This is a genomic window from Solirubrobacter deserti, from assembly GCF_027587175.1.
In the GTDB taxonomy this organism is placed as follows: Bacteria; Actinomycetota; Thermoleophilia; order Solirubrobacterales; family Solirubrobacteraceae; genus Solirubrobacter; species Solirubrobacter deserti.
In genome coordinates, this window is sequence record NZ_JAPCID010000012.1 from 1 (window position 1) to 55,314 (window position 55,314).

Below are 55,314 nucleotides of genomic sequence, written 5' to 3' on the forward strand. Positions count from 1 at the left end.
CGGCGGGCGGCGAGGTCGCCGCGGCCGGCGGGCAGCTCGCGGCGCGCGACGGCGCGGCCGTCTCCGTGCGCGACTTGCGCGGCGGGTACGTGCGCGGCACGGACGTGCTCGGCGGCGCGGAGTTCTCCGTCGCGCCCGGCGAGATCGTCGCGGTGCTCGGCCCCAACGGCGGCGGCAAGACGACGTTGTTCCGCGCGCTGCTGGGCGAGCTGCCGTTCCGGTCGGGCGAAGTGCACCTCGACGGGCGGCCCGCGTACGTGCCGCAGACCGAGCGGGCGCGGCTCGACTTCCCCGTCAGCGCGCACGACGTCGCGCTGATGGGCGCGTACGGCCGGACGCCGTGGTTCAAGCGCGTCTCCAAGGCCGATCGTGCTGCCGCGGAGGCCGCGCTGGAGCGCGTCGGGCTCGGCGACCGCGTGCACGCGCGGTTCGGGACGCTCTCGGGCGGCCAGCGCCAGCGCGTCCTGATCGCCCGTGCGCTCGTGCAGGACGCGCGCGTGCTGCTGCTCGACGAGCCGCTGTCGGGCGTCGACCGGCCGAGCGCCGTCCAGATCGAGCGCGTCTTCGCCGAGCTCCAGGCCGAGGGCCGCACGCTGCTGGTCGCCACGCACGACGTCGCGCAGGCGCGCGCGTGGAGCCGCGTGCTGTGCCTGCACGCCGGCCAGGTCGCGTTCGGCTCGCCCGACACATGCCTGAGCACCGAGGTCCTGGCGCGCACCTACGGCGACGAGCTCGTGATCCTCGACGGCTCCGGCCAGGCCGTCACCGTCTCGCACCATCACCACCACTGATGGGGGCCCGCGAGATCGGCGCAGGCGGGGCGGGCGCGGTCCGAGTACGACCACGACGGGCGCGGGGTGCCACGGCGATGGCGCCCCCGTCAGCGTGGCGGCTCCAGGCCGCGGACGCGCGACCCCCCTCCGCGCGAAACATCCCCCTCCTCGGGCGAAGCCCGGTTTCGCGCGAGGGGGGTCGCGCGGCCGCGGCCCACCACGGGGCCGGCCTCACCGCGGCCCACCACGGGGCCGGCCTCACCGCGGCCCACCACCGGGCCGGCCTCATCACGGCCCACCACGGGGCCGGTCCGATCCGCCGGGACTCCAACTGCTGATGTTCTCGTCCGGCATCATGCAGCGCGCCTTCGTGGAGACGATCGTGCTCGGGCTCGCGTGCGGGCCGCTCGGCGTCTGGATCCTGCTGCTGCGGCGCTCGTACGCGGCGGAGTCGCTCAGCCACGCGATGCTGCCGGGCCTCGTGATCGCCGCGCTCGCGGGGTTGCCGCTGATCTTCGGGGCGGCGGCCGGGGTGCTCGTCGCCGCGATCCTGATCGCGGCCGTCCGCGGGGACGTCGGCGTGGCCGTCGTGGTGAGCGGGCTGTTCGGGCTCGGTGGCATCCTCGCGCTCTCGCCGGAGACGCCGCCGCGGCTCGGAGAGCTGCTGTTCGGGGACCTGCTGGGCGTCACCACCGGCGACCTGCTCGTGGCGGTCGCGCTCACCGTGGGCGTCTTGGTCGCGCTCGCGCTCGCCTATCGCAGCCTGGCGGTCGCCGGCTTCGAGCAGCGCGGCGGCCGCGCGGACCTGGCGCTGCTCGCGATCCTCGGCGTGACGACCGTCGCCGCCGTCCAGGGCCTCGGGAACCTGCTGCTGGTCGCGCTGATCCTCGCGCCCGCGGCGGCCGCGCTCAACCTCGCGCAGCGGCTGCCGAGCATCCTCACGCTGGCGGCGGTACTCGCGGTGGTGTCCGGGGTAGCCGGACTCGTCATCAGCTACCAACTCGAGCTGGCGGCCGGGGCGAGCATCGCTCTGTGCGCCACAGCACTCTCGGGTGTGGCGCTATTGAAGCCGAAGTTAGCCACACCATAATCGGACTGTGCAGACCGCCTCGCCCGCCGCGCCGCTGACGCCGCTGCAGACCGCGCGCCGGCGCGGGCGCGTGAAGGGCGTCCTGGCCCTGTTCGGACCGGCGTTCGTCGCGGCCGTCGCGTACATCGATCCGGGCAACTTCGCCACGAACATCTCCGGCGGCGCGCAGTTCGGCTACCTGCTCGTCTGGGTGATCGTCGGGGCGAACCTGATGGCGATGCTCGTGCAGTACCTCTCCGCCAAGACGGGCATCGCGACGGGGAGGAGCCTGCCGGAGCTGTGCCGCGAGCACTTCCGCAGGCCCGTGACCTTCGGGCTGTGGCTGCAGGCCGAGGCGATCGCGATCGCCACCGACCTCGCCGAGTTCGTCGGCGCGGCGATCGCGCTCAACCTGCTGTTCGGCGTGCCGCCGTTCGCCGCGGGGCTGATGACCGCGGTCGTCGCGTTCGCGATCCTCGAGCTGCAGTCGCGCGGCTACCGCCGGTTCGAGCTCGCGATCGCGGGCTTTCTGATGATCGTGTTCTTCGGCTTCATGTACGACCTGAGCCAGGTCGGCGTGGACCCCGGCGACTTCGCCCAAGGGCTCATCCCGAGCTTCGACGGCACGGACTCCGTGCTGCTCGCCGTCGGCATCCTCGGCGCGACCGTGATGCCGCACGTCGTGTACCTGCACTCGGCGCTCACGTCCAACCGGATCGCGCCGAAGACCACCGAGGAGCGCCGGGAGCTCCTGAAGTTCCAGCGCCTCGACGTGATCGTCGCGCTCGGCCTGGCCGGGATCATCAACCTGACGATGCTGGTCGTCGCCGCGCAGCTGTTCCACGACAGCGGCAACACCACGGTCGAGTCGATCGAGGACGCGCACGCCGGCTTCGACACGCTGCTCGGCGGTGGCGCGGCGCTCGCGTTCGCCGTCGCGCTGCTCGCCTCCGGCCTGAGCAGCTCCAGCGTCGGCACCTTCGCCGGCCAGGTCGTGATGCAGGGCTTCATCAACCGCCGCATCAACCTCTTCCTGCGCCGCGCGATCACGATGGCGCCGAGCCTGATCGTGCTCGCGATCGGCGTGGACCCGTCGACGACGCTCGTGATCTCTCAGGTCGTGCTGTCGTTCGGCATCCCGTTCGCGCTGATCCCCATGGTCCTGTTGACCCGCCGTCGCGACATCATGGGCGCGCTCGTCAACCGCCGGCAGACGACCGCCATCGCCGGACTTGTCGCAACATTGATCGTTGCGCTCAACGCTTTCCTCGTGTATCAAACCTTCTTCGGCTAGTCAGTCGTTCAAAAGGGGAGAGGGAAGTTGCGTTGGACGCTGCGATTTGCGTGTCTGTTGTTCGTAATGGTGTTCGCGGGTGCCGAGGCGGCGCACGCGCAAAAGGTGCTCGTGTTCTCGAAGACCGCGGGCTTCCGGCACGACTCCATCCCGCAGGGGATCGCCGCGATCCAGGCCATCGGCCAGGCCAACAACTTCGCGGTCGACGCGACCGAGGACGCGACGAAGTTCACCACCGCGAACCTCGACCAGTACGACGCGGTCGTCTGGCTGTCGACCACCGGTGACGTGCTCAACGACGCCCAGCAGGCGGCGTTCGAGAGCTACATCCGCGCGGGCGGCGGCTACGTCGGCGTCCACGCCGCGGCCGACACCGAGTACTCGTGGCCCTGGTACGGCGAGCTGGTCGGCGCGTACTTCAACAGCCACCCGAACAACCAGGACGCGAAGGTCGACGTGATCGACCGCGCGCACCCCTCGACGAGCCACCTGCCCGCCGCCTGGACGCGCTACGACGAGTGGTACAACTACCGCGAGTCGCCGTCCAGCAAGGTCCACGTCCTGGCCAAGCTCGACGAGACGTCCTACAACGCCGGCAACGGCGCGATGGGCGCCGACCACCCGATCGCGTGGTGCCGCAGCTTCGAAGGCGGCCGCTCCTGGTACACCGGCGGCGGGCACACGCAGGAGTCCTACTCGGAGGCCAACTTCCGCCAGCACCTCGCCGGCGGCATCCGCTGGGCCGCGGGCTACGTGAGCGGCGACTGCTCGGTGCCCGAGCCCGAGCCGTGCACCGCGACCTCGGACGAGTTCGAGGGCACAGCCCTCGGCTGCCAGTGGTCGATCGTGCGCTCGACCAACCAGCACACCGTCTCCGGCGGCGTCCTGAAGGTCCCGACCGCGCCGGGCGACCTCTACGGCGGGGGCGGCGACGCGCCGAACCTGATCCTCCAGAAGGCCCCGAGCGGCGCCTGGGAGGCGACCACCAAGGTCACCATCAACGCGCAGGCCGGCAGCCAGCAGGCGGGCCTGATCCTCTACCAGAACGACGACAACTACATCAAGGCCGTGCTGCTCGCCCGCAGCTCGAGCGAGAAGTTCATGGAGATCGTCCAGGAGATCAACGGCTCGCCGCGCTACGACGCCAGCCAGGACCGCCTGAACATCCCGTCGGACTGGCCGACCACGTTCTACGTCCGCTTCACGCATCAGAACGGCACCATCACGGCGGCCGCCTCGCGTGACGGCAGCACCTGGCAGCAGATCGGGCGCACGGCGACCTCGTCGTCGTTCACCTCCCCGCGCATCGGCCTGACCGCCGTCACCAACGACGGCAACCAGCGCACCGACGCGAGCTTCGACTTCTTCCGCATCACCGGCGGCGGGACGGGCGGCCCGGACACGACGCCGCCCAGCGTCACCTCCTCCGTCGACGGCATCCCGACCGCGGCCGGCGCGTACCTGAACCGCGCCAAGGTCACGGTCAGCGCGACCGACTTCGACTCGGGCGTGGAGAAGATCGAGTGGTCGCACGGCGACGGTGCCTGGCAGACCTACACCGGGCCGATCGAGGTCGCGCAGACTGGACAGGTCCGGTTCCGCGCGACCGACAAGGCGGGCAACACGTCCGACTTCAGCACGGTCGACGTGCAGGTCGCAGCCGCACCGACGTGCTCGCCGGTCACCCCCGAGCCCGGCTTCCAGGCGCTCTACGACGGGACGATCCAGAGCCTGAAGGACTGGACGATGGCCGGCCCGGGCGGCTTCCAGCCGCGTACGGGTGACTGCGTGATCGACGCCTGGGGCGGCATGGGCCTGCTGTGGTACTCCAAGCAGCAGCTCGTCGCCCCGTACACGATCCGTGCCGAGTGGCGCATCTACGGCGACGACGACAACTCGGGCGTGTTCATCGGCTTCCCGGACCCGATGGACGACCCGTGGAAGCCGGTCAGCCAGGGCTACGAGATCCAGATCGACCCGACCGACGGCGACCCGACGCGCCGCACCGCCTCGATCTACTCCTTCCAGGCCGCCAATGCGGGCCAGCTCGCGCTCGCGCTCAAGCCGCACGGCCAGTGGAACGTGATGGAGGTCGAGGTCACCGATCAGCTGATCGTCGTCCGGATCAACGGGGTGGAGGTCAACCGCTACACCTCTCCGCACCCGGAGCGTGACCCGAGCGCCGGCTTCTTCGGCATCCAGAACGACGGTGCGGGCGCGGACGTCAGCTACCGCAGCGTGCAGGTCAAGGGCGGGGGGCTCCCGACCCCGACGCCGACCCCGACGCCCGAGCCCGGGGACAGCACCTCGGTCGACACCGACGTCGTCGCCAGCGTGGTGCCGCGGGCGCTGGGGCTGTCGTTCGTCGGCGGCCCCGTGGATCTCGGCACGTTCGTGCCGGGCGTGGAGAAGGAGTACTCGGTGAACGCCACGCTGAAGGTGCTCTCCACGCTGCAGGGCACGGCGAAGCTCAGCGTGACCTCCGGGCGCATGTCCAACGCGGAGTTCGAGCTGCCCGAGCCGCTGCGCGTCGAGCCGGCCAAGACGTCCTGGACCGGCCCGGTGGCCAACGAGGACGTCGCCGTCGCGTTCAAGCAGCTGATCAAGCGCACGGACCGGATCCTGGAGGGCACCTACTCCGAGACGGTCACGTTCACGCTGTCGGCCGGCACCCCGTAGGCGGACCGTCGCGCTCCCCGGCGAACCTCGCCGGGGAGCGCATAGGTTCTCCCACCCATTGACGGCGCGCTCCGTTTCGTGGACCATGCCGCGCGGATGGACTCGAAGGCGCGGAGGGAGCGGAACCGGCGGAGGCTGCCGCCCAAGAGCCCGTGGGTGGTGTGGACGCAACGGGTCGCGGGCGTGCTGGCGACGGTGGCGCTGTTCGGCGTCGGCGTCGCGGTCTTCAACCTCGTGCGGCCCGACGACGGCGCGGCGGTGGTCGCGTCCGAGACGGCGGCCACGCCCACCGCGACGCCGAAGCAGTCCTCCAAGAAGAAGTCCAAGAAGGCCAAGCCGCTGACGGCGCGCGAGAAGCAGGCCCGTGCGGACGCCGTCGACGACGTGCGCATGCAGGGCGACACGACCGTGCGCGAGGCCGACTACGACCCGCGTGCGCGGCTGCGCGTGCTGATCGGCCGCCCGGTCGGCGACTCGACCGGCGGCTACCGCGCGTACTTCTTCACCAAGGACGGCTTCGTCGGCAAGGACTCGGACTTCCGCAGCACCGAGCTCGAGGTCGCCAAGCAGGGCAAGGCGACGGTCACGCTGCGTTACGGCGTCTACAAGGACGGCGACCGCGCGGGCGAGCCCACCGGCACCAAGCGCGTGCGCTTCCGCCTCGACGGCACGGCGCTCACCGCGCTGGACGTCGTCCCCTCCGCGGACGAACGCTTCCAGCGCTCCTCCGGTTAGTCTCTCCCTACGGAGAGACCGAGGAGGGCCGTGATGGAGCTGTCGTACGCATCCGGAACGTCGACCACGCCGCTGCTGGGCGACACGATCGGCGACAACCTCGACCGCACGATCGCGCGCTTCGGCGACCGCGAGGCGCTCGTCTCCGTCCACCAGGATCTGCGGTACACGTACGCGCAGTTCGGCGAGACCGTCGACCGCTGCGCACGGGCGCTCATCGCGGCAGGGATCGAGGCGGGCGACCGCGTCGGCATCTGGAGCCCGAACTGCGCCGAGTGGGCGCTCGTCCAGTACGCGACCGCCAAGGCCGGGATCATCCTGGTCAACATCAACCCGGCCTACCGGACGTCCGAGCTGGCGTACGTGCTCAACCAGTCCGGCGTGCGGATGCTGGTCGCGGCGACGTCGTTCAAGACCAGCGACTACGTGAAGATGGTCGACGACGTCCGCGCGGACTGCCAGAAGCTCGAGCAGGTCGTGTTCATCGGGCGCGACTGGGAGGAGTTCATCGCGCGCGCCGAGCGGGTGAGCGCGGACGAGCTGCGGCAGCGGCAGGCCGCGACCCAGTTCGACGACCCGATCAACATCCAATACACGAGCGGCACGACCGGCTTCCCGAAGGGCGCGACGCTCAGCCACCACAACATCCTCAACAACGGCTTCTTCGTCGGCGAGGGCTGCCGCTACACCGAACAGGACCGGGTCTGCATCCCGGTGCCCTACTACCACTGCTTCGGCATGGTGATGGGCAACCTCGCGTGCACCTCGCACGGCGCGTGCATGGTCATCCCGGCGCCGGCGTTCGACCCGATCGCGACGCTTCAGGCCGTCCAGGACGAGCGCTGCACGTCGCTGTACGGCGTCCCGACGATGTTCATCGCCGAGCTCGAGCACCCGGAGTTCGGCGAGTACGACCTCACCAGCCTGCGCACCGGGATCATGGCCGGCTCGCCCTGCCCGATCGAGACGATGAAGCGCTGTGTCGAGCAGATGCACATGGAGGAGGTGACCATCTGCTACGGCATGACCGAGACCTCGCCGGTGTCCACGCAGACCGGCGCCGACGACCCGCTGGAGAAGCGTGTCGCGACCGTGGGCCGCGTCCATCCGCACGTCGAGGTCAAGATCGTCTCGCCGGAGAGCGGGGCCGTGGTCGCGCGCGGTGAGCCGGGCGAGCTGTGCACGCGCGCCTACTCCGTGATGCTGGGCTACTGGGATGAGCCGGAGAAGACCGCCGACGCGATCGACCGGGCGCGCTGGATGCACACGGGCGACCTGGCGCAGATGGACGACGAGGGCTACATCAAGATCGTCGGGCGCATCAAGGACATGGTCATCCGCGGCGGCGAGAACGTCTACCCGCGCGAGATCGAGGAGTTCCTGATGGGGCATCCGGACATCGCGGACGTCCAGGTCATCGGGGTGCCGGACCCGCGCTACGGCGAGGAGCTGATGGCCTACGTGCGCCTCCGCGGCGGCGCTGCGCTCGACCGCGAAGCGGTGGCCGAGTTCTGCCAGGGCAAGATCGCCCACTACAAGGTGCCGCGTTATGTTCAGGTGGTGGATGAGTTCCCGATGACCGTGACCGGCAAGATCCAGAAGTACAAGCTGCGCGAGGCGGCGATCGAGTCGCTGGGGCTCGCGGAAGTGGAGACGGCGTAGCGCGTGTGCGGCCGATACACGCTCTCGACCGTCGACGGTCCTGAGATCGCGCAGCGCTTCAGCCTGATCGACCCGCCGTCCGAGGAGACGCTCGGGCGCTTCAACGTGTGCCCGACCGAGACGGTCGCGGCCGTTCTGCAGCCGGGCCAGGCCAGCGCGGTCGCGTGGGGCCTGCGGCCGTTCCGCAACCAGAACTACGCGCCGATCAACGTGCGCTCGGAGACCGCCGCCTCCCGCTTCAAGCGGCTGATGGACGGCGGCCGCTGCCTCGTGCTCGCCGACGGCTGGTACGAGTGGCTCAAGGCGGAGAAGAAGGGCCAGCCGCGCCTGCCGTTCCGCTACACGGTCGACGAAGGGTCGCTGTTCGCGTTCGCCGGCGTCTACGACGGCACGGGCGTCGCGATCCTCACCACCGAGGCGAACGAGATCTGTGCGCCCGTGCACGACCGGATGCCGGTGATCCTCGACGGGCCCGAGGCCGAGGCGATGTGGCTGTCGGACAGCGTCGAGATCCCCGAGGCCGAAGGGCTGCTGATCCCGTTCCCGAGTGAGCGCGTGTCCGTAGCACCCGCCAATCCGGCCGTCAATAGGGCGGGAGTAGAAGGCCCGGAGCTGCTGACGCCGCCGGACGAGCCGGTGGCGCCCCCGTCGGACACGCTGTTCTGAAAAGGTCCGCGGGTGGACGTCGGTTTCCTCGCTCTGGCGGTGGGCTCGCTGCTCGCCGCGGGTATCGCCGCCTCGCTGCTCGCGGGCCGGTTGCGCCTGCCCGGCCTGGTGCTGGTGCTCGTGCTGGGCATGGTCATCGGCACCGACGGCCTGACGCTGATCGACTTCCAGGACTACGAGGTCGCGCAGTCGGCCGCCGTGCTCGCGCTCGCGCTGATCCTGTACGAGGGCGGCCTGTCCTCGGGCTGGGCGGAGATCAAGCCCGTCGTCGGCCCCTCGATCATGCTGGCGACGCTCGGGACGCTGCTCACCGCCGGGCTCACCGCGGTCGCGGCGCTGTGGCTGTTCGACGAGCTCACCGGGCTGGAGGCGTTCGTGCTCGGCTCGACCGTCGCGGCGACCGACGCCGCGGCCGTGTTCGCGGTCCTGCGCGGATCCACGCTGCGACGCAGGCTCGCGCGGACGCTGGAGGGTGAGTCCGGCGTCAACGACCCGATCGCGATCCTGCTCGTGATCGGCGGCATCGAGGCCATCAACCACGCGGACTTCGGGCTCGTCGACGCGCTGTGGCTGGCCGCGAGCGAGCTGGCGATCGGCGCGGCGGTCGGGCTCGCGGTCGGCGCGCTCGGGGTGATCGTCCTGCGCCAGGTGACGCTGCCGTCCGCCGGCCTGTACCCCGTCGCGTCCATCGCGTTCGCGGCGATCGCCTACGGCGGCGCGCAGACCGCGCACGGCACGGGGTTCCTCGCGGTCTTCCTGGCCGGCCTCGTGATCGGCTCGGCGTCCTCGCCCGCCCGGCGCACGGTCATCACGTTCCACGAAGGGCTTGCGTGGGTCGCGCAGCTCGCGTTGTTCCTGCTGCTCGGCCTGCTCGTGAACCCGGCCGAGCTGATCGAGTTCATCCCGGAGGGCGCGGCGATCGCCATCGTGACCGCGGTGATCGCGCGGCCGCTCGCCGCGCTGCTCGTGGCCTACGGGTTCACGCTGCCGGAGCGGTTGATCCTCGGCTGGGCGGGCCTGCGCGGCGCGACCCCGATCGTGTTCGCCACCTTCCCCGTGACCGAGGGCCTCCCGCACGGCGAGACGATCTTCAAGGTCGCGTTCTTCGTCGTGCTGCTCTCGACCGTCCTGCAGGGGTTGACGATCGAGCCCGTCGCGCGCTGGCTGGGCGTGACCTCCGACGAGGCGGCGCTGCCCGTGCCGCTGGTCGAGCCGGTGATCCTCAACCGCCTGGGCGCGGAGACGATGCAGTTCCCGGTGCGTCACGGTGACGCCATCGAGGGCCGTCTGGTGCGCGATCTGGGCCTCCCGCGCGAGGCGCTGCTGAACGTGATCGTGCGCGGCGACCGCGCGATCCCGCCCCGCGGCTCGACCGCGATCCAAGAAGGCGACCAGCTGCACGTGCTGGTCCGCCAGGAGGTCGCGATGGACTTCCGCGACCTGATGCGCCGCTGGCGCACCGGCCCGGTCGGCCCGCCCGAGCGCCCGCGCCGGCAGCCGCGCTCGCGTCCGTCGGTCACGACGATCCGCCCGTGGGCGGAGGCCGACGGCGACCCGCAGCGCCCGAAGACGCTCGCCGGCCAGCCCGTCGTCGAGCAGCTGCGCACGCGCCGGGATGAGCCGGGCGCGCTGGTCGCGCTCGAGGACGGGCGCTACGGCGTTTCCGGGCCGCTGCTCGCGATCGGCCCGTCCGGCGAGCTGCAGGCGTTCGCGCGCCGCCGGCTGGCCAACGCCAAGTCGCCCGCGGAGCGCGCGTGGTGGCAGGAAGTGGTCGGCGCGCTCGCTCGCTGACACGTCCGCTGAATCTTCGTCAGGATCTGTCGAATAGACATGGCATGAAGCTGTCGCTCCGTGCGAAGCTGCTCGGCCTCGCCGGTCTGCTGCTCGCCCTCATGACCGTGGTCGGCGTCGTGTCGATCATCAACCTGTCCTCCGTCGGTGAGAAGGGCGGGTCGATGTACGCCGACCGGGTCGTGCCGATCCGCGACATCGCGCAGGCACGCGCGCTGCTCGGCGACATCGACAGCCAGGTGCTGCGCTCGTTCGGCACGACCGCCGACGACGACGAGCTGGCGCGCACCGCCGCCGCGGACGTCGCCGGCATCGACGCCCTCGTCAAGGCCTATGAGGCGACGTTCCTCGTCGAAGCGGAGAAGGAAGGGCTCGAGCGGTTCCACAGCCGCTGGGACGCCTATCAGAAGGTCCTCCCGCAACTCGAAGCGCTCGGCCGGGCCGAGCGCGACGCCGAGGCGTCCGCGCTCTACCTCGACCAGGCCGCGCCCCTGTACGCCGAGGTCGACAAGGAGCTCGCCGGGCTGGTGACCGTCAACGACGCCGTGGCCAAGGAGCTCAACGCGCAGATCAACGCCACGGGCCGGACGGGCCGGATCGTCACGCTCACGCTGCTCGTGGCCGCGTTTGCGCTGGGCCTCGGCGTGGCGCTGCTGGTCGCGCGCGGCATCGTGCGCGGCGTCACGCAGATGCTCAACGCCGCCGAGGGCATCGCCCGCGGCGACGTCGATCAGCACATCGACGTCCGCTCCCGGGACGAGATCGGCGCCATGGCCACCGCGTTCGGGCGCATGCTCGAGTACCTGCGTTCGATGGCGGGCGCCGCCGACCGGATCGCCGACGGCGACCTCAGCGCCGACGTCACCCCCGCGTCCGAGCGCGACGCGCTGGGCACGGCCTTCGCGCGCATGATCGGCACGCTCCGCAACGCCGTCGGCCGCATGGCGGCCGGCGCGGGCACCGTCTCGGCCGCGTCCCAGGAGATGGCCGCCACCTCCGAGGAAGCCGGCCGCGCCGTGGGCGAGATCGCCTCCGCCGTCACCGAGGTCGCACACGGCTCCGAGCGTCAGGTGCGGATGGTCGAGTCCACGCGCGCCGCCGTCCAGCAGGCCGCGGAAGCCGCCGCGGAGACCACGGTCGCCGCCGACGCCACCGCCATGGCCGCCGAGGCCGCCGGTCGGACCGCCCGCGAGGGCGTCGACGCCGCCACGCGCGCCACGGACGCCATCCAGCGTGTCGCGGATTCCTCCCAGCAGGTCGCCACCGCGATCGAGGACCTCGCCGACCGCTCCGAGCGCATCGGCGGCATCGTCACGACGATCACCGGCCTGGCCGAGCAGACGAACCTGCTCGCGCTCAACGCCGCGATCGAGGCCGCCCGCGCCGGCGAGCAGGGCAAGGGCTTCGCCGTTGTGGCCGAGGAGGTCCGCAAGCTCGCCGAGGAGTCGCAGTCCGCGGCGGGCGAGATCTCGACCCTGATCGGCGAGATCCAGGCGCGGACGGGCGAGGTCGTGGCCGTGGTCAGCGACAGCGCGGAGCGCACGCGCGACGGCGTGTCGACCGTGGAGACCGCCCGGGACGCGTTCGCGCGCATCGACGCCGACGTGGACGACATGCGCAGCAAGGTGGCCGAGATCGCCTCGGCCGTCGGCCGCATCTCCTCCGAGGCCGAGCGCGCCGAGGCCGACATCACCGAAGTCGCCGCCGTGGCCGAGGAGTCCTCGGCGTCCGCGGAGCAGGTCAGCGCCTCTACGCAGCAGACCAGCGCCAGCGCGCAGGAGATCGCGGCGTCGGCCGCGACCCTGGCGGGCACGGCGCAGGAGCTCGACGAGATCGTGCGCGGCTTCCGCCTGACGGCCTAGGTGAGGTCCAGGACCTTCGCGCCGTTGACGTAGACGACGCGGGTGTCGCCGATCCGGGTGAGGATCTCGCCCGGGTGGGGGTGGACGTGGCCGTGGAGCAGGTACTTCGGGTGGTACTTGTCCACCCAGGCGCGCAGGCCCTCGTAGCCGATGTGGGCGGGATCGTCGGGGTCGTCGTTGACACCGCGCGGGGGGCAATGGCAGCACAGCACGTCGGCGGCGGGGAGCTTGCGGACGAGCTTCTTGGCCTGCTTCTGGGTGTAGGACGGGCCGACGCGGCCGTGCCCGCTGCGCTTGTAGGAGACGCAGCCCTCGAAGCCGGCGAACGTGAGCGCGCCGAGATCGAGCTGGTTGAGGTGCAGGTTGTCGATCCCGAAGTAGGTCATGTACGGCTCGTCGTCGTGGTTGCCGTACACGCCGAGCTTGGGCTGGCAGCACTTGTCCAGCGACTCGAGCCAGCTGGGCTGGAGGTCGCCGAGGGTGACGATCGCGTCCACGTCGTAGTTGGCCGCGAGCTTGGCGACGTCGGCGTGGAACGGGCGATCGGCCAGTGCCAGGACCCGCATGCTCTCGACGGTAGCTCACAATGGGCGGATGGACCCCTACGAGGTGCTCGGCGTGCGCCCCGGCTCCGCGGAAGCCGAGGTGGTCGCTGCATACCGCGAGCAGGCCAAGCGCTACCACCCCGACACGGCGGGCGCCGAGGGGGCGCAGCGGATGGCCGAGATCAACGCCGCGTACGACCTGTGGCGCGCGGCCGAGCAGCAGACGCTGTCGGGGCTGGCGGAAGAGATGGCGCGCACCCGCGCCACATCCGCCTCGCCCAAGCGCCCCGGGCACTGGCTCGCCCCCGCGCTGCGCGCCGCGCTCGGCCGTGAGCTGCTCACGCACCTGGTGCCCGACGAGGACGTCCGGCTCGTCACGCCGACCTCCACCTGGGCGTCCCCGCGCGCGATCCTCGCCGTCACCGACCGGCGGCTGCTGTGGCTGCTCGACGACGCGCCCGTCGCGCGCGTGCACAGCCTGACGTTCCGCAACGTCGCCCAGATCTCCCACCAGGTCCGCCGCAAGCGCGCACGGCTGACCATCCGCACGCTCGCCGGCCGCCGTCACGTGTTCCACGATCTTCGCCCGCATACTGCGGCGACGATCGAACGCCACGTGCTCGCCTAGGTACCGTGGACGGGTGCGTCTCGCCGATCCCGTGCACAACGTCGAGCTCCGCCAGAACCCGCAGGGTCAGGACGGCGTCGTGTTCTCGTTTCCGTACCGGGCGGACATCGTCGACGCGGTGCGGTCGATCCCGGGACGGCGCTTCGACTGGCAGGCGAAGGAGTGGTGGGCGCCGCAGGCGGAGGCGACCGCGCCGTACGTGCAGGGCGTGCTGGAGCGCTTCCCCGAGCTGGAGGTCCAACCGGCCGTCAGCGAGTGGCTGGCGCGCGCCGTCAAGGGCTGGGTCGGGCGCGTCACGACCGCGCGCCGCGACGGCAAGGGCTGGTTCGTCCTGGACGGGATCGCGGGCGACCTGACCGAGGAGCTGGAGGCGGCCGCCGACGCCCGCGGCGACCGGCGCTGGCTGCCGTTCACGCAGGCGGTCGCGGAGGCGCTGCTCGAGCTGCCGGGCGCGCGGCTGGACCAGCGGGCGCTGCGCTGCGCGTCGAACCTGCAGGTCGGGCTCGACCCGGCGCCCGCGACCCTGATGCTGGTCGAGAGCTACGGCGAGTCGCGGTTCAAGCTGGAGGTCAACTGGGACCCGGACACGGTCGGCGCGTTCAACGAGCTGCCCGCGGCCGAGGCGCACGGCCGCACGCTGCCGATCGACCCGTACCTGCTGGAGCCGCTGGAGCACTTCATCCGCGTCTACAGCATCGACGTCGGCGCCAACGCGCGCGAGGCGCTCGACCGGCTGCGCAAAGAGCACGACGCCGCCATCGACGACGTCCGTCGCTCACGCGCCGCGGAAGCCGACGCGCTCGACTGCGAACCCCGCCTGGGCGGCGAGCTGCGGCCGTTCCAGCGCGCGGGCGTGCGCTACGCGCTGCAGTCGCGGCGGCTGTTCATCGCCGACGAGCAGGGCCTGGGCAAGACGGTCGAGGCGCTGGCGACGCTCGAGGAGGACGACGCGTACCCGGCCGTGATCATCTGCCCGGCCTCGCTGAAGCTCAACTGGCAGCGCGAGGCCGCGCACTGGCTGCCGCATCGCACGGTGCACGTCGTCTCGGGCACGGGCAAGACGATCCCCAGGGCCGAGATCACGGTGCTCAACTACGAGATCGTGCACGCGCACCGCGAGCGCCTGCACATCAGCCGCCCGAAGGCGCTGATCCTCGACGAGTCCCACTACGTCAAGAACCCGGCCGCCAAGCGCACCCGCGCGGTGCGCAAGCTCGCGGAGGGGTTGCCGGAGAACGCGCTGCGGCTGTGCCTGACCGGCACGCCGGTGATGAACCACCCCGACGAGCTGATCGCGCAGCTGCGGATCCTCGGCCGGCTGGAGGAGTTCGGGTCCGGCGCGCGCTTCAAGCGGCGCTTCCAGGGCGCGGGCGCCGAGGAGCGCATCCACTGGCACCTGCGCCGCACATGCTTCGTGCGCCGCCTCAAGAAGGACGTGCTCCCGCAGCTGCCCGAGAAGCGCCAGGTGGTGGTGCCGGTCGCGCTCGAGAACGAGAAGGAGTACCGGCTGGCCGAGCGCGACGTGATCGCGTGGCTGCAGGAGCAGCCGATCGAGCTCGGCGAGCTGGAGGCGAAGGTCCAGGCGACGCTGCGCGCCGAGCGCCTCGCGCAGCTCAACACGCTGCGCCAGCTCGCCGGCCGGGGGAAGCTCGGGGCGGCGCTGGCGTGGATCGACGACTTCCTCGAGTCCGAGGAGCCCCTCGTCGTCTTCGCCTCCCACCGCGAGCTGCAGGAGCGCGTGATCGCGCGCTTCCCGGACGCGCTGCACGTGATCGGCCAGGACAGCGCCGAGCAGCGCGAAGCCGCCGTGCGGGCGTTCCAGGAGCCCGACGGGCCGCAGCTGATCGTGTGCTCGACGCGCGTCGCCGGGCAGGGCATCACGCTCACCCGCGCGTCCAACGTCGCGTTCCTGGATCTCGAGTGGTCGCCGGCCATGCACGACCAGGCCGAGGACCGCACGCACCGCATCGGCCAGCGCGACGCCGTCACGGCGTGGTACCTGCTCGCCGCCGAGACGATCGACGAGCAGATGTCCGAGGTGCTCGCGCGCAAGCGCGGGATCGTCGGCGCCGTCACCGACGGCCGGGCGGACGAGTCCGAGGCCGTGCTGCAGTCCGTCGTCCGGGCGCTGCGCGGCAAGCCGCTGCGGCGGTTGCGCGCCGTCGCCTAGAACGCGCTGCGGGTTGACGGCGCTGCCGCGTCCGTGCTATTTAACCGTTTGGCTAATTAACCGAATCGTCAAATGCCGACCGACCAACTCAGCCTCACGTTCTCCGCCCTCGCCGACCCGACGCGCCGCGCGATCCTCACCCGGCTCGCCGAGGGCGAGGCCACCGTGGGCGAGCTCGCCGCGCCCCTGCCGATCACGCTTCCGGCGGTCTCGCGCCACCTGAAGGTGCTCGAGCGCGCCGGCCTGATCGTCCGCGGCCGGGACGCCCAGTGGCGGCCCACCCGCATGCAGGCCGAGCCGCTCGACGAGGCGGTGGCGTGGATGCAGGCGCGGCGGCGAACGTGGGAGGGTCGGATGGACCGGCTGGACGCACACCTGCGCAGCAAGGGAGACCGAGATGACCGTGACCGCTGACTCGTTCGTCATCACCCGCGTGTTCGAGGCGCCGCGCGCGGAGGTCTTCCGCGCCTGGACCGAGCCGGAGGAGATCGCCGCGTGGTACGGGCCCGAGCACTTCGACACGCCCGCCGAGAAGATCCGCGTCGACCTGCGCGTCGGCGGCCGCTACGAGCTGACGATGATCCAGCGCAGCTCCGGCGACGAGTTCCCGGCGAGCTACGAGATCATCGAGCTCGTCGAGCCCGAGCTGCTCGTCCTGCGCTCGGACCCGATGCCGCAGTTCGGCATGCCCGAGCCGACGGTCACGCGCCTCGAGCTGCACGAGGAGGGCCCCGGCCGCACGCGGATGACGCTCACGGACGGGCCGTACCCCACAAACGCCGGGCACGCCGAAGCGGGGTGGAAGTCGGCGTTCGAGAAGCTCGCCCGGGCACTGTCAGCCCGAGCGTGAACGCGATGCCGACGAGCACGACGCCGGCGCCGAGCAGCTCGCTCGCGCTCGGCGTCTCGCTCAGCAGCAGCCAGGCGGAGGCGATGCCGAACACGGGCACCAGCAGCGTGAACGGCGCGACCGTCGAGGCCGGGTGCTGGCGCAGCAGCCACACCCAGGCCCCGAACCCGCCCACGGTCGACAGCACCACGACGTAGGCGAGGGCGAGCAGGCCCGACGTATCGAGCGCGACCACCTCGCCGCGCTCGAAGATCGCCGAGAGCGAGAACAGTGGGAGCGGCGGGACCAGGCTCGACCACACGAGCAGCCCGAGCGGGTTGGGGGAGGTGGCCCGGCGCGCGGCGACGTTGCCGACGCCCCACGAGCACGCGCCGCCGATCGTCAGCAGCAGCGCGCCGAGCGGGATGTGCGAGCCGCGGCCCGCGGCGATGATCGCGATCCCGCCGAGCGCGATCGCGCCCCCGAGCAGCTGCGCGCGGCGCGGGCGCTCGCCCAGCAGCAGCACGGCGAAGCCGATCGTGAACGCGGCCTGCAACTGCAGCACGAGCGAGGCGAGCCCGGCGGGCATGCCCTCGTGCAGGCCGAGCGTGACGAACGCGTGCTGGCCGGCGGACATGAACAGCCCGACGGCGATCACCCACTTGACCGCCACGCCCGGGCGCGGCACGAACGGGATCAGCAGCGCGACGAGCGCGAAGCGCAGCCCGGTGAACAGCAGAGGAGGGAACGACTCCAGGCCGACGTGCAGGACGACGAAGTTCACGCCCCATGTCAGCGCGACGAGGACGGCGATGGCGACATGGCGGCGGGGCATGCGCCAACGGTGACGAGCGCGACCGGGAAGAGCGATTGGACTTTCTGAATGGAACCCGTAAGATCGCCTTGATGGTCGATCTGCGCAAGCTCCGCACCCTGCGCGCCGTCGCCGACCATGGCACGCTGGCCGCGGCCGCCGACGCCCTGCATCTCACCTCCAGCGCCGTCTCGCAGCAGCTGTCCGGCCTCGAGCGCGAGATCGGGCAGCCGCTGCTGGAGCCGAACGGGCGCTCCGTGCGGTTGACGGGCGCGGCGCAGGTGCTGCTGGGCCACGCCGACACGCTGTTCGCGCAGCTGGAGCGGATGGAGGGCGAGCTCGCGGCGCAGGACCACACGCCGCGCGGGGAGGTGCGCGTGAGCGGGTTCCCGACGTCGCTCGCGGGCCTGCTGGCACCCGCCGCGCGGACCCTGCGCGAGCGCGCTCCCGAGCTCAAGCTGCGCGTGCTCGAGGCCGAGACGGACGAGTCGGTCGCGCTGCTCTCCACCCGCGCGGTGGACGTGATCCTGTCGATGGAATGCCGCGCGGCGCCACGCCGGGACGACCCGCGCTACCACCGCGAGGAGCTGCTCGGCGACATCCTGGACGCCGTGCTGCCGGTCGATCACGAGCTGGCGGGCCGTTCCTCGATCGACCTCGCCGAGCTGCGGGACGCCGAGTGGGTCGCGCCGCCGGTCGGCTGGTCGTGCGACGAGGTATTCATGGCCGGCTGCCAGCGCGCGGGCTACACGCCGCGGATCGCGCACCGCTCCGGCGACTGGCAGGCCGTGATGGGGCTCGTCGCCGCCGACCTCGGGGTGTCGCTGGTGCCGCGGCTCGCCCACAGTGTCACGCCGCCGGGTGTCACCATCGTTCCCTTGACCGGAGATCCGCCCAAGCGCCACGTGTTCGCCGCCTGCCGCGGCGGCGCGCAGTCCAATCCCGCCGTCCGTGCCGTGCTCGACGCGGTCGTGGAAGTGGCCGCCGCATGAGCTTCGTGGTGTTCGACCTCGACGGCGTGCTCGTCGACTCCGAGCAGGTCTGGGACCAGTCCCGCAAGGACGTCGTGAGCCAGCACGGCGGCACCTGGACCGACTCGGCCACCACCGACATGCTGGGCATGAGCTCGAAGGAGTGGCCCGTCTACCTGATCGAGCAGCTCGGCGTGCCGCTCACCGTCGACGAGATCAACGAGGCCGTCGTGGCCGCGATGCTGCGCGAGTACGGCGAGCACCTGCCGCTGCTGCCGGGGGCGCGCGAGGCGGTGGAGCGGATGGCCGGGGCGTTCACGCTCGGGCTCGCCTCCTCCTCCAACCGCCCGATCATCGACCTCGTGCTGCGCGAGATGGGCGTGACGGACCGCTTCGCCGCCACGGTCTCCTCCGAGGAGGTCGCGCGCGGCAAGCCGGCGCCGGACGTCTACCAGGAGGCGCTGCGGCGCCTCGGCGCCGGGACGGCGACCGCGATCGAGGACTCCGACGCCGGCATCCGCTCCGCGCATGCGGCCGGGTTGTACGTGATCGCGATCCCGAACCCGCATTTCCCGCCCTCCGACGAGGCGCTCGCGCTCGCCGACCTGCGCCTGCCGGACCTCGACGCGCTCACCACGGATGCCGTCCGCCGCTGACGCGCTGTTCGCCCGCGCCTACGCCGCCGACGGCGCCGGGCGCTTCGAGGACGCCGAGCCGCTCTACCGGGAGGCCGCCGCGGCCGGGCACGCGACCGCGGCGTACAACCTGGCGGAGCTGCTCACGCGCCTGCCCGGTCGCGCGGCGGACGCGGAAGCCGCCTGCCACGCCGCGGTCGCCGCGGGCGATCCCGACGGCTGGTGGTTGCTCGGCTGGCTGCTGGAGGATCTCGACGGCCGCGACGCCGACGCCGAGCACGCGTGGCGGGAGGCCGTCGCGGCGGGCTCGCGCGGCGCCCGCACGGCGCTCGGCCGCTTCCTGGCCGCACGACGCCGGCTCGACGAGGCCGGCGAGGAGCTCGAGCGGGCGCTCGAGGACGACGTCGACGCGCTGTACGGGCTCGGCGCCGTGCGCGAGCAGCAGGGACGCGAGGGTGAGGCCGAGCTTCTGTACCGGCGCGCGATCAACGCCGGCAACACGGACGCGGTCGGGGCGCTCGGTGAGCTGCTCGCCGGCCAGCGGCGGGTGCAGGAGGCCGAAGGGCGGCTGCGGGCCGCCGTCGAGGCCGGGGAGGCGCAGCACCTGCTGACGCTGTACGGCGTGCTGGTCGGCGCGGGTCGCGCCGACGAGATCGAAGGCCTCGGCGGCGACTCCATGGAGGCGCGGGTGCTGATCGCGACGCACCTGATGGACCGGGCGGGTCGCGAGGAGGACGCGGAGGCCGCGCTGCGGGCGCTGATCGACGACGGGCACGGCTTCCATCGTCACCTCGGCGACCTGCTCGCTCGCCAACCCGGCCGCGAGGACGACGCGGAAGCCGCGTACCGCGCCGCGCTCGCGGACGGTGCCCGCCACACCGAGCGCCGGCTCGGGCGCCTGCTGGCGCGGATCCCGGGCCGTGAGGCGGACGCCGAGGTTGCGCTGCGCGCCGCGCTCGCCGAGTACGAGCACGGCGACGTGGAGCCGTTTGCGACCGACCACGTCCGGCTGGGCTCCGAGCGCGGGGGCGAGCTCGCCCGCAGCGACATGCTCGCCCGCGTCTGGCGCCAGCTCGGGGAGCTGCTCGCGCGCCTGCCCGGCCGTGAGGCGGACGCGCAGGCGGCGTTCCGGGCGGCTGAGGGGCGCTAGGCGGCCGCGAACGCGTCGTCGCGCGTCGCGTGGAGGCTGAAGCGCGAAGCGGTGCCGGTGATCTCCAGGAGGCGCCGCACGGGGCCTTCGGGCGCGACGACGTGCAGGCGCTTGCCGGAGGCCTCCAGCGACTGGGCGGCGCGGAGGATCGTGCCGAGCGCGCTGGAGTCGATGAAGTCGACGCCGACGAGGTCGAGGACCACGGCATCCTGCGGGCCGGCGGCGGCCATGGCGAAGATCGCGCTCATCTCAGAGGTGGCGGCGAGATCGAGCTCGCCGCCGGCGACGATCAGGTGGCTGCCGTCGACGGGGTCGTGGTCGAGGGTGAACATGGTTCGCAACCTATCTCAGCTTCGGTCCTGCATGCTCCGGAAGAGGCCCGGCATGCGTCGGATCATGGTCGGAATGTCACGTCGTGAACGGTGAAGGGCTTCGCGCAGGGCGGTGGCCGCGTCCGGGCCGTGGATCGGCGGGCCGTGGCCGACGAGCAGGTGGTCGGGCAGGAACGTCCTGAGATTGCCGGGCGGGAACGCGCGGCGGAACATGTGCACGCCGGCCGGGCCGGGCCCGACCGCGTAGTGCGTCGCGGTGCCGATCGACTCGGCGACCACGAGGCCCTTGGGCCCGGGCCACCACAGCGCGCGCTCCTTCCAGATCAGCTGGTCGAGCGCGATGACCGTGAACGGGGCGTCCGGGACGTGGTCGGGCAGCTTGTGGAACGGGGCGCCGAGGCGCTGCGCGAGGGCGGCGCCGTCCCGCCCGTGGGCGACGAACAGCTGCAGCACGCCGGCGATCTCGCCGAGCGCGGCAGCGCGCGTGAGCGCCTCCTCGTCCTCGAACGGGTCCACGAGCCAGACGCGGCCGTCGTGGGCGAGGGCGTGCGCGGCGCGTTGCAGCGGGTCCTCGGCGACCCAGGTCAGCCCGAGCGGATGTTCTTCAAGCGGCACCGTGCGCACGCTACCCTCCGCCTCAGTGGAGTGAACGGCCACCGCACCTGTTTCTCTCCGGCCAACCCCTGGGCCGGGCGTGCGGTGGCGTGGTGTCGGTTCGACTCCTCGTTCGTCCGCGCGCGCCCGCAGGCCCGGTCCTCATCCGAAAGGACCGCACCCATGCTCAAGGGCACCGACCTCACGATCACCCCGCTCTTCGACGGGATCTCGCTGACGCTCGACGACGGCGCACGCGCCGGGCTCGTCGGCGCGAACGGCATCGGCAAGACGACGCTGCTGCGGCTGCTGGCGGGCGTCGCTCGTCCTGATCGCGGCGCGGTCGCGGCGGGCGTCGGCGACCGCGTCGGCTACCTGCCGCAGGACGTGCTGGACCCACGCGCGACGATCGACGACCTGCTCCGACGAGCCCTCGGGGAGGTGTGGGAGGTCCGGCTCGAGCTCGACGCGCACGAGCGGGACCTCGTCGACCTCGACGCGTACGGCGCGGCGCAGGAGCGCTTCGAGGCGCTCGGCGGCTGGGCGCTGGAGGCGCGGCTGGACGAGGCGCGCCGGCGGCTCGGGATCGAGGCGCTGGACCGTGGCGCCCGCCTCGGCGAACTGAGTGGGGGCGAGGCGGCGCGCTGCCTGCTCGCGTCCGTGCTGCTCGGCGACCCGACCGTGCTGCTGCTCGACGAGCCGACGAACCACCTCGACGCGGACGGCCGCGCCTGGCTGGCGGAGTGGCTCGCGGGCTTCTCCGGCACGCTGCTCACGGTCTCACACGACCGCGACTTCCTCGACGCGACCGTGGACCGCGTCTACGAGCTCTCGGCCGACGGGCTGGAGGTCTATGAGGGCGGCTACACGGCCTACCGCGAGGAGAAGGAACGCCGGCGCGAGCGGCTGGCGCTGCTCGTCGAGGCGCAGGACAAGAAGCGGCGCCGGCTGGAAGCCGACATCGCGATGACGGCGCGCCAGGCCCAATGGACCGAGCGCACCGTCAGCCGCCGCGAGGCGCCCAAGCTCAAGCGCTACGCCAAGAAGGTGGCGCAGAAGTCCAAGGCGCGCGAGCACCGGCTCCGGCGCGAGATGGCGTCCGAGGACTGGGTGCGCGCGCCGCGCGAGCCGGCCGCGTTCAAGGTGCGGCTGGAGAGCGAGGACGGCGGGCGGCGGCTGGTCGCGGCGCTGCGCGGCGTGACCGTTCCGGGCGTGCTCGAGGACGTGTCGCTGACGCTGCACGCGGGCGATCGCGTGGCGTTGATCGGGCCGAACGGGTCGGGCAAGTCCACGCTCCTGCACGTGCTGAGCGGGCGGCTGGTGCCGGCGGCCGGCGAGGTGGACGTGCGCGGCGGGACGCGCCTGCTCCCGCAGGTGGGCGTCGCGGCGCTGCCCGGCGACTCCGCGCGCACGGCCGCCGACGTCGCTCTGCTGGCCTGGTTCCGCGCCCAAACGGCCTTGCCGGAGTCCGAGGCGCGGACACTGCTCGCGCACTACCGGCTCGGCGTGGACGCGATCGACCGGCCGCTCGCGACGCTCTCGCCGGGCGAGCGGGCGCGCGTGCACGTGGCGGCGATCGTCGGCGCGGGCGCGGACCTGATCCTGCTCGACGAGCCGACCAACCACCTCGACTTCGACACGCTCGAGATCATCGAGGCGGCGCTGCGCGCGTACCGCGGGACGCTCGTCGTGGCCACGCACGACCGGCGCCTGATCGAGGCCGTCGAGTGCGATCAGGTGCTGGAGGTGCGCGACAAGGGGCTGAGGGCGAACGCCTCCGCGATCAGCTCGTAGGAGCGGCGCCGGACCTCGTGGTCGTGGGTGATCGTGACGACGATCACCTCCTGCGCGCCGTACTCGGCGGCGACGGCCTCGATCCCGTCGCGCACCTGGTCCGGCGTGCCGAGGATGGAGCGGCGCCCGCGAGCCTTGCGGGCGTCCGCCTCGTCCAGCGTCTCCAGGAAGCGGACGGCGGTGTCGGGCGGCGGGACCTCGATCAGCCGCCCGCGGCGCAGCATCGCGAACGCCATCTGGCTGGAGGCGGCGAGCCGCGCGGCCTCCTCCTCGGAGTCGGCGGCGAGCGCCCAGACGGCGACGGCCGTCTGCGGCGTGTCCAGCCGCACTCCGTCGCGGAACTCGCGCGCGTACAGCTGGGCGATGTCGGCGCCCTTGGGATTGATGAAGTCCGCGAACGCGTAGGGGAGACCCATCTCGGCCGCCCAGACGGCGGACTGCGGCGAGGAACCGAGCAGCCACGGCTCCGGCGTCTCGGGGCGGCCGGGGAGGACCTTCTGCAGTCGCGCGAGCGGGTTGGAGACCGTGATCGTGCCCTCGAAGTAGGCCAGCAGCTCCTGCAGCTGCTCGGGGAAGTCGTCCGGGAGCGCGTGGTTGCGGTCGCGCTGCAGCGCGTGCGTGGTCATCGGGTCGGTGCCGGCGGCGCGGCCGAGACCGAGGTCGATCCGGCCCGGGTACAGGCCCGCGAGCACGCTGAAGGTCTCGGCCACCTTGAACGGGCTGTAGTGCGGGAGCATCACGCCGCCGCTGCCGACGCGGATACGCTCGGTCGCGGCCGCGATCGGGCCGATCAGCGCCTCCGGCGACGGGCCGGCGAGCATCGGCCCGCCGTGGTGCTCGGCCACCCAATAGCGGTGGTAGCCGAGGTCGTCCGCGAGGCGCGCGAGGTCGAGCGTGTTGTGCAGCGCCTGGGAGCCGGTGGACCCTTCCGCGATCGGTGACTGATCGAGGACGCTGAGCAGCATGCGTTCCAGGATAGGGTCCGGCCCATGGGAGCTCGTGAGTTGCGCACGCTGGTCGAGGGCGGGTCCTTCTTCGAAGGGCCGCGGTGGCACGAAGGACGCTGGTTCGTGTCGGACTTCTACACCGGGACGGTGCGCACGGTCGACCCGGCAACGGGCGCGCAAGAGGTCGTGATGGAGGTGCCGGGGCAGCCGTCCGGGCTCGGCTGGATGCCGGACGGGTCGATGCTCGTCGTCTCCATGAACGACCACACGCTGCTGCGGCGGTCGCCCTCGGGGGAGGTGACCGTGCACGCCGACGTGACCGAGTACTGCGGCGGGCACCTGAACGACCTGATCGTCGACGGCCAGGGCCGCGCGTACGTGGGCAACTTCGGCTTCGACCTGATGGAGATGGCCGACCCGGCGCCGACCACGCTCGTGCGTGTGGACCCCGACGGGACCGCGCGTCCCGAGGGCCAGGACCTGTGGTTCCCGAACGCGATGATGATCGACGGCGACACGCTGATCGTCGCCGAGACGTTCGGCGGCGGCTTCAGCGCCTTCACCATCGCTGCGGACGGCTCCTTGACCGACCAGCGGGTGTGGGGGCAGATCGCGCCGCGCGTGGCGCCCGGCTCGGTCGCGGAGATGCTCCCGAACCTCGGCTACGCGCCCGACGGCGCGACGCTCGACGCCGAGGGCCACATCTGGGCGGCCGACGGGATCGGCGGGCCGACCTGCCGGATCGCGCCGGGCGGCGAGATCGTCGACGAGATCGAGCTGCCCGAGGACCTCGCGGTGTTCGCCTGCCAGCTCGGTGGGGAGGATGGTCACACGCTGCTGCTGTGCGCCGCGCCCGACTTCCTGGAGGTCAACCGGCGTGACGCCCGCGAAGCCGTCCTGCTCACCACCACCGTGGAGGTGCCCGCCGCATGATTTCGTTGGAACGCGCCCAGGCCCTGATCTCGTCGGGCATCGAGGAGGCGGGGCGCCAGGGGTTCAAGCTCGCGTTCGCGGTCGTCGACGCGTCCGGGCACCTCGTCGCTTCCGCCCGGATGGACGGTGCGCCCTGGATCGCGCCGGACGTCGCGCTCGGCAAGGCCTGGACGGCCGCCGCCTACGGCGCGCCGAGCGCCGCCCAGGGCGAGAAGATGAAGGAGCTGCACGCGTTCTCGGCGTCGATCTCCGCCGCGACCGGCGGCCGCTTCACGCCCCAGATCGGCGGGTTGCCGGTGACGGACGGGGACACCGTGATCGGCGCGATGGGCGCGAGCGGCGGCACGGGCCAGCAGGACGAGGACGTCGTGCGGGCCGCTATCGGGTCCTGACGCGCGTCACGTCCCAGCCGTCCGCCGCCAGCAGCGCGTCGCGGCGCTGATCGTCGCGGCGCGTGGGCGGGCGGTCGTGGTGCGGCCCGTCGACCTCGACGATGCGCTGCTCGTCGGGCCAGTGGAAGTCCACCTCGATCTTCACGTTGACCAAGGGCTCGCGGTCCTGCGCGGCCAGGAACGCGTCCTCCTTGGCGCTGCGCGTGCCCGCCGAGCCCTGCGCGCGCAGCTCGAGCGCGCGTTCGAGCACGTGCAGATGGCGGCGGCCGTTCGCGCGCTCCATCGCGTCCTCGGTCGCGGTGAGGCTGAAGATGTGGCGGTACTCGGCCTGGTGGATGACGTAGGCGAGCTGGTGCGGCGCGAGCTCGTCGGTGAGGTCGACGCACATGCGCGCGACGGTGGTCACGCGAATGCCGTTGTGAACGAGCACATCCCGCGGATCCAGGTTGCGGACGGTGTGCACCTCGACGCCGTCGAGCCTCCGGCGCTTCGTGGATACCACGTGGACCCTGTGCGTGCGCCAGCGCGAGACGTCCCAAAATCGCGCCGCCGACAGGCCGCTCAGCGCGGCGTCGTCGCCGGCCGCGAGCACCGCGGCCGACCACCGTCCCTCACGCGAGAGCCCGGGATGGCCGACCGCGTACACCCCGCGATGGACCCGGTGCAGTCTTCCCGTGCCCACAGCGCGCGTGACGGCCGGTCCGCTCATGCCGGCCGCGAGCAGCTGCGCGATCGTCACGACGCCGTGCTGCCGCGCGGCGACGGTGCTGATCTCGACCGGGGGTGCCGCAGGGAGCTTTCGCTGAGCGGAAGTGGATTGCGGCACCCCCGGATCTTTACGCCGCCCGCTGTGACGGATCTACACGCGTTCGCAAGAATTCCGTGCCTACTTGCGCACGCGATACCGCAGGTGCGTCACGCGATTCCCCTGCACGGACGAGATCGGCCCCTCGAGCAGGTACGGGCCGTGCTCGAGCGGACGGAAGAACGGGCGTCCACCGCCGAGGATCACCGGGACCAGATCCACGTCGATCTCGTCCACGAGGCCGGCCTCGAGCGCCTGGCTGACGATCGTGCCGCCGTTGAGGCCGACGTTCTTGTCGCCCGCGCGCCGTCGCGCGGCCGCGATCGCGTCCTCCAGACCGGTGGTGACGAACTCGTACCACTCGGTCGAGCGCTCCCACCCGTCCGGGACCGAGTGGGTGAGGACGACGTACGGGATGCCCAGCGTGTGCTTGCCGCCCCAGCCGTTGGTGATGTCGAACAGGTGGCGGCCGACGACGAAGCAGCCCGTGTCGTCGATCATCGCGCGGATGTGCGCGGCGCTCGGCTCGGTGACGTTGAGCGGGAGGTCCGGATCGGCGGTCTCGATCGTGATGTCGCCGTTGCCGTACCAGGCGAACAGGTGCTCGAAGCCGGACTCGTCCGGACCGGAGATGTAGCCGTCGATGGAGACGCTCGCGCCTGCGGTGATCTTGGTCATGCCGCTACAACGACGGGCGCCTCACGAACTCATCGCTGGACCGCGAACCCGAGCACGCGCCCGTAGAACGCGAGCTCGGCCTCGGCGGCGCGCCGCAGGTTCTCGGCCTTGCGGAAGCCGTGCTGCTCGCCCTCGAACACCAGGTACTCGTGGTCGATGCCCTTGCGCCGCAGCGCCTCGACGATCACCTCGGACTGCGAGGGCGGGACGACCCGGTCCTCGTCGCCCTGCAGCACGATCACCGGGACGCGGATCTTGTCGGCGTGCGTGAGCGGCGCGCGCTCGACCCACTCGGAGCGGTCGATCAGCCAGTCCAGGTAGCGCGACTCGAACTTGTGCGTGTCCTCGGCGAACGCACTGAGGTCCGCGACCCCGTAGTAATCGGCGCCGCACGCGAACACGTCCGGGTAGCGCGTCAACGCGCTCAGCACCGTCCAGCCGCCGGCGCTGCCGCCGGTGATCGTCATGCGCGCCCCGTCCACCTCGCCGGACTCGGCGAGGAAGCGCGCCGCGTTGACGGCGTCGTCGGTGTCGACGATGCCCCACTGGCCGCGCAGGCGGTCGCGGTACTCGCGCCCGTAGCCGGTCGAGCCGCCGTAGTTGACGTCGACGACGGCGAACCCGCGCGTGGTGAAGAACTGGATCTCCGGGCGCAGGATCGCGCTCACGTGCGCGGTCGGACCGCCGTGCACGCGCACGACGAGCGGCGGCCGCTCGCCCTCCGGCCCGCGGTAGGAGGGGTGGTGCGGGGGATAGAACAGCGCGTACGCGGTCCGGCAGCCGGTCGTCGGGTACTCGACCGCGCGCGGGACCGACACGTACTCGGCGGGTACGAGCGCTTCGCCGTCCGGGCTGAGCGGCTCGACGGCGCCGGAGTCGACGTCCAGCGCGACCACGCGCAGCCCGCGCACCGGCGAAGCGCCGATGAACAGCGCGCGCCGCCCGTCCGAGACCACGTCGACGATCCGCGTGAACTCGAGCTCCACGTCGCGCAGCGACCCGTCCTCGACGACCGCGAGGTGATCCGCGCCCGCGCTGGAGTAGACGACCACGATCCGTCCGTCGTCCAGGAACGCGTAGTAGGACTCGCCGAACACCCACAGCGGGCCGCCGACCTCGGCCTCCAGCGCGGTCACCGCCGTCCCGTTCTCGCGATAGAGGTTCCACCAGCCGGTCCGGTCGGAGGAGTAGTGCAGCTCGCCGGACGGGCTCCACGCCGGCTGGACGATCGCCTCGGCCGCACCGCCCGCGACCCGCCGTTTCCTAAAGAGGGACAGTCCCTCTTTAAGTTCGGCCACGTAGAGCTCGGAGCCCTCCCACGGCATCCGCGGGTGGTCCCACGCGAGCCACGCGATCCGGGACCCGTCCGGCGACACCCGTGGCGCGGCGTAGAAGTCGTGCCCGGCCTCCAGCACGACCGGCTCGCCGCCCGCCAGCGGCACGGCGACGAGCTCGTTGACGTGCTCGGGCTCCGCGACGCGCTCGCGCACGCACACGAGCCAGTCGCCCGCGACCTGCAGGTCCGCGTAGCGCAGGCCGTGCTCGACCCCCGGCTCCGGCGTCAGCGGCACCGGCGCACCGTCGCGGATCGCATAGACGCGCTGGTCGGCGTCGCGGCAGAAGTACACCGTCCCGCCGGCCACCGTGTAGGCGCCGCCGCCGTACTCGTGCACGCGCGTGCGGGCGCTCCAGCCGGCGGGGATCGCGTCCTCGCACGCGCCGTTCGGCCCGCGCGCGACGATCACGTCCCGCCCGCCCTCGAGCGAGCGCGCCTCCGACCAGTACACGTGGTCACCGTCCACCAACACGAGCGAGTGCGTCCAGCCGGGGTCGCGCGCGACGACGTCGCCGTCGACCGGTGAGGGCCAAGAGCCGAACGGAGCGTCCATGACACCACCGTAAGGGGTGTCGACAGCGTGTGTAAGGAACGCGACAGCGCACGTGCGCTCCATCCGCCCGATGTGGACGGGAGGCAACCGCACCACGATGGTCGCGTGTCCCCCTCCCCAGCCGTCAGCCCCGTTCGCGATACTGAGGTCGTGGCGTCCCGTGTGACCAGCACGACCTTCGTCGGCCGGGCCGCAGAGCTCGCCGAGTTGCGGGCGGGGCTGACGGAAGCTGCCCAGGGCCGCCCGGCGATCGCGTTCATCGCGGGTGAGTCCGGGCTCGGCAAGACGCGGCTGGTGGCCGAGCTCGAGCGCCTGGCGCGCGAGGACGGCATGCGCGTGATCGGCGGCGACTGCGTCGAGCTGGGCGAGAGCGAGCTGCCGTACGCCCCGATCGTCGGCGCGCTGCGCCCGCTGGCGCGCTCCGGCCACGAGGCGTTCGCCGCGCTCACCGATCCCGCGCGGGCCGCGCTCGCGCAGATCCTGCCGGGGCTCGGCGCCGCGGAGACGCGCACCGACGACGAGGCCACGGCCCAGGCGCGGCTGTTCGACGGGCTGCTGGAGCTGCTCGAGCTGCTCGCCCGCGACGACGGCCTGCTGCTCACGATCGAGGACCTGCACTGGGCGGACCGCTCGACCCGCGCGTTCCTCGTCTACCTCGCTTCCTCACTGTGCCGCGAGCGCGTACTCGTGGTCACCACCTACCGGCCGGACGAGCTGCACCGTCGCCACCCGTTGCGCCCGCTGCTGGCCGAGCTGGAGCGCGACGCCCGCGCCCGGCGCGTCGAACTGCGCCCGCTCACCCGCGCCGAGCTGGGCGAGCAGCTCGCCGACATCCTCGGCGCGGCTCCGCGGCCCGACCTGCTGGACCGCCTGTTCTCGCGCTCGGAGGGCAATCCGCTCTTCGCCGAGGAGCTGCTCGCGGCCGGGCTGGACGGCCGCGGCGCGCTCCCGCCGACGCTGCGCGACGCGCTCATGCTGCGGATCGAGCGGCTCTCGCCCGACGCGCAGGAGCTGCTGCGCGTGATCGCCGCCGGCCGCCGGCTGGATCACCAGATCCTGTCCGCCGCCTGCGACTTCGACCCGCGCGGCCCCGCCCGCGAGGCCGTCGCCGCGCAGCTGGTCGTGGCCGACGAGGAGGGCTTCTACTCGTTCCGGCACGCACTGCTGCGCGAGGTCGTCGTGGACGATCTGCTGCCGGGCGAGCGCGCCTCGCTGCACCTCGCGCTCGCGCGGGCGCTCGAGGAGCGTGCGGCGTCCCTGCCCAACGGCGGCGGCGCGTACCTGGCGACCGGCATCGCTCACCACTACCTGGAGTCCGGCGACCAGCCCGCGGCGCTCGCGGCCAGCGTCCGGGCGGGTGCGGCGGCCGAGAGCGTCCACGCCAACGGCGAGGCCGCGGCGTTGTACTCCCGTGCGCTGCAGCTGTGGGACCGCGTGCCCAACGCGGAGGAGCTGACCGGGCTCGACCACGTCGAGCTGCTGCGCAACGCGGCCTGGACCAACGACCGCGAGCACGAGCCCGCGCGGGCCGAGTCCTACCTGCGCGCCGCGATCGCCGAGCTCGGCGACTCCGACCCGGTCCGCACCGCTCAGCTGCTGGAGCTGACGGCGCGCCAGCAGTTCAACCAGGGCCGCTCGGCCGCCGCCGCCGAGACGCGGCGCGAGGCGCTGGCGCTGCTGCCCGAGGGGCCGAGCGGCACGCGCGCGACGCTGCTCGCCGGCATGGCGAAGGAGCTCATGCTCGAGTCGCGCCTGCACGAGACGCTGGAGGTCGCCGACGAGGCGATCGAGGTCGCGCGCGCGGCCGGCGACCAGGTGTCCGAGCTGCGCGCGCTGGACGCCAAGGGCGTCGTGCTGTTCGGCATGGCGCGCTACGAGGAGGGCGAGGCCGCGCTGCGCGAGGCGATGCAGCGCTCCCAACAGAACGACATCTTCTACTTCCTGAGCACGCACGTGAACATGGCCGACGCGCTCGCGGGCGCGGGGCGCCTGGCGGATGCGCGCAAGATCGCCGCCGAAGGCCTCGAGCTGGCCGCCGCCCGCGGCACGCCGCGCCGCTGGCTGATGCTGCTGTGCGCCGAGCTCGCGTTCGAAGCGGGGGAATGGGACGTGGCCGAGGCCGCGCTGCCCTCACCCGGCCGGCCCGCCCAGGGCACGACGTTCATCAACGACGCGCTGCGCCGGATCGAGCTCGCGCTCGGTCGCGGTGATCACGACACGGCGCGGACGCTGCTCGACGCCGCCGAGGACGTGGCCGCGGACACGCGCGAGCCGCAGTGGATCGGGCCGCTCGGCGCGCTCCGGGCCGAGCTCGAGCGCCGCGCCGGCGACCTGGAAGCCGCCGTGGCCGCGATCGACAACGCGCTCGACCGGCTGGACTTCTGCTCGCAGGACGTCGCGCGCATGGCCCGCGTGGCCGCCTCGGGCGTGCGCGTGCACGCCGACGCGGCCGTCCGGGCGCGCGATCTCGGCGAGGACCCGGAGCTCGCGATCATGATGGCCGAGGGCCTGCTGGCGCGCGTCGAGGCCTGCGCGGAGGGCGAGCGGCCGGTCGAGCGCGCGTTCCTCACGCTGGCCCACGCCGAGCTCGCGCGCGCCCGTGACGAGGACGACCCGGAGCTGTGGGCCGCGGCGGTCTCCGCCTGGCAGGCGCTGGGCCGCCCGTACCGTGCGGCGCAGGCGCAGCGGCGGCGCGCCGAGGCACTGCTGGCCGGCGGCAACCGCGAGGGCGCGGCGGTCGCCGCCGCCGAGGCCCTGGCCGCGGCCTCGGCGGTCGGCGCCACGTGGCTCGCCTCGGAGATCGAGGGCTTCGCGCTGCGGGCCCGGCTGCGGCTGGACGCGGACGAGCCTTCGCCGCCTTCCGCGCCGACTGCCACGGAAGACGGCGAAGACCCGTTCGGCCTCACGCCGCGCGAGAAGCAGGTCCTGGCCCTGCTCGCCGCCGGGCGCACCAACCGGGAGATCGGCGCCGCGTTGTACATGGCCGAGAAGACCGCGAGCGTCCACGTCTCGCGCATCCTCTCCAAGCTCGACGTGCGTTCCCGCACGGAGGCCGCAGCGGTCGCCCACCGCGTGGGGTTGGTCTAGAACACGCGCTGGAGCGCCCCGAGCGCCTTCGCGGTGCCGCGCGTGCCCACGTAGATGGAGAGGAGCGTGGCCGTGATGAGAGGTTCCCGCATGAGAAGAATTGTGCGGGAACGTTGACCGTGCGGACATGGCCCACGGTCCAAACCCGGTTCGACCGTGAGTAGGGTGCGCGAATGGCCACGCACTACTTCCCGACGGACCGGGTCCACTTCACGTGGGACGCGGGCAACGAGCCGGTCCTGACGATCGCCGACGGCGACACCGTCGTCTACGAGACCCGTGACGTGTCCGACAACCAGATCGGGCCGGGGTCCGACACGAGCGTGATCGCGACGCTCGACTGGGACCGCGTGTACCCGTTGAGCGGGCCGGTGTACGTCGAGGGCGCCGAGCCGGGCGACACGCTCGCGATCGAGGTCCTGGACATCCACACCAAGGGCTGGGGCTGGGCCGCGATCCTGCCCGGGCTCGGCCTGCTGGCCGACGACTTCACCGAGCCCTACCTGCGCATCTTCGACCTCACCGAGGGCGACGTCACCCACTTCCGCGAGGACATCACCGTCCCGCTGGACCCGTTCATGGGGACGATGGGCGTCTGCCCGGCGGGCGCGAGCGGGACGCCGATCATGCCCCCGGGCGTGTTCGGCGGCAACCTCGACACCCGCCACCTCGTGAAGGGCACGACGCTGTACCTGCCGGTGCAGGAGCGTGGCGCGCTGTTCTCGACCGGCGACGCGCACGGCTGCCAGGGCGACGGCGAGATCTGCGTCACCGGCCTCGAGGCCCCGATGTACGCGACGATGCGGTTCAGCGTCGAGAAGCGCTCGATCCCCGCGCCGCAGTACCGCACGGCGCCCGGCCCGCTCACTCCCGCCGTCGACGACGGCTCGTTCTTCGCCACCACGGGCGTCGGTCCGGACCTGTTCGAGAACGCGCAGAACGCGACGCGAGCGATGATCGACCACCTGGTGTCCGAGCACGGGCTCTCGCGCGAGGACGCCTACGTCCTGTGCTCGCTCGTCGTGGACCTCAAGATCTCGGAGATCGTGGACGCGGGGCAGTTCGTCGTCTCGGCGGTGCTGCCGGAGGCCATCTTCGCGCTGGAGCTGATCTAGGGAGGGGGGTGCCGCAATCTCCTTCCGCTCAGCGGAAGCTCCTTGCTGCACCCCTCGAGCGGTTCGTGAGTTACGCCGGGCGGCGCGCTTCTAGAGGGCGGCCTGCAGGACCCGCTTGGCGACCGGGGCGGCATTCGTGCCGCCCTGGCCCTGGTTCGGGAGCATCACGGCGATCGCGACCTTCGGGTTCTGCGCGGGGGCGAAGGCCACGAACCAGGCGGTCGTGTTCTTCGCGTTCTGGGCGATGTCGCCGGTGGAGACGAGCTCGGCCGTGCCGGTCTTGCCCGCCACGGTCACGCCCGGGACCTGCGCCGCCGTGCCGGTGCCCGAGGCCACGTTGGCGATCATCATCGTGCGGACGTTGGCGGCGACCTTCGCGCTGACGACCCTCGTCCGCTTGCGCTTGGTGCCCGCCAGCCACGGCTTGATCCGCACGCCCTTGTTGGCGATCGTCGCGGCCACCGACGCCATCTGCAGCGGCGTCGCCTGATCGGTGTTCTGGCCGATCGCGGCCGAGCCGACGGCGATCGCGTCCTTCATCTCTGCGGCCTCGGGGATCGTCGAGATCTTCGCCGCGGGGATGTCCGGCTGCTCGAAGAAGCCGAACTTCTTCGAGATGGCGACCATCCGCTTCGCGCCCACCTTGGCGCCCAGCGGCCCGAACACGCTGTTGCAGGACTTCGCGAACGAGGTCGTCAACGACCCGCCGCACGCGGAGTCGCCGGCGTTGCGCAGCTTCGCGCCCGACAGCGTCGCGAAGGAGCGCGCGGGATACGACGAGCCCATGGTGGCCTTCTTGTAGTGCAGCGCCGCCGCGGCGGTGACGACCTTAAACACGGACCCGGGCGGCTGGGGAGCGCTCACCGCGAGCCCCGCCAGCGCGAGCACCGACCCGTCGCTCGGCTTGATGATCGCGATGCCGCCCAGCTGGCCGCCGAGCGCGTCGTTGGCCTGCCGCTGCAGCCCCAGCCGGATCGTGGTGGTCACCGACTTGCCGGGCGTGCCCTTCACGCGGGCGATCACGCGGTCCCCGAAGCGCAGCGTCGAGCTGCGCTTGCCCGCCAGGCGCTCTTCGTAGATGCGGTTCAGGCCGGTCGGCTTGTCGCCAGCGACGCCCGCGATCGACGCACCCAGCTCGTCGGAGTCGAGCAGCTTGCCGCCCGCGGCGTAGATGTTCCCGCGCCTGGGGGGCGCGCCCGAACGGCGGCGCACGTCCTCGCCCTCGCGCAGGCCGGGGAGCCGCAGCGCGGGCGTCCAGGCCACGCGGCCCTCGCCCTGCTCGTTCTCGGACGCCGTGAACTCGATCTCGCGGTCGGGCAGCCGGCCGAAGTCCTTGGTCTCCACCGTCACCGGCACGACGACCTTCCCGCCGCTGAGCAGCGGGCCGGCCCGGCCCACACGCACCTTCTCCACCGTTGCCGCCCGGTTGGCGCGCCGGTAGTCGGCGAGGAACGAGATCTTCGGGTTCGCGCGCTGGCTCTTCACGTCCAGGAGCCGGTACATCGCCTCGTAGTCCTGGCGCTCCCACGCCTGCGTGAACGCGACCACCGCCGGCAGGCGCTCGTCCTCGTCCAGGTACGCGCGCACGCCCGCGTACCCGGCCGCGGCCAGCCCGCCGAGCAGCACGATCGCCGTGAAGACGATGCTCAGCGACGGCCCGCGCCGGCGCCGGCGGCGGGCGTGCTTGGGCGGGGACAGGAACGGCGAGCCCGCTCGGGGCACGTACCCGAGTCCCCCGGAACGGCGTCGACGTCGACGGGCCACCACCCTTTTCTAGCGGGTCGCTCGGACTGTTTACCCTGAGCGGATGAGCACCGCCGCGTACGAGCACGCCTACCAGGAGCTCATCGAGCCGCACCGGCGCGAGCTGCACGCGCATTGCTACCGGATGCTCGGCTCCGTGCAGGACGCGGAGGACGCGCTGCAAGAGGCGTTGCTGCGCGCGTGGAAGGCGTTCGACCGCTTCGAGGGCCGCGCGCAGCCGAAGACGTGGCTGTACCGGATCGCGACCAACACGTGCCTGGACGCGATCGCGCGCCGCAAGGGCAAGCGCGAGCTGCCGATCGACCGCGGCCCCGACGAGGCGCCGCTGACCGAGATCGCCTACCTGGAGCCGTATCCGGACGACCCCGGCGCCTCCTACGAGCGGCGCGAGAGCGTCGAGCTGGCGTTCATCGCCGCGCTCCAGCACCTGCCGGCCACCCAGCGCGCGGTGCTGATCCTGCGCGAGGTCCTGGGCTTCAGCGCCAAGGAGACCGCCGAGCTGCTCGACACCACGCCGGCGTCCGTGAACAGCGCGATGCAGCGCGCCCGCGCGGCGGTCGACGAGCGGCTCCCGGACCAATCCCAGCAGGCGACGCTCCAGCGGCTCGGCGATCGAGCGGTCGCGGACATCGTGGAGCGCTACGTCGAGGCCTGGAACCGCGGCGACGTCGACGCCGTGGTGCACATGCTGGCCGAAGACGCCACGTTCAGCATGCCGCCGAACTCCGAGTGGTTCCGCGGCCACGACGCCATCCGCGCGTTCCTGCCCACCGGCCCGCTGTCGATCCCGCGCATCTTCGTGCCCACGCGGGCCAACGGCCAGCCCGCGTTCGGCACCTACAAGCTGATCGACGGCGAGTGGCTGCCGAACGCCATCCACGTGATCACGCTGGATGACCGCGGCGCGATCGTCGACGCGGTCGCGTTCCTCGATCCGGCGCTGTTCGACGTGTTCGGGTTGCCGGGTAGGCCTCCGACATGGCGAACCCACTGAAGGACGACGATCGCCGCGAGCCGGACGCAGAGCCCGAGCGCGGCGAGCACAACCGCATCGGCTACTACAACGCCGACGAGCAGCGCGAGCACGACGAGCGCGGCAGCCAGAGCCCCGGGCCGGGAGAGCCGCCGCCCGAGGACGCATAGGGGGACGTTGACGGACCTCCACGAGAAAGCGTGGACATCCGAGCATCTGAAGCCGTACCATTGACCCAGATGAGGCGAGTAGCCCGCTCCGTCGCTCCGTAAGACCCGGCCCGGCCGGGAGAGCGGCGGGTCCACGTCCACTCAACCCGGAGCTTCACCCATGGCCATCTCGCCTCCCGCGCCGCTTGCCGGCGCCCCCCTGTCGGACCGTCTCGCCTCCACGCAGTCCTCGCCCGTGCGCGAGCTGCTGCAGATCGCGATGCGGCCGGAGATCATCTCGCTCGCCGGCGGGCTGCCCGCGCCGGACACGTTCGACGTGCCCGGCCTGCGCGCCGCGTTCGACGAGGTTCTTGCCGGCCCAGATGCGATCCGCGCGCTGCAGTACTCCACCACCGAGGGCGACCCCGGCTTACGGGCCCGCCTCGCGGCCTTCATGTCCACGCGCGGGCTCGATGTCGCCGGCGACGACCTGCTGATCACGACCGGCTCCCAGCAGGCGCTGGGCCTGATCGCGAGCGCGCTGCTGAACCCCGGCGACGTCGTGCTCGTCGAGGACCCGACCTACCTCGCGGCGCTGCAGGCCTTCCAGCTGGCGGACCTGCAGGCGGTGCCGATCCCGTGCGACGACCACGGCCCGGACCCCGAGGGCCTGCTTGAGCTCGCCCGCCGCCACGGCGCGAAGGTCGCCTATCTGATCCCGACCTTCCAGAACCCGACCGGTCGCACGATGCCTGCCGCGCGGCGCGCCGCGATCGCCGACGCAGCCGCCCAGGCCGGGCTGTGGCTGGTGGAGGACGACCCGTACAGCGCGCTGCGCCTGGAGGGAGAGGACGCGCCGCTGCTGGCGTCCTACGCGCCGGAGCGCACGCTCGTCATCCAGACGCTGTCCAAGGTCCTCTCGCCGGGCCTGCGGATCGGCTACGTGCGCGCCCCCGAGTCCCTGCACGGCCCGCTCGCGGTGGCCAAGCAGGCGGCGGACCTGCACACGTCGACCGTCAACCAGCTCGCCGCCGAGCGCTGGCTGGCCACGCACGACCTCGGCGACCACATCGCCTCGCTCGCCGCGCACTACCGCCCGCGCCGCGACGCGCTGCGCTCCGGGCTGCGCGAGCACCTGCCCGCCGGCGCGCGCATGACCGAGCCCGAGGGCGGCCTGTTCATCTGGGTCGAGCTGCCGGCCGGCCACGACGCCGAGGTGATCCTCCCGCGCGCGCTGGACCGCGGCGTGGCCTTCGTTCCGGGCAAGTACTTCTACGCGGGGGAGCCGCGTCCGGAGACGCTGCGCGTGTCGTTCGCGACCGCCACGCCGGAGGAGCTGCGCGAGGGCGCCGCCCGTCTCGGAGTGGCCTGCAGGGGGTAGGCACCTGGCATGACGGAACGGCCCCGCCCTGACATGGACAAGGTGCGCGACGCCATGCGCGAGCACGACGAGCGCGAGGACACTGCGCCCGAGCCGGAGCCCGAAGAAGCCGGAACGGACGAACCAGACGACGATGGAGACACGTGAGCTCGGCCGCGGCGGGCCGCGCGTGCCCGTCGTCGGCATGGGCACGTGGCAGACGCTCGACGTCTCCGGCACACGGGACGAGGTCGTGCACACGGCGCTCGACAGCGGCGCCACCTTCCTCGACACCTCGCCGATGTACGGCGAAGCCCAGCGCGTGCTCGCGCACGGGCTCGAAGGGCGCCGCGACGAGGCGTTCGTCGCCGACAAGCTGTGGACGCCCGACGAAGGCAAGGCCGAGCGCCAGGCCCGCCGCTCGCTCGACCTCTACGGGCGCGTCGATCTCTTCCAGATCCACAACCTGGTCGCCTGGCGCGCCCGCTTGGACCTGCTCGAGCGCCTCCAGCACCGCGGCCTGGTGGGCGTGATCGGCGCGACGCACTACTCACCGTCCGCGTTCGACGAGCTCGAGACCGTGATGAAGACGGGCCGGATCGGCGCGATCCAGATTCCGTACAACCCGCTCGAGCGCGAGGTCGAGCAGCGGATCCTGCCGCTCGCGGAGGAGCTCGGTCTCGGCGTGGTGGTCATGCGCCCGCTCGGCGCGGGCCGCCTGACCGCGCGCGTCCCCGCCGAGGAGCTCCTCAAGTGGGTGCTCAGCGACCCGCGCGTGACCGTCGCGATCCCCGCCTCGTCCAAGCCCGAGCGGGTCCGGAGCAACGCCGCGGCGGGCGACGGCCCGTGGCTGAACCCCGACGAGCGCGAGCGCATCGCCCGCCAGGCGACCGGGTAACCGGATCCCGTGACCGCGCTTCTCGTCGGCGTCGCCGCGCTCGTCCTGGCCTTGGTCGGGCTGACGTTCCCGGGCGTGATCGCCGGCGCCGGCGCCGCCATGCTCGCCGGCCGCGCCTGGTCGGAGGCGAACCGCGACGTGCTGCTCGTCGCTCTCGGGTGCGGCGGCGCGGCCCTCGCGATCGGCTTCATCGCGCTGGTCGAAGTCGCGTACGCGGGTTAGGCCGCGAGCAGGCCGAGCTCGTCCGCCCGTGCAACCGCCTCCGCGCGGTTGCGCACGCCGAGCTTGCGGAAGATCGAGGAGGCGTGCTGCTTGACCGTGTTCGGCGACAGCCCGAGGTCTCGCGCGATCACCGGGTTGGTCGCGCCCGCGGCGAACGCGAACAGCACGTCCCGCTCGCGCGGGGAGACGCCGGCGCTCGGCTCGGTGCCGACGGGCTGGGCGATGGTGCCGTCGTCGCGCAGCGCGAGCGTCGGGACGCCGGGGAGGGCGAGCTCGGGCGCGCCGGCCAGGATCAGCTCTGGTGTCAGGCGCGCGGCCATGGCACGCGTGTCCTCGAGCGTGCGCGCGCCCGCGCAGGCCGCCACCCACGGGCGGCCGTGCAGCCACAGCAGGATGCCGGCGCGGCGCACGTCCACCGGGTCGGCGACGAGCACCCGCAGCGGCTCGGCGGGCTCGGCGAACGGCTCGTGCGCTTCCGCGACGATCCCGAGGCGGCGTGCGGCGTGGACCGCTCCGGCGCGGTTGCGCGCGCCGAGCTTGTCGTAGATGCCGAGCATGTGGTGCTTGACCGTGCCCGGCGCGAGGAACATGTGCGCGCCGATCTCCGCGTTCGTGAGCCCTGCGCCGACCTGGCGCAGGATCTCGCGCTCGCGCGGCGTGAAGCGCACCGCGTCGTGCGGGGCGGGCGCCGGCTCCGGGGTGCCGCCGCGGGCGAGCTCCCGCACGGCGTTCAGGATGTCCCGCGCCGGAGCCTCGCGCGCGATCACGCCGTGCGCGCCCGCCGCGCGAGCGGTGCGCAGCGGCACGTCGTCCCACCGCGACGCCAGCAGCGCGGTCCGCGCGCCGGTCGCCGCGATCCGCTCGCACAGCGGCAGGCCCAGCCCGACGTCCACGAGCGCGAGGTCGTAGCCGGCCACGGGCTCGTCGCGCAGCGCACACCGTTCCACCCAGGGCACGCGCGTCAGCAGCCAGCGCAGACCGTTGCCCAGCACCTCATTCGAGTCGACCACCAGCACGCGCACGTGGCGCGCTCTGGTGCCTTCCGCGACCAACATCTCCAGATTCGTAGCCCTTCAGCACGCCGGACGCCAATCAGCGGGCGCGGATTCTTCTCAACGGCTGCTCACACCGAGCACGTCGATCGCCCCCTCCAGACGCCCCCGGAGCAGCTGCAGATGGCGTTCGTCGGCGCTCACGGCGAGCTCGATCCGGTCGTGCGCGTACGTCATGGCCAGGACGCGCGCGCCGCGGCGCTGGCAGATTCCGAGCACGCGCAGCAGAACTCCGGGGCGGTCGAGGACCTGCACGGACAGCCGCGTGACGGAGGAGGGGGCGACGCCGGGGGGAAGGAGCAGCATGGGAGACCTTTCTCGTCCCCGAAGAGAAGCTGCCCGCGCGCGCACCACCCGCCGACGTTCCCCCAGGAACGACAGAGGCCCGCGGTGGAGTTCCGCGGGCCTAGCGAATGATGATGGCGATGGAGCAGGCGAAGCCGTTCGACACGAGATCTGTGGCGAACGGCTCCATTGCGTCTGACTCTACACGGTCAGCTTGAAGCGGCCAACCAGGCCGTTGAGCGTCTCGGCCGTGGACGCGAGCGTCTGGGCCGAAGCGGCGATCTCCTGCGTGGAGGCGCTCGTCTGCTGCGTGGACGCCGACACCTGCTCGGCCGAAGCCGACGACTGCTCGGCGACCGCGGCCACCTCGGCGATGTCCGTCGCGGCGCGCTGCGCCTCGGCGGAGATCTGGTGGACGGCCGTGGCGATCTCGCCGACGCGGCTCGTGACGTCCTCGACGGCCGTGCCGATCGCCTCGAACGCCTCGCGGGTCTGCTCGACCGTGGCGACGCCGTCGGCCGTGCGGCGGCCGCCCTCGGCGACGACGCCCACGACGTTCTGCGTCTCGGCCTGGATCTCGCCGATCAGGCTCGAGATCTGGCCCGCGGCGGCCTGGGACTCCTCGGCCAGCTTGCGGACCTCCTCGGCCACGACGGCGAAGCCCTTGCCCTGCTCGCCGGCGCGGGCGGCCTCGATCGCGGCGTTGAGCGCCAGCAGGTTGGTCTGCTCGGCCAGGCCGGTGATCGTGGTCACGATTCCGCCGATCTGGGCGGACTTGCTGGCCAGGTCCTCCATCGCGGTGCCGACGTTGGCCGACGACTCCGCGACCTGACGGATCGCGTCCGTGGCCTGCGCGGCCGCGGTGACGCCCTGCTCGGCGACGCTGCGGGCCTCCTTGGCCGCCTCGGCCGTGACCGTCGCGCTCTCGGCGCTGACGGTGGCGGCGCGCGCGGCCTCCTGGACGGCCTCACGGGTGGACTCGACCATGCGCACCTGGCGCTCGGCGCCCTGCGCGACGTCGGTGACGGCGGACGCGATCTCGCCCACGGCGCGACCGGCCTCGTCGGACGTGGCAGCCATCTCCTGGGAGGCGGATGCGACCGTGCCGGCGCCCGCGGCGACCTCGCTGATGACGCCGCTGAGCTGCGCGCGCATGGCCTCGTAGCCGCGGACGGAGTGCTGCGCCTTGCCCAGCATCGTGTTGAAGGTGCTGGAGAGGCGGCCGAGCTCGTCGGTCGACTTGACCTCGATCGGGGTCGTCACGGGGGTGACGCCGAAGGTCAGGTCGCCCTCGGCCATGCGGTCCATCGCGGTCGCGAGGTCGTTGAGGCAGTGGTTGTCGAGGCTCGTCATGCGGTCGTTGAGGTCACGGACCGGGCGCACGACGGAGCGCGTGACCCAGACGGCGAGCCCGATGGCGGCGAGGATGGCGAGGATGGCGACGATCAGCATCAGGCGCGAGCCGCTCGCGTGCTCGTGGTGCGCGTCCTTGATACCGGCGGCGGCGAACTCGGTGGTGGCGGCTTCGAGCTTCGCGCCGATCTTCTCCATCTCGGTGTCGAGCACGAGCAACTGCCCCTCGAACAGGGTGCGCGACGCGCTGCGGTCCTCCGCGTTGCGCACCGTCTCGGCGCGCGAGGCCTCGAGCGTCTGCTTCTGGATGTCGAGGACCTTGGCGCGGATGTCGGCCCAGGCGCTGAACTCCTGCTCGGCGGACGTGCCCTTGAAGAGCTGGTCGAGCCTGGCGCCGTCAGCCTTGCTGCGGGCCCAGTTGCCCTCGATTTCTTTCAGGTGCGCGTCCTGCTTGGCCAGGCTGCCGTCGTCGACGTAAAGATGCTGGCCGATGAGTGCGATGTTGTCCTTGGCGCGTTCCTGCATGAGGCCGAGCAGTTGCGCGGAGACGAGCTGGCGCTCGCCGAGGTTGTCCGTGTCCTCACGGAGGCCCGAGAGGGCATGCATGCCCGTGAAGGCGACAATCGCCAACGCCAGGCAAAGAACGCCGAACGCGCCACCCAGGCGCGCGGCGATTGGCAGATTGCGGATCGGTTTCATATGCGAGAGGTCGGCATGAGAACTTCTCTCATAAAGGCGACGTGAGCTTTGCCGCCCCGATCGACAACTTTCAAGCGGACGGGTGTGGTAGGGGCAGGCACGGCCGGACTTGCTACGGCGATCCTGCTCGCGCGCGCGGGCGCTCACGTGGAGGTGCTCGAGCGGGCGCCCGAGCCCGGTCCGGTGGGCGCCGGCCTGCTGCTGCAGCCGACGGGCATGGGCGTGCTGGCGCGGCTGGGGGTGCTTGAGCGGGTCGAGGCGGGCGCCGCGCGCATCGACCGGATCGTCGGGACCACGGTGCGCGGCCGGCGGTTCATGGACATGGCGTACCGCGGTGAACACGGCCTCGGCGTGCACCGCGGGGCGCTGTTCTCCGCGCTGTGCGACGCCGCCGTCGACGCGGGCGTGCGGGTGATCGCGGGCGCGGAGATCGTCGACTACCGGCCGGAGGGTGTGCTCACCGACGCGCGCGGGCGCACGCACGGGCCGTACGACCTCGTCGTGGGCGCGGACGGCGCGCGCTCGACGATGCGGCGCTTCCTGGACGTGCGCGCGCGGGTCTACGAGCACCGCTGGGGAGCGCTGTGGGGCGTCTTCGACGATCCGGGCGGCGTGTTCGGGACCGAGCTGGACCAGTACTTCGACGGGGCCTCGCGGATGGCGGGCTTCCTGCCGACCGGCAGCGGCGCGGTGTCGCTGTTCTGGTCGGTCCGGCTGGACCGGGTGGCGCAGGTGCGCGCCGCCGGGATGGACGCGTTCCGGCGTGAGCTCGTCGCGCTCGCGCCCGTGGCCGAGACGCTCGACCTGGGCTCGATGGACACGCTGCTGGAGGCCTCCTACCGGCAGATCTCGCTGCCGCGCTGGCATGCGGGCCGGCTGGTGGTGCTGGGCGACGCCGCGCACGCGCTCTCACCGCAGCTCGGGCAGGGCGCGAACCTCGCGCTGATGGACGCGGCGGCGCTGGCCGACGCGGACTCGTTGGCCGCGTTCGAGGCGTCGCGGCGGGCGCAGGCGCGCTTCTACGCCTTCGGGGCGCGCTCGCTCAACACCGTCTTCCAGAGCGACTGCAACGCGATGGCACTTCCGCGCGATCTGCTGTTCCCGGTGTTCGCGCGGATGTTCCCGGGCCGAGCGCTCGCCGTGCTGTCAGGGCGCGCGACTGGTCCTTTCAGTTCAATCGGCGCTTGACATAAAGACCTACGGCGTGACGGGGTCCGAGCACGGCCTGCCAGGTAAGGGCGTCCGTGGTGCCGGTCACCGGCAGGCCGCGGGCAGCCTGGAACTCGCGCAGGCCCGCGTCGGTCGCGGCGTCGAACGTGCCCGTGCGCGCCACGGACGGCACCGCCGACGCGAGGCGCTGCTGCAGCCACAGCACCTGGTCGCCGCTGTTGCCGCGCGCGAGCGCGGGCCAGCCCGGGTCCGGCGGTGGCAGCGGCGGGGACGCGACCGCGGCGGCGAGCGCCGCCCAGCCGGGCTCGCTCGTCGCCTGCCAGGACCACCAGGACACGCCGGCGCTTCCGTAGGCCGCCCACAGGGAGCGGAACTGCGCGATCTCGGCCGGCGGGGCGTTGTCGTAGGTCTGGCCGATCGGCGCGATCGGGACGCCGTACACGCGGTTCTGGGCGAGGGTACGGCCCGACACGGCCTCGACGGTGTTGCCGATGTCCTTCCAGTAGACCTGCGGCAGGTTCGCGTTCGCGCCGCCCGGGCCGAGGAAGACGGAGTAGGGCAGGCTGTCGTGGTAGTCGACGTACGGGAAGCTCGTGAACCCGATCGGGTACGCCGGGCCGACGGCCGCCCGCAGCGCGCCCATGTACTCGCGCGCGGCGTCGTACTTGCCCTTGTACTCGCTCTCGGCGTCGATCACGAGGCAGTCGGCGCCGTCCGCGACCGCGTCCGCGCCCAGCGCGGCCTCGCCCGCCGGATCGTTGCCGTACACGTACTGCCACGCGCAGACGCGCAGCCCCTGGGCCTTGAGCGCCGCGACCGACTCGGCGGAGAACTGGCCCCAGCGGCTGCTCGCGCCGTCCGAGCTCTTGACGAACACGGTCGAGATGCCGGACGCGCGCGCCCGGGCGCCGATCGCGGCCGCGTCGCCGCCCTCGGAGCTCGGCAGCTGCCAGATCCACATGCCGTTGCCGCGGAACACGTCGGGCAGCGCACCGGGTTGCTGCGGCGCCGGGCCGCCGACCCGCGGCGGTGCGGTGACCGTGATGCGGATCGCGTTCGAGCGCCGGCCGGCGCGGTCGGAGACCGTCACCTGCACCGTGCCCGCACGCGTGCCCGGCGGCACGCGGGCGACGTACCCGACGCGGCTGCGGTCGAGCTTGGTCGCGAGCGCGCCGCGCGTCCACCGGAACGACACGCGCATGCCCTTGTAGACGCGCCGGCCACTGAGCTGCAGCTGGCGGCCGACGGTCACCTTGACACCGGACTTGCAGGTCGCCGACGCGGCCGGCACGCAGCGGATGCGGGTCAGCTCAGGCGCGCGTTTGCGCGCTGCGTCGGCGCTTGCGGGGGCCAGCAGCCCGGCGCTGCAGGCCGCCAGCGCGATCACGGAACACCGTCGCATCACCGGCAGCAAACGCACATCCACGGTAGAAGTTCCGGTCCGGCCATTACGCTTTCCGACCAATGCGCCGGAGGTACACCAACCAGGAGCGCCCTCCGCGCGTGGGGGCACGGGTCCTGGCGAAGGCCCTCGTGGGCGTGCTGCTGATCTTCATCTCGACCGGCGCGGGCGTGGCCATCGCGGGCTATCTGATGATCGCGCCGCCGATCCCCGACGACCCGGCGAAGCGCCAGGCGCCGATCCCGGACCTCCCCGAGGAGGTCATCGTGCCGGTCGAGCCCGGTGGCCCGCGCACGATCCTCGTGCTGGGCTCGGACCGGCGCGCGAAGACCTCCCGGGACGCCCAGCTCGGCCAGCGCGAGAAGCCGCACTCGGACACGATCGTGCTCGTCCGCCTGGACCCGAAGCGCCACCGCGTCGCCGTGCTCAGCCTCCCGCGCGACCTCGCGGTGACGATCCCGGGCTTCGCCGACAACACGAAGATCAACCAGGCCTACGACGAGGGCGGCGCCCGCTTGACGCTGGACACCGTCAAGCACTTCTTCGAGAGCGCCGTCGGCCGAACGTTCAACGTCAACGGCGTCATCGACGTCAACTTCGACGGCTTCCAGCGCGCGGTCAACCACGTCGGCGGCATCTACGTCGACGTCGACCGCGAGTACTACAACCCCGAGGGCACGGGCTTCGCGTCGATCGACATCGACCCCGGCTACCAGCGGCTCGTCGGCTCGGACGCGCTGGACTACGTCCGCTTCCGGCACACCGACTCCGACCTGTTCCGCGGCGCGCGCCAGCAGGACTTCCTGCGCCAGGCGACGACCCAGCGCAGCGTCCGCGAGCTCAAGAGCGTCGGCGAGGCGAGCGAGCTGCTCGGGATCCTGCAGGAGTACTTCCGCTTCGACAAGAAGTTCCTCGGCCGCCGGAACCTCGCGGGTCTGCTCAAGACCGCGGTGCACCTCGCGATGAACGACACCGTCGTCAACCAGATCTCGTTGACCGGCATCACCGAGTCCGAGGACCCGGTGGCCGACACGCGCCTGTACATCAGCAACGAGAACATCCAGAAGGCCTACGACGCGTTCATGACCGGCGACGGCGCGCAGAACCCGGAGCGCAGCACGCAGCCGGTCCGCACGCCCAAGCGCAAGAAGGGCAACGCGTCCACGGTCAGCGGCATGGTCGACGCGCGCCGCCTCGGCGAGGACATGGCCGTGCTGGCCGAGCCGCGCCTGAAGCGGCTCCCGTTCTACTTCCCGGGCAAGATCACCAGCCGCACCCGCTACACCAACGACACGCCGCGCATCTACTCGCTACGCGACGAGGACGGCCGGCTGCACCGCGCGTACCGGATGGTCGGGGCGATCGGCGAGTCGGGCGAGTACTGGGGCGTCCAGGGCCTGACGTGGCGCAACCCGCCGATCCTCGAGAACCCGGACCGCATCCGCAAGACCGCCAGCGGACGCGAGCTGATGCTGTTCTACGACGGCAAGAAGATCCGCATGGTCGGCTGGCGCACGCCCCGCGCCGCGTACTGGATCTCGAACACGATCGGGCGCAAGATCTCCAACGCGCGCATGATCGAGATCGCGTCCTCGCTCCGTCGTCTCAAGCAGTAGCGCGACTTCCCGGTCCGGTTGGGGTTGGGTGCCCTTGATGCCGCGTCTCGTCATCGTGCTCCTGGCCGCGCTGTTCGCGCTGCCCGCCACTCCCGCCACCGCCGCCGAGCCCTGCCTCGGCGCTGATCCCTGTCCCTATTCCGCGTCCTCGGTCGTCGGCAACCGCACCGGCGGCGTGCTGCGCTTCCCGCAGGCCACCGCGGTCGGGCCCGACGGCTCCGTCTACGTCGCCGACCAGTACTCGCATGCCATCCAGGTCTTCGGCCCCGACGGCCGCTTCGTGCGCGAGATCGGCGATCCCGAGCGGCTGACGTCGGTCGGCGGCGTCGCGATCGGCCCGGACAACTCAATCTACGTCGCCGACGGCCGCGACCGCATCGACCGCTTCGCCGCCGACGGCACGTTCCTGGCCGAGTGGGGCAGGACGGGCGACGGCGTGGGCGAGTTCCGCTTCGGGCAGGGCGGCGGGAACGACTCGGGCGCCGGCGGCGGCCTCGCGATCGCGGACGGGTACCTGTTCGTCGCCGACACGCGCAACGACCGCATCCAGCGCTTCGCGCTCGACGGCACCGGAGCGACCGTGATCGTCCCCAAGGGCGCCGTCAAGCGCCCGCAGGGCCTGGCGGCACGCGGCGGGCGGTTGATCGTCGCCGACGACAACGGCCACCGGATGGTCGTCTACGACTACAACGGCGCCCAGCTGACGACGTTCGGCTCCGGCCCCGGCCCGCGGCCGGGCCAGCTCAGCTTCCCCTACGACGTCGGCATCGACGCGCTCGGCCGCGTGTTCGTGGCCGACAACATCAACCACCGCGTCGTCCGTTACGGGCCCGCGCCGGGGTACGTCTACCGCGGGCGCTGGGGCTCGTACGGCTCGCGGCTCGGCCAGCTGCAGTATCCGCGCGGGCTCGCCGTTGCCCCGAACGGCGACCAGTTCGTCGCCGACCCGGGCGGCAACCGGATCGACGTCTTCGACTTCCAGGGCAAGCCCAAGGACTTCTTCGGCGACTCCGGGCGCGTGACCGGCCAGTTCATCCGGCCGCTCGGCGTCGCCTCCGACGTGAGCGGCATGCGCGCCGTCGCCGACTCGGTCAACGGCCGCGTGCAGCTGCTGGACCCGAGCGGGAAGGTCGTCGCCGCGTTCGGCGCGCCCGCGCCCGGCCCGACGCTCCTCCCTGACCCCGTGTCCGTCGCCTTCGACGGCCGCGGCCTGCTGTACGTGCTCGACCAGCGGCGCTCGCGCGTGCTCGTCTTCGATCGCGGGGGCAAGATCGTGCGGGAGATCGGCAGCCGCGGCCGACGCGCCGGCCAGCTGCTGTCCCCGAGCGCGATCGCGGTCTCGGGCGGCGGCACGGTGTACGTCGCCGACACCGGCAACGGCCGGATCGTGCGCTTCTCGACCGCCGGGCAGCACATCGGCTCGGTCGGGCGCTTCCGCAACGTCCGCGGCGTGGCCGTCTCGCCCGACGGCAGCCGCATCTACGCGACCGACGCCGGCACGAACCGGATCACGATCATGACCGCCTCGGGCGGCGACGTGGGGGAGATCGGCGTGGGCGAGCTGCGCTCACCGGCCGAGGTCGCGCTCGACGCGGCGGGGAACGTGTTCGTCGCCGACCGCGGCAACCACCGCGTCGCCTTCTACTCGCCCGACGGACAGCCGCTCGGCGCCTGGGGCTCGCGCGGCACGGGGCCGGGGCAGCTGTGGGAGCCGACCGGCATCTCGGTCTCCTGCAACGGGCTGGTCACGGTGTCCGAGGCCGACAACAACCGCGTCCAGCAGTTCCAGCTGCCCGCGACCGGCGGCTGCGGCTCGCTGCCCGCGATCACGCCGCCGCCGAACCCGATCCTGGCCACGCAGCCGGACCCGGTCCCGCCCGAGGTGTTCCTGGAGCCGACGCGCACGAGCGGCATCCTCGGCATCCGCCAGTTCCCGTTGCGCGTGCGCTGCGACGTGCGCTGCCGGCTGACCGCGGTCGTGACGCTGACGCCCCGCGGCAAGAAGTCACCGGCGGTGAAGCTCGCCTTCACACCGCAGACGCTGCCCGCGGGCAACACGGTGACGATCCGGCCCCGGCTGAGCGTCGCGGGCGTGCGCTCGCTGGCGAGGGCGCTGAAGGGCAAGCGCGCGCTGACCGCCACCGTTCAGGTGACGGCGTCGACCGAGGACAGCTCGCCGACGACCGTCACCCGGCGGGTCAGCATCAGCGGTTGAACAGGTTCAGCAGCGACAGGAAGATGTTGATGATCGACACGAAGATGCCGGTCGCCAGCCAGACGACGTCGTCCTCGGTGGCGTGCTTGCGCACGTAGTTGAAGTCGACCAGGATCAGCAGCGCGGACGCGGCCAGGATGATGATCGAGAGGAACGGCGAGAGCGTGCCCAGGCCGCCGAAGATCAGCGCGCCGAGCGACACCACGACGGCGCCGAGGACGACGAACGACAGCGGCCGCATCCAGCGGACGGTGTCCTTGCTCATCACGAACCCGATCGCGCCCATGCCGAGCACGGTGAGCGCGGTGAGGCCGGCCGCGCTCGTCACGCTGCTGGGGTTCGTGCTCACGTAGAAGTCGAGCACCGGGCCGAGGCCGTAGCCGATCGCGGACGCGATCAGCATGAGCCAGAAGATGCCGAGCGCGCCGAACCGCAGGCGCGCGACGAACCAGGTCGCCACGAGCATCACCATGCCGGCGATGGAGAAGATCCGGGCCGTCTCGGGGGCGAGGTCGCGGCCGAGATACGTGCACAGCGCGGCCAAGCCGATCGCCGCGGCGACCAGGCTGAGAACCTGGCCCATGATCAGGGAGGTGTCGCGCTCCCGTACGCCAGATGAGACCTCGATGAAACTCATAGTGGGAATCCTATTTACCCGCCGGCCACGTCGCGCCGTAAAAAGTGAATGAACGCCCATAGAAGGGCGGGCACGGCGTAAAGCGCGGACACCCAGGCGGCGCGGAGGATCGGCGCCCAGTCGATCGGGTCGCGCAACAGTCCCTGCCAGGCGTTGAACTGGCGCGGGAGCAGGTACGGCTGGATCGCCTCCAGCGCGGACACGATCCCGAGCAGCTGCATGATCAGCGACAGCATGAGCGTGCTGACCACGGCCGCCGCGCTGTTGCGGGTGACGGTGGAAAGCAGCACGGCGATCGACGCGACCGCGAACGTCGGCAGCGCGTAGGCGAGCGTCGCGCCGCCGAGCAGCAGCAGCGAGCGCTCCATGGAGATCTCGGTGCCCGACAGCGAGACGAGCGGATCGAAGCCCCAGAAGACGCCGCCCAGCCCGAGCCCGACCAGGACGAACAGGGCGAGCGCGCCGAACGCGTAGGTCAAGGCCGCGAGCACCTTGGCCAGGAAGATCTGCCAGCGGTCGACGGAGCGCGTGAGGATCGTCTTCAGTGTCCCGTTGCCGTCCTCGGTCGCGACGATGTCGCCCGCGACGAGCGCGGTGACGAGCGGGAAGAACCAGAACGCGCCGAAGAACAGCCCCACGAGCGGGATCGCCAGGCCGGACTCGCGCACGTAGTCGCCGAACGGGATCCCTTCCGGCCCCCCGTCGTCGGCGAGCAGGCTGGCGATGAAGATCAACGGGACCAGCAGCGCGCAGCCGAGCCCGATGTAGGTGCGCTTCTGCGCGGCGAGCTTGCGGACCTCCCAGGCGTAGACCGTGCGCGTGGAGACGGCGACTGCGCTCACGCGGGCACCAGCGGCTGCGAGCCGTTCTGCTCCGGCGTGCCTTCGGTCATGCGGAAGAACAGCTCCTCGAGGGTCGCGGTGCGGGGGACGAGCGCCCGCAGGCCGATGCCGGCCTGCGCGAGCTCGAGCGTGAGGTGCGCGACGGCGACCTCGTCGCCCTCGAACGCGATGCCGGCGTTGGAGACCGTCACGCCGGCGATGCCGTGCGCGCGGCGGGCGATCATCGCCGCCTCCGCGTCGTTGGTCGTCCTGAGGTCGTAGCGCCCGGCGGTGGTCGCGATCAGCTCGTCCAGCGCGCCCTCGTAGACGACGCGCCCGCGCGTGACGATCGCGACCCGGTCACACAGATCCTCGACCTCGCTCATCAGGTGGCTGGAGAGCAGGACGGTGAGGCCGTCCTCCGCCAGCCGGTGGACGAGCGCGCGCATGTCGCGCATGCCGGCGGGATCGAGGCCCGTGGTGGGCTCGTCGAGCAGCAGCAGCTTCGGGTCGCGCAGCAGCGCGCCGGCGATGCCGAGGCGCTGCTTCATGCCGTGCGAGTAGCCGCGCACCTTGTCGTGCTGGCGCTTGGTCAGGTCCACGGTGTCGAGCGCCTCGTCGATGCGCTCGGCCGCGTCGCCGCCGTCGAGCGCGGCGACGAACTCGAGGTTCTTGCGCGCGCTCATGTACGGGTAAAAGCGCGGCGCCTCGACGAACCCGGCCACCCCGTCGAGGGCGCGGGCACCCTCGACGAGCGGATCGTGGCCGAACAGCCTCGCGCTGCCCTCGTCCGGGCGGATCAGGCCGAGGAGCATCCGCAGCGACGTCGTCTTCCCGGCCCCGTTCGGGCCGAGATAGCCGTAGACGTCGCCGCTGCGGACGGTCAGGTCGACGTGGTCGACCGCCGTGATCTCGCCGTAGCGCTTGACGAGGCCGCGAGCCTCGATCGCTGCGGTCACCTCAGGCCCCGTGCGGCGTTCTCGGCGGCGATCGGCGGGACGGAGCCGACGACGACGTACTGGACGCCTTCGCGCTGGAACGTGAGCAGCGTGCCGAGCGCGGTGGCGAGCTCGGAGCCCGTCGCGCCGTCGATGTTCACCTGGGGAAGCGTCAGGCCGCCCGGCGCGGTGTTCGACGACTTGGCGCCGGCGCGGGTCTGGAACACGAGGATCTGGCCGAGGCCCTGGCCGTACGTGCTGACGGCGCCGACCTGATCGTCGGTCTTGATCAGGCGCACGGCCTTGCGCGGGAGGCCGGCCAGCTCGGCGGGCGCGGCGAGCGGGAAGTCGAGCTCCTTCTGGACGGCGTCGACGCCCTCGACGGCGACCGGCTTGCCCTGCGCGTCCAGCTTGAAGCTCGGGTCGATCTCGGTGACCTTCGCGCCGGCGGGCGGCGTGGCGTCGACCTTGTCAGCCGGGATCTTGCCGTAGGAGATGTCGGTGGCCTCGAGCTCGAGCACCGGGTTGTCGTCGCCCTGGGCGTAGACCGCGGCGCGCAGCGGCACGCCGCGGACCGCGTCCCAGGCGACCTCGGCCGCGCCGAGCAGCCCGCCGTCGTCCTTGGGCGCGACGCGCACGGTGTAGCTTGGTCGCCCGGCAACATTGGAGGGTGTCGCCCCCGACAGCGTCCACGCCTGGCCGAGCCGGTCGAGTCCGGTCTGGATGGCGCCGAGGTTCGGCTTGTTGCCGTCCGGCTGCTTGGCCGGGGCGCCGTCGAGCTTGCCGGTGACGGCCTGCTTGATGGCCGCGTCGTAGATCAGGAAGCGCTCGCCGTCGGCCACGATCTGCGCGTCGCCGTTGGCCGACTGCAACTCGAGCCGGAGCCTGCCGTCGTTGGAGAGCCAGATCCGGCCGGTCGCGCCGGTGAGCACGGGGGAGGCCGTGCCCTCGGGCAGCGAGCCGGAAGGGAGGAGGTTGTTCGTGAACTTGACCCGCGCGGTCACGCCCTCGACCGGCTTGGCGTTGGCGGCGTCGTAGAGCGCGCGGTCGAGCGGCTTGGGGGCCGGCGTCTCTTCGGTCTGGAGCGCGGCCTGGGCGATCCCGGCGCCGGCGACGGCGGCGACGAGTACGGCGACGATCGTCACCAGGCGGCGGGTGGAAGCGGTGCGGAGTCGTCTCATCACGACGCAGTTCTACGGACGGTCTTTGAGAGTTCTTTGACAGAGTGCCACGCCTGATGGCTCAGGTCTCCGACGCGATCCAGCGTGAACTCGACGACGCCCGCGAGGCGGACCGGCCGGTGGCCTCAGTCCGAGTCTCCGAGAGCGCGCTGCCCGGCGCGGTCGCCGCCGTCTCGCTGTCGCCGGAGCGTGCGGCGGCGCTCCGGCTCGACGCCGTGCTGGCCGAGCGCGCCGTCGAGGTGCTGCTGCACCCTGACGACTACGAGGAGCTGCTCGACGAGGACGTCGTGGTCGAAGGCGAGGTGCCGCGCGTGTTCGGCGTGCCGCTCATCGTCGATCAGTCGCTCTGAGCACGAGCGTGAAGCGCGCGCCGTCGACCTCGACGCGGCCGCCGTGACGCTCGGCGATCGCCTTCACGATCGGCAGGCCGAGCCCCGAGCCGTCGCCGCGGGCGTCCGGGCCGCGGTGGAAGCGCTCGAAGATCTGGTGCACGTCGCTCGGGCCCGGGCCTTCGTCCTCGACGCGGATCCACGCCTGCGTGCCGTCCCCGCCGACCGTGACCGTGACCGCGCCGGTGCCGTGCTTGTGCGCGTTGCGGACGAGGTTGTCGACGGCGCGCTGGAGGGCGTCGCGCTCGCCGCGCGTCCAGGCGTCGTGCTCGACGGTGGCGTCGGGGGCGAGATCGGCGAGCCGGACGGGCTGGGCCTGCAGCGGCGCCGCCGCGTCCTCGCGGGCGAGCGCGAGCAGGTCGTCGAGCAGGCGTGTCAGCCGCTCGGCGTCGTCGGCGATGTCCTGGACGACGGTCGGGTCCGGGCCGTGCTTGGCCAGGAAGGCCGCGTTGCCGCGCAGCGCGGTGAGCGGCGTGCGCAGCTCGTGCGAGGCGTCGCCGACGAAGCGGTGCTCGGCCTCCTGCGCGCGCTCGAGCGAGGCGAGCATGGCGTTGAGCGTGTGCGCGAGCTCGCCGACCTCGTCGCTGCGAGCAGGCTCCGGGAGGCGCTTGGAGGTGTCGCCGGCGCGGCCGATCTCGCGCGCGCCGGCGTTCAGCCGCGTCAGCGGTCGCAGAGCGCGGCGGGTGAGCCAGGTCGCGAACGCGGCGGCGATCAGCGCGGCGACGAGCGCGCACACGGCGATCAGCACGCGCGCTCGGTCCACGGTGCGGTCCACGGCCGCCAGCTCGGACCCGACGACCACCACGCCGCCGGCGGCCTCACCGGAGCCCAGTTCGCCCAGCGGCGCCGTGTACAGGCGCACCGGGTCCGTGCCGAGCCGGCCGTCGTCGAGCCGCGGCTGGCGCTCGCGAAGGACGGTTTGATCGATGGGAAGCACGCGCCCACCGAGCGCGGAGGACCGGACTACGATCCGCCCGGAGCGATCGACGACCTGGACCAGCAGCCCGCCGCCCTCGATCGCGCCGACCTCGGTGAGCTGCCCGGGCGCGGTCGCGTTGAGCCGAGCGACGTCCGCGGCCCGCCGGCGCAGCGAGTCGTCGAGCTCGCCGCGCAGGTCATCCGCGAGCAGCTTGGGCACCGTGACGACGAGCAGTGCGAGCGCGACGAAGATCGCGGCGGCGGCCGCCGCGGCGACGCGGGCGCGCAGCGTCACGGGCGCCGCCCGCGGCCGGCGCGACGGCGCGCGAACCTGAAGAGGGACAGTCCCTCTTCTAGGGTCATCCCTCGCGGTCCAGGCGGAAGCCGACGCCGCGGACCGTGTGGATCAGCGGCGGCTCGCCGAGCTTGCGACGCAGGTAGCCGACGTAGCGGTCGACCGCGTTCGGGGTGGCCTCGTGCTCGCCGCCCCAGACCTCCTCGAGCGCGAGCTCGCGGGTCACGACGCTGCGGGCGTTGCGCAGCAGCAGCTCGAGCAGCTCGGCCTCGCGGCGCGTGAGCTCGAGGTCGCGGCCCGCCCGCCGGGCGATGCCCTCGGCGAGCGTGAGGTCGGCGAAGGCCAGCGCGTCGCTCTCCGACGGCGGCGCGTTGCGGCGCAGCAGGGCGCGGACGCGCGCGGACAGCTCGTCGGGGTCGAACGGCTTGACCAGGTAGTCGTCGGCGCCCGCGTCCAGCCCGGCGACGCGCTCGGCCACGGCGTCGCGTGCGGTCAGCAGCAGGATCGGCACGCGCAGGCCCTTCGCGCGCAGCCGCCGCGTCACCGCGAGACCGTCCAGCCCGGGCATCGTCACGTCGAGGACGATCGCGTCGGGCACGGACCGCTCGACCGCGGCCAGCGCCGCTCCGCCGTCGGCCGCGGCCTCGACCGCATAGCCCTCGGCGCTCAGCGTGCGCTCGAGCATCCGGCGAATCGGTGCATCGTCATCGACCAAAAGGAGTGCGGCCACACACGAAAAGATGACAAAGGCCGACACGTTCGCCGCTCGTCAGAGTCTTCTCAAAGAGGAGGCGTAGAAAGACCCACGGATGGTGTGTGACATGGACAAGATCGAAACCCTGCTGGACGGCGCGCCGATGCCCGTGGCGCTCGACTGCAGCGGCGAGCCGCGGCACGTCCCGCCGGTCGTCTTCCGCTCCGCCTACCGGGTGGTGCGCGACGCGCTCGACGCCGCCACCTGCGCGTCCGAGGCGTCGGTGGCGATCGAGTTCATGCCGGGTGCGCTCGTCGTGCAGGTCGAGGACGACGGCGGCTCGGCGCGCGACTTCGACGAGCTGCGCGAGGTCGCGGCCGCGATCGGCGGCGGGCTGGCCGCCGCACCGGCGCCCGGCGGCTTCAGGGTCCGGGCGTGGCTGCCGACCGAAGGCCAGCCGCCGTCTCCCGTAGCGCCTCCAGCAGCGCATTGACCGCCGGGCGGCGCTCGCTGCCCCGCCGGATCGCCCCGAAGACCGTGCGGGTGAGCGGGTCCTCGGCGACGTCGCGCGCCACCGCGCCCGGGTCGCGGTCCGGTCGCACCAGGTCCGGCAGCAGCGTCACCGCGAGCCCGTTCGCGACCAGCGCGAGCAGCATCAGCAGGTCGTTGGAGCGGTGCCGGACGTCGGGCTCGAAGCCGCCCAGGGCCCGGCAGGCGCGCAGCGCGAGCTCGCTGTAGTGCGTGTCGGGCTTGCCGACCGCCCAGGCGTCGGCCTTCAGCGCGCGCAGCGACACCGGCCCGCCGTGCGCGGCCTCCGGATGCTCGGCGGGCAGCACGAGCCGGAAGCGCTCGGTGAGCAAGGGCTCGCGGTGCAGGCGCGGGTCGGGCGGGCGCGGGTGGAACGGGTACTCGTCGCCGAGCACGAGGTCCAGGCCGCCGAGCGCCAGCGTCGGCATCGTCATCTCCGGCTCGGCGTCCGTCACCTCCACCCGCAGCGCGGGATGGTCGCGCGCCAGCCGTTGCAGCGCCGGCGCGAGCAGGTACAGCCCGGCCGACTGGAACGTCGCCACGCGCACGGTGCCGGTGATCTGCTCGGCCGCGGCCTGCAGGTCGGCCTCGGCCTCCTCCACGCGTGCGAGCAGCGCGTCGGTGTGGCCGACGAGCGTGTGCGCGGCCGCCGTCAGCCGCACGTTGCGCCCCGCGCGCTCGAGCAGCGGAACGCCCGCCTCCTTCTCGAGCAGTGCGAGCTGCTGGGACACGGCGGAGGGCGAGTAGTCCAGCGCGGACGCGACCGCGCCGATCGTCCCGCGGTGGGCGAGCTCGCGCAGCAGGCGAAGGCGTCGGAGGTCGAGCATCGTGAAGAAGAATCGCACGATATCCCTCAGAACTTCCAGTGGATACGGACGATCGGCGCTGCTTTCCTCCCGACCATGAAGCAGCGAAC

53 protein-coding genes and 1 pseudogene (1 of these 54 only partly in view) are annotated in these 55,314 nt (G+C 72.5%); 34 read left to right on the forward strand and 20 right to left on the reverse strand.

Annotated features, from left to right (window positions below; genetic code table 11):
* The 10 genes and pseudogenes from OJ962_RS10020 to OJ962_RS10060 form a co-directional block, all read left to right on the forward strand.
* On the forward strand, window positions 1-791 hold a 791-nt coding region (locus OJ962_RS10020), incomplete at its 5' end, for a metal ABC transporter ATP-binding protein (protein ID WP_322101332.1).
* Window positions 792-1,128: 337 nt separating this feature from the next.
* On the forward strand, window positions 1,129-1,863 hold the full coding sequence (locus tag OJ962_RS10025; protein WP_202952738.1) for a metal ABC transporter permease: 735 nt from the start codon (window positions 1,129-1,131) through the stop codon (window positions 1,861-1,863).
* 7 nt (window positions 1,864-1,870) lie between these two features.
* Complete coding sequence (locus OJ962_RS10030; protein ID WP_270006317.1) at window positions 1,871-3,136, forward strand: Nramp family divalent metal transporter; 1,266 nt, start codon at window positions 1,871-1,873, stop codon at window positions 3,134-3,136.
* Window positions 3,137-3,202: 66 nt separating this feature from the next.
* Window positions 3,203-3,907, forward strand: a pseudogene (locus OJ962_RS34375) (ThuA domain-containing protein); the annotation flags it as partial.
* 75 nt (window positions 3,908-3,982) lie between these two features.
* The gene (locus tag OJ962_RS10035) at window positions 3,983-5,815 is read left to right on the forward strand and encodes a family 16 glycoside hydrolase (protein WP_407697507.1); all 1,833 of its coding nucleotides are present in this window, start codon (window positions 3,983-3,985) and stop codon (window positions 5,813-5,815) included.
* 156 nt (window positions 5,816-5,971) lie between these two features.
* Window positions 5,972-6,550 carry an LppP/LprE family lipoprotein gene (locus tag OJ962_RS10040; protein ID WP_270006318.1) on the forward strand — a complete coding sequence of 193 codons (579 nt, stop codon included), beginning with the start codon at window positions 5,972-5,974 and terminating at the stop codon, window positions 6,548-6,550.
* A 33-nt stretch (window positions 6,551-6,583) separates the two neighbouring features.
* Window positions 6,584-8,212 carry an AMP-binding protein gene (locus tag OJ962_RS10045; protein ID WP_202952741.1) on the forward strand — a complete coding sequence of 543 codons (1,629 nt, stop codon included), beginning with the start codon at window positions 6,584-6,586 and terminating at the stop codon, window positions 8,210-8,212.
* Between the two features lie 3 nt (window positions 8,213-8,215).
* On the forward strand, window positions 8,216-8,878 hold the full coding sequence (locus tag OJ962_RS10050; protein WP_202952742.1) for an SOS response-associated peptidase: 663 nt from the start codon (window positions 8,216-8,218) through the stop codon (window positions 8,876-8,878).
* Window positions 8,879-8,890: 12 nt separating this feature from the next.
* Window positions 8,891-10,669, forward strand: a complete 1,779-nt coding sequence (locus tag OJ962_RS10055) for a potassium/proton antiporter (RefSeq protein ID WP_202952743.1) — start codon at window positions 8,891-8,893, stop codon at window positions 10,667-10,669.
* Window positions 10,670-10,713: 44 nt separating this feature from the next.
* Window positions 10,714-12,531, forward strand: a complete 1,818-nt coding sequence (locus tag OJ962_RS10060) for a methyl-accepting chemotaxis protein (RefSeq protein WP_202952744.1) — start codon at window positions 10,714-10,716, stop codon at window positions 12,529-12,531.
* Here the strand turns inward: OJ962_RS10060 and OJ962_RS10065 are convergent.
* Window positions 12,528-13,097, reverse strand: a complete 570-nt coding sequence (locus OJ962_RS10065; RefSeq protein WP_202952745.1) for a metallophosphoesterase family protein — start codon at window positions 13,095-13,097, stop codon at window positions 12,528-12,530. The two genes, OJ962_RS10060 and OJ962_RS10065, sit on opposite strands and share 4 nt — an antisense overlap.
* 28 nt (window positions 13,098-13,125) lie before the next feature.
* Between OJ962_RS10065 and OJ962_RS10070 the strand changes: the two genes are divergently transcribed.
* The 4 genes from OJ962_RS10070 (at window position 13,126) to OJ962_RS10085 (ending at window position 16,724) form a co-directional block, all read left to right on the forward strand.
* Window positions 13,126-13,704, forward strand: coding sequence for a J domain-containing protein (locus OJ962_RS10070; RefSeq protein WP_202952746.1), 579 nt, complete (start codon window positions 13,126-13,128; stop codon window positions 13,702-13,704).
* Window positions 13,705-13,717: 13 nt separating this feature from the next.
* Window positions 13,718-15,874 (forward strand): DEAD/DEAH box helicase, encoded by a 2,157-nt coding sequence (locus OJ962_RS10075; protein WP_202952747.1) that lies wholly within the window; start codon window positions 13,718-13,720, stop codon window positions 15,872-15,874.
* Between the two features lie 72 nt (window positions 15,875-15,946).
* Window positions 15,947-16,288: an ArsR/SmtB family transcription factor gene (locus OJ962_RS10080; RefSeq protein WP_202952748.1), complete on the forward strand. Its 342-nt coding sequence runs from the start codon at window positions 15,947-15,949 to the stop codon at window positions 16,286-16,288.
* Entirely contained in the window at window positions 16,272-16,724 is a 453-nt protein-coding gene (locus tag OJ962_RS10085; protein WP_202952749.1) for an SRPBCC family protein, read from the forward strand. The genes OJ962_RS10080 and OJ962_RS10085 overlap by 17 nt, the downstream gene beginning before the upstream one ends.
* Here OJ962_RS10085 and OJ962_RS10090 read toward each other — a convergent pair.
* The gene (locus OJ962_RS10090) at window positions 16,627-17,538 is read right to left on the reverse strand and encodes an EamA family transporter (RefSeq protein WP_202952750.1); all 912 of its coding nucleotides are present in this window, start codon (window positions 17,536-17,538) and stop codon (window positions 16,627-16,629) included. The genes OJ962_RS10085 and OJ962_RS10090 overlap by 98 nt on opposite strands.
* Before the next feature lie 71 nt (window positions 17,539-17,609).
* Between OJ962_RS10090 and OJ962_RS10095 the strand changes: the two genes are divergently transcribed.
* From OJ962_RS10095 to OJ962_RS10105, 3 genes are read left to right on the forward strand one after another with little or no spacing between them, the layout of a single operon-like run.
* A complete protein-coding gene (locus tag OJ962_RS10095) occupies window positions 17,610-18,509 on the forward strand; it encodes a LysR family transcriptional regulator (protein WP_202952751.1) in 900 nt (299 codons plus the stop codon).
* Complete coding sequence (locus tag OJ962_RS10100) at window positions 18,506-19,144, forward strand: HAD family hydrolase (protein WP_202952752.1); 639 nt, start codon at window positions 18,506-18,508, stop codon at window positions 19,142-19,144. Before OJ962_RS10095 ends, OJ962_RS10100 begins: the two co-directional genes overlap by 4 nt.
* Window positions 19,128-20,273: a tetratricopeptide repeat protein gene (locus tag OJ962_RS10105; protein ID WP_202952753.1), complete on the forward strand. Its 1,146-nt coding sequence runs from the start codon at window positions 19,128-19,130 to the stop codon at window positions 20,271-20,273. Before OJ962_RS10100 ends, OJ962_RS10105 begins: the two co-directional genes overlap by 17 nt.
* On the opposite strand, the gene OJ962_RS10110 is transcribed toward OJ962_RS10105, so the two are convergent.
* Window positions 20,270-20,605, reverse strand: a complete 336-nt coding sequence (locus OJ962_RS10110; RefSeq protein WP_202952754.1) for an STAS domain-containing protein — start codon at window positions 20,603-20,605, stop codon at window positions 20,270-20,272. The two genes, OJ962_RS10105 and OJ962_RS10110, sit on opposite strands and share 4 nt — an antisense overlap.
* 15 nt (window positions 20,606-20,620) lie before the next feature.
* Entirely contained in the window at window positions 20,621-21,220 is a 600-nt protein-coding gene (locus OJ962_RS10115) for a hypothetical protein (RefSeq protein WP_270006319.1), read from the reverse strand.
* A 162-nt stretch (window positions 21,221-21,382) separates the two neighbouring features.
* Between OJ962_RS10115 and OJ962_RS10120 the strand changes: the two genes are divergently transcribed.
* Window positions 21,383-22,993 carry an ABC-F family ATP-binding cassette domain-containing protein gene (locus tag OJ962_RS10120; protein WP_202952756.1) on the forward strand — a complete coding sequence of 537 codons (1,611 nt, stop codon included), beginning with the start codon at window positions 21,383-21,385 and terminating at the stop codon, window positions 22,991-22,993.
* Here the strand turns inward: OJ962_RS10120 and OJ962_RS10125 are convergent.
* Entirely contained in the window at window positions 22,933-23,958 is a 1,026-nt protein-coding gene (locus tag OJ962_RS10125; RefSeq protein ID WP_202952757.1) for an LLM class flavin-dependent oxidoreductase, read from the reverse strand. The two genes, OJ962_RS10120 and OJ962_RS10125, sit on opposite strands and share 61 nt — an antisense overlap.
* A gap of 24 nt (window positions 23,959-23,982) precedes the next feature.
* Here OJ962_RS10125 and OJ962_RS10130 point away from each other — a divergent pair, with 24 nt between their 5' ends.
* Window positions 23,983-24,873 (forward strand): SMP-30/gluconolactonase/LRE family protein, encoded by an 891-nt coding sequence (locus OJ962_RS10130; RefSeq protein WP_202952758.1) that lies wholly within the window; start codon window positions 23,983-23,985, stop codon window positions 24,871-24,873.
* Window positions 24,870-25,265: a GlcG/HbpS family heme-binding protein gene (locus OJ962_RS10135; protein ID WP_202952759.1), complete on the forward strand. Its 396-nt coding sequence runs from the start codon at window positions 24,870-24,872 to the stop codon at window positions 25,263-25,265. The genes OJ962_RS10130 and OJ962_RS10135 overlap by 4 nt, the downstream gene beginning before the upstream one ends.
* On the opposite strand, the gene OJ962_RS10140 is transcribed toward OJ962_RS10135, so the two are convergent.
* Genes OJ962_RS10140 through OJ962_RS10150 form a run of 3 tightly spaced genes read right to left on the reverse strand, consistent with a single transcriptional unit; the run spans window position 25,252 to window position 28,637 of the window.
* Complete coding sequence (locus OJ962_RS10140; protein ID WP_202952760.1) at window positions 25,252-26,091, reverse strand: type IV toxin-antitoxin system AbiEi family antitoxin domain-containing protein; 840 nt, start codon at window positions 26,089-26,091, stop codon at window positions 25,252-25,254. The genes OJ962_RS10135 and OJ962_RS10140 overlap by 14 nt on opposite strands.
* 60 nt (window positions 26,092-26,151) lie before the next feature.
* Window positions 26,152-26,748, reverse strand: a complete 597-nt coding sequence (locus tag OJ962_RS10145; RefSeq protein ID WP_202952761.1) for a dihydrofolate reductase family protein — start codon at window positions 26,746-26,748, stop codon at window positions 26,152-26,154.
* A gap of 29 nt (window positions 26,749-26,777) precedes the next feature.
* Entirely contained in the window at window positions 26,778-28,637 is a 1,860-nt protein-coding gene (locus OJ962_RS10150; RefSeq protein ID WP_202952762.1) for a S9 family peptidase, read from the reverse strand.
* Window positions 28,638-28,787: 150 nt separating this feature from the next.
* On the opposite strand from OJ962_RS10150, the gene OJ962_RS10155 reads away from it, so the two are divergent.
* Together OJ962_RS10155 and OJ962_RS10160 are read left to right on the forward strand one after the other, a co-directional pair.
* Window positions 28,788-31,724, forward strand: a complete 2,937-nt coding sequence (locus tag OJ962_RS10155) for a helix-turn-helix transcriptional regulator (RefSeq protein ID WP_202952763.1) — start codon at window positions 28,788-28,790, stop codon at window positions 31,722-31,724.
* A 173-nt stretch (window positions 31,725-31,897) separates the two neighbouring features.
* Window positions 31,898-32,839: an acetamidase/formamidase family protein gene (locus OJ962_RS10160; RefSeq protein ID WP_202952764.1), complete on the forward strand. Its 942-nt coding sequence runs from the start codon at window positions 31,898-31,900 to the stop codon at window positions 32,837-32,839.
* A 90-nt stretch (window positions 32,840-32,929) separates the two neighbouring features.
* On the opposite strand, the gene OJ962_RS10165 is transcribed toward OJ962_RS10160, so the two are convergent.
* Window positions 32,930-34,561 (reverse strand): penicillin-binding transpeptidase domain-containing protein, encoded by a 1,632-nt coding sequence (locus OJ962_RS10165; RefSeq protein ID WP_270006320.1) that lies wholly within the window; start codon window positions 34,559-34,561, stop codon window positions 32,930-32,932.
* Window positions 34,562-34,646: 85 nt separating this feature from the next.
* Here OJ962_RS10165 and OJ962_RS10170 point away from each other — a divergent pair, with 85 nt between their 5' ends.
* The 6 genes from OJ962_RS10170 to OJ962_RS10195 all read left to right on the forward strand — a co-directional run bounded on the left by OJ962_RS10170 (window position 34,647) and on the right by OJ962_RS10195 (window position 38,205).
* On the forward strand, window positions 34,647-35,597 hold the full coding sequence (locus OJ962_RS10170) for a sigma-70 family RNA polymerase sigma factor (protein WP_202952766.1): 951 nt from the start codon (window positions 34,647-34,649) through the stop codon (window positions 35,595-35,597).
* Window positions 35,582-35,746, forward strand: a complete 165-nt coding sequence (locus OJ962_RS10175) for a hypothetical protein (protein ID WP_202952767.1) — start codon at window positions 35,582-35,584, stop codon at window positions 35,744-35,746. The genes OJ962_RS10170 and OJ962_RS10175 overlap by 16 nt, the downstream gene beginning before the upstream one ends.
* A 160-nt stretch (window positions 35,747-35,906) precedes the next feature.
* A complete protein-coding gene (locus OJ962_RS10180) occupies window positions 35,907-37,106 on the forward strand; it encodes an aminotransferase-like domain-containing protein (protein WP_202952768.1) in 1,200 nt (399 codons plus the stop codon).
* A gap of 9 nt (window positions 37,107-37,115) precedes the next feature.
* Window positions 37,116-37,253, forward strand: a complete 138-nt coding sequence (locus OJ962_RS10185; RefSeq protein ID WP_202952769.1) for a hypothetical protein — start codon at window positions 37,116-37,118, stop codon at window positions 37,251-37,253.
* A complete protein-coding gene (locus OJ962_RS10190) occupies window positions 37,240-37,983 on the forward strand; it encodes an aldo/keto reductase (protein ID WP_202952770.1) in 744 nt (247 codons plus the stop codon). Before OJ962_RS10185 ends, OJ962_RS10190 begins: the two co-directional genes overlap by 14 nt.
* Before the next feature lie 9 nt (window positions 37,984-37,992).
* Window positions 37,993-38,205 carry a hypothetical protein gene (locus OJ962_RS10195; RefSeq protein WP_202952771.1) on the forward strand — a complete coding sequence of 71 codons (213 nt, stop codon included), beginning with the start codon at window positions 37,993-37,995 and terminating at the stop codon, window positions 38,203-38,205.
* Here the strand turns inward: OJ962_RS10195 and OJ962_RS10200 are convergent.
* The 3 genes from OJ962_RS10200 to OJ962_RS10210 form a co-directional block, all read right to left on the reverse strand.
* A complete protein-coding gene (locus tag OJ962_RS10200; RefSeq protein ID WP_202952772.1) occupies window positions 38,202-39,260 on the reverse strand; it encodes a LuxR C-terminal-related transcriptional regulator in 1,059 nt (352 codons plus the stop codon). The two genes, OJ962_RS10195 and OJ962_RS10200, sit on opposite strands and share 4 nt — an antisense overlap.
* Window positions 39,261-39,317: 57 nt before the next feature.
* Window positions 39,318-39,563: an ACT domain-containing protein gene (locus tag OJ962_RS10205; protein WP_202952773.1), complete on the reverse strand. Its 246-nt coding sequence runs from the start codon at window positions 39,561-39,563 to the stop codon at window positions 39,318-39,320.
* A gap of 180 nt (window positions 39,564-39,743) precedes the next feature.
* The gene (locus OJ962_RS10210; protein WP_202952774.1) at window positions 39,744-41,594 is read right to left on the reverse strand and encodes a methyl-accepting chemotaxis protein; all 1,851 of its coding nucleotides are present in this window, start codon (window positions 41,592-41,594) and stop codon (window positions 39,744-39,746) included.
* An 84-nt stretch (window positions 41,595-41,678) separates the two neighbouring features.
* Between OJ962_RS10210 and OJ962_RS10215 the strand changes: the two genes are divergently transcribed.
* Window positions 41,679-42,782: an FAD-dependent oxidoreductase gene (locus OJ962_RS10215; protein ID WP_202952775.1), complete on the forward strand. Its 1,104-nt coding sequence runs from the start codon at window positions 41,679-41,681 to the stop codon at window positions 42,780-42,782.
* On the opposite strand, the gene OJ962_RS10220 is transcribed toward OJ962_RS10215, so the two are convergent.
* The gene (locus OJ962_RS10220; protein ID WP_202952776.1) at window positions 42,763-44,166 is read right to left on the reverse strand and encodes a peptidoglycan-binding domain-containing protein; all 1,404 of its coding nucleotides are present in this window, start codon (window positions 44,164-44,166) and stop codon (window positions 42,763-42,765) included. The two genes, OJ962_RS10215 and OJ962_RS10220, sit on opposite strands and share 20 nt — an antisense overlap.
* Before the next feature lie 62 nt (window positions 44,167-44,228).
* On the opposite strand from OJ962_RS10220, the gene OJ962_RS10225 reads away from it, so the two are divergent.
* Window positions 44,229-45,782, forward strand: coding sequence for an LCP family protein (locus tag OJ962_RS10225; protein WP_202952777.1), 1,554 nt, complete (start codon window positions 44,229-44,231; stop codon window positions 45,780-45,782).
* Between the two features lie 37 nt (window positions 45,783-45,819).
* Window positions 45,820-47,997, forward strand: a complete 2,178-nt coding sequence (locus OJ962_RS10230) for an NHL repeat-containing protein (protein ID WP_202952778.1) — start codon at window positions 45,820-45,822, stop codon at window positions 47,995-47,997.
* Here OJ962_RS10230 and OJ962_RS10235 read toward each other — a convergent pair.
* The 4 genes from OJ962_RS10235 to OJ962_RS10250 are packed head-to-tail and all read right to left on the reverse strand — an operon-like array spanning window position 47,987 to window position 51,574.
* Complete coding sequence (locus OJ962_RS10235; protein WP_202952779.1) at window positions 47,987-48,634, reverse strand: Bax inhibitor-1/YccA family protein; 648 nt, start codon at window positions 48,632-48,634, stop codon at window positions 47,987-47,989. The two genes, OJ962_RS10230 and OJ962_RS10235, sit on opposite strands and share 11 nt — an antisense overlap.
* 14 nt (window positions 48,635-48,648) lie before the next feature.
* Window positions 48,649-49,476, reverse strand: coding sequence for an ABC transporter permease (locus tag OJ962_RS10240; protein WP_202952780.1), 828 nt, complete (start codon window positions 49,474-49,476; stop codon window positions 48,649-48,651).
* Window positions 49,473-50,414, reverse strand: a complete 942-nt coding sequence (locus tag OJ962_RS10245; protein WP_202952781.1) for an ABC transporter ATP-binding protein — start codon at window positions 50,412-50,414, stop codon at window positions 49,473-49,475. The genes OJ962_RS10240 and OJ962_RS10245 overlap by 4 nt, the downstream gene beginning before the upstream one ends.
* Window positions 50,411-51,574, reverse strand: a complete 1,164-nt coding sequence (locus tag OJ962_RS10250; protein WP_202952782.1) for a LolA-like protein — start codon at window positions 51,572-51,574, stop codon at window positions 50,411-50,413. Before OJ962_RS10250 ends, OJ962_RS10245 begins: the two co-directional genes overlap by 4 nt.
* Window positions 51,575-51,630: 56 nt before the next feature.
* On the opposite strand from OJ962_RS10250, the gene OJ962_RS10255 reads away from it, so the two are divergent.
* Window positions 51,631-51,924: a hypothetical protein gene (locus OJ962_RS10255; protein ID WP_202952783.1), complete on the forward strand. Its 294-nt coding sequence runs from the start codon at window positions 51,631-51,633 to the stop codon at window positions 51,922-51,924.
* Here the strand turns inward: OJ962_RS10255 and OJ962_RS10260 are convergent.
* Window positions 51,902-53,176 carry a sensor histidine kinase gene (locus tag OJ962_RS10260; RefSeq protein WP_202952784.1) on the reverse strand — a complete coding sequence of 425 codons (1,275 nt, stop codon included), beginning with the start codon at window positions 53,174-53,176 and terminating at the stop codon, window positions 51,902-51,904. The genes OJ962_RS10255 and OJ962_RS10260 overlap by 23 nt on opposite strands.
* Before the next feature lie 64 nt (window positions 53,177-53,240).
* On the reverse strand, window positions 53,241-53,906 hold the full coding sequence (locus OJ962_RS10265) for a response regulator transcription factor (protein WP_202952785.1): 666 nt from the start codon (window positions 53,904-53,906) through the stop codon (window positions 53,241-53,243).
* 91 nt (window positions 53,907-53,997) lie between these two features.
* On the opposite strand from OJ962_RS10265, the gene OJ962_RS10270 reads away from it, so the two are divergent.
* Window positions 53,998-54,363, forward strand: coding sequence for a sensor histidine kinase (locus tag OJ962_RS10270; RefSeq protein ID WP_202952786.1), 366 nt, complete (start codon window positions 53,998-54,000; stop codon window positions 54,361-54,363).
* Here OJ962_RS10270 and OJ962_RS10275 read toward each other — a convergent pair.
* Window positions 54,293-55,225: a LysR family transcriptional regulator gene (locus OJ962_RS10275; RefSeq protein ID WP_238931192.1), complete on the reverse strand. Its 933-nt coding sequence runs from the start codon at window positions 55,223-55,225 to the stop codon at window positions 54,293-54,295. The two genes, OJ962_RS10270 and OJ962_RS10275, sit on opposite strands and share 71 nt — an antisense overlap.
* A gap of 75 nt (window positions 55,226-55,300) precedes the next feature.
* On the opposite strand from OJ962_RS10275, the gene OJ962_RS10280 reads away from it, so the two are divergent.
* Window positions 55,301-55,314, forward strand: the 5' end (the start) of a protein-coding gene (locus OJ962_RS10280) for a DMT family transporter (protein ID WP_202952788.1). 862 nt of this gene lie beyond the right edge of the window; 14 of the gene's 876 nt are visible here — the first part of the coding sequence; its start codon is at window positions 55,301-55,303; its stop codon lies beyond the right edge, outside the window.

Bases quoted from the DNA above. Each gene is read 5' to 3' on its own strand.
- OJ962_RS10230 (WP_202952778.1), top strand. From the start codon at position 45,820: ATGCCGCGTCTCGTCATCGTGCTCCTGGCCGCGCTGTTCGCGCTGCCC.
- OJ962_RS10045 (WP_202952741.1), top strand. From the start codon at position 6,584: ATGGAGCTGTCGTACGCATCCGGAACGTCGACCACGCCGCTGCTGGGC.
- OJ962_RS10270 (WP_202952786.1), top strand. From the start codon at position 53,998: ATGGACAAGATCGAAACCCTGCTGGACGGCGCGCCGATGCCCGTGGCG.
- OJ962_RS10120 (WP_202952756.1), top strand. From the start codon at position 21,383: ATGCTCAAGGGCACCGACCTCACGATCACCCCGCTCTTCGACGGGATC.
- OJ962_RS10080 (WP_202952748.1), top strand. From the start codon at position 15,947: ATGCCGACCGACCAACTCAGCCTCACGTTCTCCGCCCTCGCCGACCCG.
- OJ962_RS10070 (WP_202952746.1), top strand. From the start codon at position 13,126: ATGGACCCCTACGAGGTGCTCGGCGTGCGCCCCGGCTCCGCGGAAGCC.
- OJ962_RS10210 (WP_202952774.1), bottom strand. From the start codon at position 41,594: ATGAAACCGATCCGCAATCTGCCAATCGCCGCGCGCCTGGGTGGCGCG.
- OJ962_RS10180 (WP_202952768.1), top strand. From the start codon at position 35,907: ATGGCCATCTCGCCTCCCGCGCCGCTTGCCGGCGCCCCCCTGTCGGAC.
- OJ962_RS10090 (WP_202952750.1), bottom strand. From the start codon at position 17,538: ATGCCCCGCCGCCATGTCGCCATCGCCGTCCTCGTCGCGCTGACATGG.
- OJ962_RS10200 (WP_202952772.1), bottom strand. From the start codon at position 39,260: ATGTTGGTCGCGGAAGGCACCAGAGCGCGCCACGTGCGCGTGCTGGTG.
- OJ962_RS10150 (WP_202952762.1), bottom strand. From the start codon at position 28,637: ATGGACGCTCCGTTCGGCTCTTGGCCCTCACCGGTCGACGGCGACGTC.
- OJ962_RS10220 (WP_202952776.1), bottom strand. From the start codon at position 44,166: ATGCGACGGTGTTCCGTGATCGCGCTGGCGGCCTGCAGCGCCGGGCTG.
- OJ962_RS10025 (WP_202952738.1), top strand. From the start codon at position 1,129: ATGCAGCGCGCCTTCGTGGAGACGATCGTGCTCGGGCTCGCGTGCGGG.
- OJ962_RS10085 (WP_202952749.1), top strand. From the start codon at position 16,272: ATGACCGTGACCGCTGACTCGTTCGTCATCACCCGCGTGTTCGAGGCG.
- OJ962_RS10060 (WP_202952744.1), top strand. From the start codon at position 10,714: ATGAAGCTGTCGCTCCGTGCGAAGCTGCTCGGCCTCGCCGGTCTGCTG.
- OJ962_RS10175 (WP_202952767.1), top strand. From the start codon at position 35,582: ATGGCGAACCCACTGAAGGACGACGATCGCCGCGAGCCGGACGCAGAG.
- OJ962_RS10235 (WP_202952779.1), bottom strand. From the start codon at position 48,634: ATGAGTTTCATCGAGGTCTCATCTGGCGTACGGGAGCGCGACACCTCC.
- OJ962_RS10145 (WP_202952761.1), bottom strand. From the start codon at position 26,748: ATGACCAAGATCACCGCAGGCGCGAGCGTCTCCATCGACGGCTACATC.
- OJ962_RS10250 (WP_202952782.1), bottom strand. From the start codon at position 51,574: ATGAGACGACTCCGCACCGCTTCCACCCGCCGCCTGGTGACGATCGTC.
- OJ962_RS10190 (WP_202952770.1), top strand. From the start codon at position 37,240: ATGGAGACACGTGAGCTCGGCCGCGGCGGGCCGCGCGTGCCCGTCGTC.
- OJ962_RS10275 (WP_238931192.1), bottom strand. From the start codon at position 55,225: ATGCTCGACCTCCGACGCCTTCGCCTGCTGCGCGAGCTCGCCCACCGC.
- OJ962_RS10135 (WP_202952759.1), top strand. From the start codon at position 24,870: ATGATTTCGTTGGAACGCGCCCAGGCCCTGATCTCGTCGGGCATCGAG.
- OJ962_RS10185 (WP_202952769.1), top strand. From the start codon at position 37,116: ATGACGGAACGGCCCCGCCCTGACATGGACAAGGTGCGCGACGCCATG.
- OJ962_RS10205 (WP_202952773.1), bottom strand. From the start codon at position 39,563: ATGCTGCTCCTTCCCCCCGGCGTCGCCCCCTCCTCCGTCACGCGGCTG.
- OJ962_RS10065 (WP_202952745.1), bottom strand. From the start codon at position 13,097: ATGCGGGTCCTGGCACTGGCCGATCGCCCGTTCCACGCCGACGTCGCC.
- OJ962_RS10170 (WP_202952766.1), top strand. From the start codon at position 34,647: ATGAGCACCGCCGCGTACGAGCACGCCTACCAGGAGCTCATCGAGCCG.
- OJ962_RS10105 (WP_202952753.1), top strand. From the start codon at position 19,128: ATGCCGTCCGCCGCTGACGCGCTGTTCGCCCGCGCCTACGCCGCCGAC.
- OJ962_RS10095 (WP_202952751.1), top strand. From the start codon at position 17,610: ATGGTCGATCTGCGCAAGCTCCGCACCCTGCGCGCCGTCGCCGACCAT.
- OJ962_RS10255 (WP_202952783.1), top strand. From the start codon at position 51,631: ATGGCTCAGGTCTCCGACGCGATCCAGCGTGAACTCGACGACGCCCGC.
- OJ962_RS10160 (WP_202952764.1), top strand. From the start codon at position 31,898: ATGGCCACGCACTACTTCCCGACGGACCGGGTCCACTTCACGTGGGAC.
- OJ962_RS10110 (WP_202952754.1), bottom strand. From the start codon at position 20,605: ATGTTCACCCTCGACCACGACCCCGTCGACGGCAGCCACCTGATCGTC.
- OJ962_RS10130 (WP_202952758.1), top strand. From the start codon at position 23,983: ATGGGAGCTCGTGAGTTGCGCACGCTGGTCGAGGGCGGGTCCTTCTTC.
- OJ962_RS10125 (WP_202952757.1), bottom strand. From the start codon at position 23,958: ATGCTGCTCAGCGTCCTCGATCAGTCACCGATCGCGGAAGGGTCCACC.
- OJ962_RS10225 (WP_202952777.1), top strand. From the start codon at position 44,229: ATGCGCCGGAGGTACACCAACCAGGAGCGCCCTCCGCGCGTGGGGGCA.
- OJ962_RS10100 (WP_202952752.1), top strand. From the start codon at position 18,506: ATGAGCTTCGTGGTGTTCGACCTCGACGGCGTGCTCGTCGACTCCGAG.